A 42000-nucleotide genomic window follows, 5' to 3' on the forward strand; every position below is an offset into this window, starting at 1 on the left:
GAACACCTCTGGGACTCCCCGCCGTTCGAGCCCACGGACATCGAGGGCGGCATCCGCGCCCGCGGTATCGCCGACGACAAGGCCAACGTGATGGTCCACATCGGCGCGCTGCGCGCCTTCGGCGGCCGGCCGCCCGTCGGCCTCAAGATCGTCATCGAGGGCCAGGAGGAGTACGGCAGCGCCTTCGACGGCTACCCGCCCACCGACCCGGACCTCTTCGCCTGCGACGCGGTGATCATCGCCGACACCGGCAGCATCCGGCCCGGCACCCCCACCCTCACCACCGCCCTGCGCGGCGCCGCCGAGGTCTTCATCGAGGCCCGCACCCTCGGCGCCGCCGTCCACAGCGGCGAGTACGGCGGCGCCGCCCCCGATGCCCTGCTCGTCCTCGTCAAGGCCCTCGCCACCCTCCACGACGTCCACGGCGACGTCGCCGTCGAGGGCCTGCGCCGCGAACCCTGGTCCGGCACCGACCTCACCGACGACGAGTTCCGCGAGCTGGCCGGCGTCCCCCGAGACATCCCCCTCATCGGCTCCGGCGGCCTCGGCGAACGCCTCTGGACCGGCCCGGCGATCACCGTCATCGGCCTGGACGCCCCGCCCGTCGACCGCGCCGCCTCCGCCGTCGTCCCGCACGCCCGCGCCAAGCTCAACCTCCGCGTGCACCCCCGGCAGGACCCCGAGGAGGCGCAGGCCGCGCTCGTCCGTCATCTGCGCAGCCTGCGCCCCTTCGGCATCCCGCTCGCCGTCACCCCGGGCGACACCGGCCCCGGCTACGAGGCCGCCACCGGCGGCCCCGCCTACCGCGCCGCCCGCACCGCGCTGCGCCGCGCCTGGGGCGCCGACCCCGTGCACGCCGCGTCCGGCGGCTCCATCCCCCTGGTCAACGGCCTGGCCAAGGCGGCACCGGGCGCCGAGATCCTGCTCTTCGGTGCCGAGGACAACCTCTGCAACCTCCACGGCCCCAACGAACGCGTCCTGCTGTCGGAACTCCGCGCCGCCCTCCTCGCCGAGGCCGCCTTCTTCACCGAGTACGCCGCCACGCACCGCGCCGGCGCCGCCGGATGACGCCGGACCGACCTGACGAAGCGTCGGACGACGCATCAACGGAGCAACCGCCGGGCACCGGCCGCCGCTTCACCTTCCCCAGCGCCCTCACCGTCCTCGTCCTCGTCACCCTCGCAGTCTGGGCGCTGGCCTTCGTCCTGCCCGCCGGCACCTACACCCGCACCCCCGCCGGCCGCCCGGTCCAGGGCTCCTACCACCGCCACCCCTCCGGCCAGACCTTCGCCGACCGCCTCACCGACCTCTTTCTCTCTCCCGTCAACGGCCTCTACGGCATCAAGGACGCCAAGACCGGAGTGGTCGGCCCCGACCTGGCCGGCGAACTCTACGGAAGCGCCGGTGTCTTCCTCTTCGTCCTCGCCATCGGCGCCTTCATCACCGTCGTCTTCGCCACCGGCGCGCTGGACCGCGGCATCGGCCGCCTCGCCCACCGCCTCCGCGACCGCGGCGCGCTCCTGATCGCCGGCGTGATGGCGGTCTTCTCCCTCCTCGGCACGGTCGAGGGCTTCGCCGAGGAGACCCTCGGCTTCTACGGCCTGATCGTCCCGCTGATGCTCGCCCTCGGCTTCGACCGCCTGGTCGCCACCGGCGCCATCATCCTCGGCGCCGGCATCGGCGTGCTGTGCTCCACCGTCAACCCCTTCGCCACCGGAGTCGCCTCGTCCGCCGCCGAGATCTCCCTCGGCGACGGCATCGCGCTGCGGGTGGCGATGTGGCTGGTGCTGACCACGGTCACCATCGGCTACGTCATCCGCTACGCCCGCCGGGTACGCGCCGATCCCGATCGCTCGCTGTGCGGCTTCCTCCCCGGCGACCGCGACCACGCGCAGACCGCCGAGGAGGCGGTGGCGCCCCCGCCGCTGACCGGCCTGCACAAGGCGGTCCTGGTCACCGTCACCCTCCTCTTCGCCTTCATGATCTTCTCGGTCATCCCGTGGTCGGGCGCCGTCACCGGCCGCGCCGACGTACCCCCGTACACCTTCGAACTCGACTGGTCCTTCCCTCAGTTGGCCGCGATGTTCCTGGTGGGCGCGGTCCTGGTCGGCATCGTCGCCCGGATGCCCGAGCAGCGGCTGAGCGCCACCTTCGTCCAGGGCGCCGCGGACTTCATCTCGCCCGCCCTGGTCATCGTCCTCGCCCGCGGCGTCACCGTCGTCATGAACAACGCCAAGGTCACCGACACCGTCCTGCACTCCATCGAGGGCGTGGTCTCCGGCACCCCCGCGGCCCTCTTCGGCGTCATCGTCTTCATCGTCAACCTCCCCCTGGCCTTCCTGATCCCCTCCACCTCGGGCCACGCCACCCTCGCGATGCCGATCCTCGCCCCGCTCGCCGACTTCGCCGGCGTCACCCGCGCCGTGGTCGTCACCGCCTGGCAGGCCGCCAGCGGCTGGATGAACCTCTGGGTCCCCACCACCGCCGTCATCATGGGCGGCATCTCCCTCGCCAAGATCGGCTACGACAGATACCTCCGCTTCGCCGCCCCCCTCCTCGCCCTCCTCTTCGTCCTCGTCTGCGCCTTCGTGGCCTTGGGGGCGGCGGTGACGTGAGGGGGCGGACGGCATGACCAAGGGCCGGTACGTACCGCGGTGCTGCGGTGCGTACCGGCCCTTCGGGCTGTGTGGCGGGTGCGGGGTGAGGCCTCGGATCAGCCCAGCAGTTCGTATGCGGGCAGGGTGAGGAAGTCGGCGTAGTCGGCGTCCAGGGAGACCTTCAGAAGGAGGTCGTGGGCCTGCTGCCACTTGCCGGCGGTGACGGCCTCGTCGCCCAACTCGGCGCGGATCGCGGCGAGTTCGTCGGCGGCGATGCGGCGGACGAGGTCGGCGGTCGCCTTGGTGCCGGCGTGCTCGCCGTCCTGGAAGACGACGCCGGCGTCGACCCACTGCCAGATCTGGGAGCGGGAGATCTCGGCGGTGGCGGCGTCCTCCATCAGGCCGAAGATGGCGACGGCGCCGAGCCCGCGCAGCCACGCCTCGATGTAGCGGGTGCCGACCCGGACGGCGTCGACCAGGCCCTGGTAGGTGGGCCGGGCGTCCAGGGAATCGATGGCGATGAGGTCCGCGGCGGCGACCGAGACGTCCTCGCGGAGGCGGTCCTTCTGGTGGGGCTTGTCGCCGAGGACCGCGTCGAAGGAGGCGCGGGCGACCGGCACCAGGTCGGGGTGGGCGACCCAGGAGCCGTCGAAGCCGTCGCCGGCCTCCCGGTCCTTGTCGTTCTTGACCTTGGCGAGGGCCTTCTCGTTGGCCTCGGGGTCGCGGCGGTTGGGGATGAAGGCCGCCATGCCGCCGATGGCGTGGGCGCCGCGCTTGTGGCAGGTGCGCACCAGCAGTTCGGTGTAGGCGCGCATGAACGGGGCGGTCATGGTGACCGCGTTGCGGTCGGGGAGGACGAACCTGGCGCCGCCGTCGCGGAAGTTCTTGACGATGGAGAAGAGGTAGTCCCAGCGGCCGGCGTTCAGGCCCGAGGCGTGGTCGCGCAGCTCGTAGAGGATCTCCTCCATCTCGTACGCGGCGGTGATGGTCTCGATCAGGACGGTGGCGCGGATGGTGCCCTGCGGGATGCCGACGTAGTCCTGGGCGAAGACGAAGATCTCGTTCCAGAGGCGGGCCTCCAGGTACGACTCGGTCTTCGGCAGGTAGAAGTAGGGGCCCTTGCCGAGGTCCAGCAGGCGCTGTGCGTTGTGGAAGAAGTAGAGGCCGAAGTCGACCAGCGCGCCGGGGACCGGGCGGCCCTCGAACTGGAGGTGCCGCTCCTCCAGGTGCCAGCCGCGGGGCCGCATCACGACGGTGGCGAGCTCCTCGGCCGGCTTGAGCGCGTACGACTTGCCGGTGCCGGCGTCGGTGAAGTCGATCCGGTGCTCGTAGGCGTCGATCAGGTTGAGCTGGCCGGTGACGACGTTCTCCCAGGTGGGGGCGGACGCGTCCTCGAAGTCGGCGAGCCAGACCTTGGCGCCGGAGTTGAGCGCGTTGATGGTCATCTTGCGGTCGGTGGGGCCGGTGATCTCGACCCGGCGGTCGTTGAGGGCGGCGGGTGCCGGGGCGACCCGCCAGCTGTCGTCGGCGCGGATGTGCGCGGTCTCCGGGAGGAAGTCCAGCGTGCTGGTCCGGGCGATTTCGGCGCGGCGCTCGGCGCGGCGGGCGAGCAGCTCGTCGCGGCGGGGGGTGAACCGCCGGTGCAGCTCGGCGACGAAGGCGAGTGCGGCCTCGGTGAGGACTTCGCCCTGCCGTTCCGGGGTGTGCGCGGGGTCGACTTCGACGATGGCCAGCGGGGACGGCGCTGGTGCGGACATGAGCTGTCACTCCATTCAGCGGCGGTGCCTGGCGGCCGCCGGGGCGCCAGAGGCGGCACGGGGTGCCGCGGGCTCCGGGATACGGTCGCGGGCGCCGTTCGGGTTCAGGGCGCTTCTGACCAGTGGAGACTAGTTTCCTTATCGCGGAACTTCAATGGTTTGTTGATATCGAGATTCTCCGGGTCGACAGAAGTCGAGATCGAATGGCTCTCGGTGCCACGGCGGTCACGCTCCATGACCGCGGCTGCGGGGCGGGTCCGCAGGTCACGCGGGCCGCTCCGGTCCGCGGGCGGGGCCGCCGCGCCCGCGCTGTGGCATCCGCCACTTCTCGCGCCGCCCGCTATTCGAGCCGCCGCAGATCCTCCGGCGTGTCGATGTCGTACGCCTCGGCCACGTCCCCGCACTCGACGAGCGTGACCGCGGCGGCGTGCCGCCGGAGATAGGCCCGCGCGCCGCGATCGCCCTCCGCGCTCGCCGCGATGTCCGCCCATCGCGCGGCACCGAACAGCACCGGATGCCCCCGCCTGCCCCCGTACGCCGCCGCGGCCAGCGAGTCCCGCCCCTCGTACGCGGCCACCACCCGGGCCACCGCCGCGGCCCCGATGCCCGGCTGGTCGACCAGCGACACCACGACCGCGTCCGCCCCCGAACCGCCCAGCGCGGCCAGGCCCACCCGGAGCGAGGAGCCCATGCCCTGCGCCCAGTCCGGGTTCAACGAGATCCCGTACCCCGCCAGATCGGCCCGCTCGCGGACCGCGTCGGCGGCTGCGCCGAGCACGATGTGCACCGGGTCGCAGCCGCCGTCCCGCAGCACCCCCGCGGCATGCTCGACCAGCGGGCGTCCCCGGTGGTCGAGCAGTGCCTTGGGCCGTCCCCCCAGCCGCCGCCCGCCGCCCGCGGCGAGCAGCAGCCCGGCCACCTTCCCCTCGGGCCGTCCGGCCCACGCCGTCCCCCCGGTGCGGTCGCTCTCCCCTGTGTGTGCCATGGGAACTGCTTACCTCATGGCACGGCACGGCGCCGCACGGCCGGGGTCAGGCCGCGTCCCCCGACGCCCGCGGGCGCGGAATCCTCGGTCGCAGCCGGTCCCGGAGCTGCTGCGTCCGCTCGTCCACCCGCCGGCGTTCGCTCACGTAGCGGTGTATGTGCTCCTCGGTGATCTCCGACGCGTCGGCGAGGCCGTACGCGTAGCAGATGAGCTCCACGACGCTGACGGGCCGGGAGTTCGGGCCGTTCTCGGGGCCTGGGTTGGGCTCCATGGCGTTCTCCGATCCAGTGATATGCCGGATATTTCCCGGAAGGGAGAATGCTCCATCCCGTCGGGCCGTACGCGTGGTACCGGATACGCCCACGCCAACGGGTGCCCGGGGGAACGCACGTGCTGACGCATGATCAGGCCGGGCGCCGGCCATGCGCGCGCGGCGTGCGCGGGGGCGCAGTCGCGCAGCCGCGCGGAGAGGTCGGCGGGCGGTCAAACCGTCGCCGCGAACGGGCACTTCGGGCAGGCACCTGATCACCCATCAGCTCTCGGGCCTGGATGTCACGGTGTGGCCCGCGACCGGACAGGTGCTGCCCCGGTGCGGGTCTGCGCCCGCCGTGCCGACCGGGGCGGGCCCGCCGCATCGGTCGGTCCGCGGGGCACTTCCGGGGACGTGGTGGTGAACGGCGCGTGGGGTCGTCCGGGATCTTCCGGCCGCCGGGTCCGGGTATGACCCGACGCGGTGCCCTCCGCAGCGGGGTTCCTGAGCGCGGGTGATCGGTTTTTTTCGCTCTCCGTATGGCGCGGTCGGCGCAGAGTGGCGTTAACTGTCCGGCATTGCGGAACGGCAACGGCCTTGGAGGGCGCCGTCGTTGTGGAACAGCTGCGCGGGGACAGGCGAGTGACCGGGGCCGGCGGCGACCCGCGGGTCCAGGAGCTGAGGGTGGCGGTGGCCCGGCTGCGTCGTCAACTGGCCGTGCTGCCCGCGGAGTTACCGGACCGTGCGGCTGCCGACGACGAGCTGGCCGCACTGGACGCGATGATGCGCCACGGGATGCCGGAGGTGCCGCGGTTACGCCGCTCGCTGCTGCTGATCGCCGGGGCGGTCGGGTCGGTCAGCGCGCTGTCGCCCGCGCTGTCCGAGGTCCGCGAACGGATCGACCGGTTCGGCCAGCTGCCGAGGGGGCGGTGAATCCAGGCAGCCGGCCGCCCCGCCGGCCGCCCCCGTTACGCCGGCGTCTGGTTGGCGAGCGCCACCGACAGCTGTGCCGCGACGTCCTGGAGGACCGGCACGATCTTGTCCGTGGACGCCTCCGTCACCCGGCCCGTCGGGCCCGAGATCGAGATGGCCGCCGAGGTGGGGGAGTTGGGCACCGGGACCGCGAAGCAGCGGACGCCGATCTCCTGCTCGTTGTCGTCGACCGCGTAGCCGAGCCGGCGGACCTCGGCGAGCGCCTCGAGGAAGCGGTCCGGGTCGGTGATGGTCTTCTCGGTCGCGGCCGGCATGCCGGTACGCCCGAGCAGCGCGCGGACCTCCTCCGGCGGGTGGTTGGCCAGCAGGGCCTTGCCGACGCCGGTGGAGTGCGGCAGCACCCGGCGGCCGACCTCGGTGAACATGCGGACCGCGTGCCGGGACGGGACCTGGGCCACGTAGACGATCTCGTCGCCGTCGAGCAGCGCCATGTTGGCGGTCTCGCCGGTCTCCTCCACCAGGCGGGCCAGGAACGGGCGCGCCCAGGTGCCCAGCAGCCGCGAGGCGCTCTCGCCGAGCCGGATCAGGCGCGGGCCGAGGGCGTACCGGCGGTTGGGCTGCTGGCGGACGTAGCCGCAGGCGACGAGCGTGCGCATCAGGCGGTGGATGGTGGGGAGCGGCAGTCCGCTGCTGGTGGAGAGCTCGCTCAGCCCGACCTCGCCCCCCGCGTCGGCCATCCGCTCCAGAAGGTCGAAGGCGCGCTCAAGGGACTGGACGCCGCCGCTGGCGCCTGCGGGCTTGGCTTCGGCGGCGGAGGTGCTGGCGCTGGACGGCGGCACGTCGCGTTCCTTTCGGGGCGGGTCTGATCGGTCTCGGCTCTGGTGCTTGCGGGCGCCGGGCCCGACCGGAGCAGCCTACCGGTCACACCGCGCAGGCACACGGCCTATCGCGCAGTCGTTCCCGCCGGTCAGGGCCTGTATGTCCCAAGGTGCCACCTCCTTGCGCAGATCTCTCCACGGTGCCAGTGGCCAGAGCTCCGTTCTGCTACGCGAAATCTACTGTCCATTCTGTGGAATCCTCCAAATGGCTGGAGCGTCATGCGCATCCTTGCCATGACTGCCTCGATCCGTGACTGCCCGCCCAGCGCGCTGGCCGCCCTGGACGCGCCCTTCGGCGGGTGGTCATGGCGGGCTTCGGCGAGCCGCCCGCCCGCGACTTCGCCCACCTCGCGCCGACGTACCCGGACTTCAAGCGCGGCGGCATGATCACCGCGGTGCCGGCCGTCGTGGTCCCGCCCTGGAGGCTGTACTCCTCGGCGCTGGTGATCCAGTACTTCCTGGGGGTGCCGGGGTCTTCCCCGGCCCGCTGGTGGCGATCCTGCCCGTCGACTACGACCTGGTGCGGCGCGGCCGGATCGATGTCGACGCACTCTTTTCGGCCGATGTCGAGGGGCGTATCACCACCGGCGGGGCTACCGCCCGAAGGCCGTGATCGCCTTCCTGCCGGCCGCCGCGGTCGCCGCCGCGCCGGCGCTGATACCGGCCTTCGGAGCCGTTGTGCCGTTCTCCCGGATTTTCGGGATGGCGCTCTCGGGGCTGCTCCACGTCCTGGTCTCCGGCTGCTCCCGGGTCGCCGCGGGCGCCGGCCCGATCCCGCAGGAGATCATCCCGTCGCAGGTCAGGGCCGGGGTCAGGGAGGGGCGGAGCTGTCGGGAGGGACCGGCGCCGGGGCGGCTCCCGCGGTGGTGGAGGGGTCTTGACGGGCCGGGGTCCGGTGTGAAGACTCATTCAACAGACTGTTGAATTCTGCCTGCCGGCCGGCGGGTCCGTCCCGGGGTGCGTGCCGGGGCCCCACGGCCCCGGCGGGCGAGCCCGCCCGGCCGCCGGCCCGTGGCCATGGAAGAGAACCATACGAGGAGGTACTGGGTGTCCGAAACAGTGCTGGTGCTGCGCTCCACGCGCGTCGTCACCCCTGAGGGGACCCGCCCCGCGACGGTCACCGTCGAGGACGGGAAGATCGCGGCCGTCCTGCCGCACGACGCCGAGGCCCCGGCCGGAGCACGGGTCGAGGACTTCGGCGACGATGTCCTGCTTCCCGGCCTCGTGGACACCCACGTACACGTCAACGACCCCGGCCGCACCGAGTGGGAGGGCTTCTGGACCGCCACCCGCGCCGCCGCGGCCGGCGGCATCACCACGCTCGTGGACATGCCGCTCAACAGCCTCCCGCCGACCACCACCACCGCCCACCTCGACACCAAGCGCGCGGTCGCCCGCGGCAAGGCCCATATCGACGTCGGCTTCTGGGGCGGCGCCATCCCGGGCAACGTCAAGGACCTGCGCCCGCTGCACGAGGCGGGGGTGTTCGGCTTCAAGTGCTTCCTGTCGCCGTCCGGCGTCGAGGAGTTCCCCGAGGTCGACCAGGAGCAACTGGCCGCCGCGCTCGGCGAGATCGCCGGCTTCGACGGACTGCTGATCGTGCACGCCGAGGACCCCGGCCACCTGGCGGCGGCCCCCGAGGCGCACGGCCCCAAGTACGCCGACTTCCTCGCCTCCCGCCCCCGGGTCTCCGAGAACGACGCCATCGCCGGGCTGATCGCCCTCGCCAAGCTGCTCGACGCCCGGGTGCACGTCCTGCACCTGTCCTCCGGTGACGCGCTGCCGCTGATCGCCGCCGCCAAGGCCGAGGGCGTGCGGATCACCGTCGAGTCCTGCCCGCACTTCCTGACCCTGACCGCCGAGGAAATTCCGGACGGCGCAACGGAGTTCAAGTGCTGCCCGCCGATCCGCGAGGCCGGCAACCAGGACGCGCTGTGGGCCGGCCTGGCCGACGGCACCATCGACTGCATCGTCTCCGACCACTCGCCCTCCACCGCCGACCTCAAGTCCGGTGACTTCGGCACCGCCTGGGGCGGCATCTCCTCCCTCCAGCTCGGCCTGCCCGCCATCTGGACCGCCGCCCGTGAGCGCGGCCACACCCTGGACGACGTGGTCCGCTGGATGTCCACCGCCCCGGCGGCACTGGTCGGCCTCCACCGGAAGGGCGCCATCGAGCCCGGCCGGGACGCCGACTTCGCGGTCCTGGCCCCCGACGAGACCTTCACCGTCGACCCGCAGGCCCTCCAGCACCGCAACAAGATCACCGCCTACGCGGGCCGTACCCTCCACGGCGTCGTCCGGTCCACCTGGCTGCGCGGCCGGCGGATCAACGACGGCACCACCCTCGCCGAACCCACCGGTGAGCTCCTCGAAAGGCCGCGCGCATGACCACCGGCGAGATACCCCGCTACACCGGCGACGCCGCCCCCTACGCAGGCGGCGACCCGTACGCCGACTACCGCACCCCGGGCCCGGACGGCTTCGCCTTCACCCACCTCCCCGACCTCGCCGACCGGCGGCTCGGCGCCGGCGTGCTCGCCGCCAACGACGAGTTCTTCGCCGAACGGGAGAACCTCCTGACACCGGGGGCCGCCCACTTCGACCCCGAGGCGTTCGGCCACAAGGGCAAGATCATGGACGGCTGGGAGACCCGGCGGCGCCGCGGCACCGACGGGGACCACCCCTTCCCGGCCGAGGAGGACCACGACTGGGCGCTGATCCGGCTCGGCGCGCCCGGCGTGATCCACGGCATCGTCGTCGACACCGCCCACTTCCGCGGCAACTACCCGCAGTCCGTGAGCATCGAGGGCACCTGCGCCGACGGCTCCCCGTCACCGGCCGAACTCCTCGCCGACGACGTCAAGTGGACCCCGCTCGTCCCGCGCACCGCCATCGGCGGGCACGCCGCCAACGGCTTCGCGGTGGACGCCGCCCAGCGCTTCACCCACCTCCGGCTCAACCAGCACCCCGACGGCGGCATCGCCCGGCTCCGGGTGCACGGCGAGGTCGTCCCGGCGCCCCGCTGGCTGGCCGCGCTGGGCACCTTCGACCTCGCCGCGCTGGAGAACGGCGGCCAGGTCGAGGACGCCTCGGATCGCTTCTACTCCTCGCCCACCAACACCATCCAGCCGGGCCGCTCCCGAAAGATGGACGACGGCTGGGAGACCCGGCGGCGCCGCGGCTGCGGCCACGACTGGGTCCGCTACCGCCTCACCGGCCAGTCCGTGATCCGCGCCGTGGAGATCGACACCGGCTACCTCAAGGGCAACTCGGCCGGCTGGGCGGCCCTGTCCGGCCGCGACGGCGAGAGCGGCGACTGGGTCGAACTGCTGCCGCGCACCCGGCTCCAGCCCGACACCGTCCACCGCTTCCTGCTGCACGACGCGCCCGCGGTGACCCACGTACGGATCGACATCTTCCCCGACGGCGGGATCGCCCGGCTCCGGCTGCACGGCTCCCTCACGCCCGAGGGGGCCGCGCGCCTGGAGTCCCGGCACCGGGAACTGGGCGGCTGACACACCCGGCGGGCGGGCACTCCTGACGGCCGGTCAGGGGCGCCCGCCCACCCGCTCACCGGGCCCGGAGCGCCGCCGGTGCGGCTCCGGACCGCGGAGAACGGGTCAGTCGTCGACCGAGTTCCAGAACATCACCTCGTACGCCTGGAGCAGGCGCCCGTAGCGGTGCGCCGCCGCCGGCCGCGCCTGGCCGGTGTCGATGCCGTGCTGCACCGCCGCGCGGGCCCGGGAAGCCAGCTCCGGCGAGGGCTCGGCGAACAGCGCGAAGAACCCGCGGGCCGCCTCGGGAAAGTCGTAGTGCTCCCGCATCGCGGTGTGCACCGTCGCGCAATAACCGCTCCAGGCCGCGAAGTTGGCGGTGATCGCGATGGCGGCGTCGGCCGGCTCGGCGCTCAGCGCGAGGCGCGCCGCGTAGGACGGGTACGCCTGGCAGCCGGGGCGCGGCTGGTACGCGACGAGGTCCCGGCCGGTCAGCCCGCAGGCGTCCGCCAGCGCGGCCAGCTGCTCCAGGGCCAGCGCCTCCCCATAAGCGAGCAGGTCGAAGAAGTCGGCCATCGGCGGATCACCGTCCGCCCGGCGCGCCAGATGCTGGAAACTGATCCGGTCGGCGCCGATGATCTGGTGCTGCTCCAGGGCGAAGGTGGTGAACACCGAGCGCGGCGCCTCGCCGGTGGCGATCCGGCGCACGAGCCGGTTGGCGTCCGGGTCCGGGGCGAGCGCGCGCACCGCGTCGTCGAGGACGGCGGTGGCGCTCGGCCGGGGGGCGGCGGGTCGGGCCATGCGGATCTCCTCCGGTGGGCGCGCAGCGGGTGGCCGGGGCCTCAGATTAGGGCCCGGCCACCCCTCCGGCACGGAGCACGCCCGCCCAGGTCAGCGCGGAATCACCTCATCGCCGCCCGCCCGGCCGCCCGTTCCGCCCGGCCGCCGGACCGGTCAGCGGGACCGCGTAGCCCGGGACGCGCCGTGCCCGCCCAGCGCGTGCCCGACGAAGGTGTCCAGCACCCCGTCGCCGACCACCACCGGGATCCGCTTCCCCTTCATGTCGACATAGACGTACGACTTCGCGGTCCTGACCAACTCCGGGATCCGCTGCCGCAGTTGCCGGGCCCGGGCGGTGTCGCCCGAGCGGTCCGCCTCGATCAGCCGGAGCGCGTCGCGGGCCGCGATCCCCCAGGCGCGGGTGGCGTCCAGCCACGGCTTGCTCTCCCGGACGAACGCCCGGGAGTCGAGCCGGTCGCGCAGCACCGCCGGCGCGTTCTGGAGGCGGCGCAGTACCGCGTCCAGCCGCCCGGCCCGGCCGTCCTTCCCGAACCGGGCGATGGCGGCGGCCAGTTCGGGCGCCTGACGCGGATTGATGGCCGAGGTGTAGTTGACGTCCGCGAAGGCGCGCAGCGCGCTCTCCGTACGGGCGTCGCCGCCGGCCAGCTCCCGGATCGCACCCCGCCAGGACGCCCGCGCGTCGTACGCCCGGTCGTTCCACACGTAGTCGGCCACGGTGTACAGCGCGAGGTCGGACGCGGCGGGCTGGATCATCGGATTCGCGGTGATCCCGGCCAGCTGTCCCGGCACCCCCGGCGCCCGCCCGTTGAACGGCCCGAGCATCAGCCGCTTGCTCACGTAGTCGTTGACCGGGTAGTTGTCCCACAGCAGGATCCGGTGCCCGAAGAGCTCCCGGGCCTGCCGCGCCTGCCCGACGCCGATCGTCGGCGCGATGACGCCCACGCCCGTCCACTCCACCAGCACGTTCCGGTCCAGCCGGGTGGCCAGCGCCTTCTTGTACGGCGAGGGCTTCAGGTCGGCGTACTCGGTCGGCACCATCTGGAGCGGCTGCGCTCCCGGATGCCGGGCGATGAACTCCCGGTTGACCCGGTTCAGCAGCTGCGCCTGCGCCGCCCCGGCCGCCCCGCCGCCGGTCCCGAACCTCGCCTTGTCGGCGGCGCAGTTCCACTTGGTGTAGCTGATGTCGTCCAGCGGCACCGCGAAGGTCCGCACGCCGATGTCCCACAGCGTGCCGAACTTGGCGGTCAGCGCCTTGACGTCGGCGGCCGAGCTGTAGCAGACGGACAGGCCGGGGGAGAGCGCGTAGGTGAACTCCACATGCCGTGCTCGCGCCCGGTCCACCAGCTCCCGCAGCCGCGCCAACCGGTCGGCGGGGTAGGGATCGCGCCACTTCTCCCGGAGGTAGGCGTCGTCCTTGGGGGAGTAGACGTAGATGTTCATCTTGTGCTCGGCGGAGAAGTCGAGCTGGTCGAGGCGCGCCTGATGGGACCACGGGGTCCCGTAGAAGCCCTCGATCACACCGCGCAGCGGGGTGGCCGGCCAGTCCCGTACGGCGGTGCCGCGCACCCGGGCGCCGGGCCGGTCGCGGTGCGGCAGCAGCTGACGGAGCGTCTGGGCGGCGTAGTACGTGCCGGTGGCGTCCCGGCCGGCCAGCGCGATCCGGCCGGCGCCGACGGCCAGCGCGTACCCGTCGGCCGGCAGTCCGCCGGTGCCGCGCGCGCCCAGCTCCCGCAGCGCCCGGGCCGCGCCCGCCCCGTCCACGTAGACGGTCAGCCGCCCGCCCTCGGGCGGCGCCTGCCCGGCCCGTACGACCTGCCGGGCGCCGGCGTCCCGCAGCGTCTTCGTGACCAGTGCCAGCGCCGGGGCGTCGGTCCCCGGTCCGGCGACGACGGTCACGGACCGGGTGATGGTGATGTGGTCGGTGCGGTCGTGAACGGACCGCGGGGTGGGGGAGACGGCATCGGCGCTCCCGGGGCTGTCCCGGGCGTCGGTGCCGCGGGCCGGAGCGGCGCCCGACGGCCCCGACATGCCCGCCAGGGGGATCACGGCGAGGGCCACGGCGAAGGCGGTGGCAACCGCGGTGCGCGTACGGTGCATCCTTCGGTCCTCCTCGGTGCAGCGAGGTCAGGGGACGAGTCTGGTGCGTGCGTCGCGCCGGGGCGCGTTACCGGTCGCGCGTCGTGCGCGGTGGCAGCAGGGTCACCCGATCGCCGGGCCGGGGCAAGGGGGCGTACTCCGTGCAGTGGGCGCGTCCCGCCCCGGCTGACTCCACGTCACCGGCCGGCCGCTAGCGCGACTTGGCGATGATGACCAGCAGGCTCAGGAAGGCCAGCAGCACATGGGTGGCGACGACGTAGACGAAGACCCGCACGTACAGCCCGCGCGGCGGCTTGTTCTCGACGTACCGCGCGGGGGCGGGCTCGGGAGACGAGGGGGCGGGGGAAGCGGGGGTGGGGTTTTCGGGCACGGCGAACGGGCCTTCCCTTCCGGAACGGTGAATGGCGGACGGTGCGGGCTCAGACCCCGCGGTGTGGTGACGCCCCGTCGCCCAGGCACAGCCCGGCGGCGCCGCTCTGCAGCAGCGTGTGCACGAACAGCAGCTCCACGCCGCCGCGGTCCGCCGCGGCGATCCGGTGCGGGGTCAGCGAGTCGAAGTGCGCGGCGTCGCCCGGATCCAGCACATGCGCCGCCTCGCCGAGGGTCAGCCGCAGCCGGCCCGAGAGGACGTAGAGCCACTCCTCGCCGGGGTGCACCCGCACCAGCTCGCGCTGCGCCCGGTATGGCACCCGGACCCGCAGCGACTGCATCGCCCGCCCGGCGCCGCCGACCGTCCAGTACGTCCAGCCGCCGGCCTCCGACGGCTCGCTGCGCCCGGCCCGCACGATGGGGTCGCGCTCGGGCGCGGTCTCGCCGAGCAGGTCGGATACCGTGGTGCCGTACGTACGGGCCAGCGCCAGCAGCATCGGCAGCGACGGCTGCCGTTGACCGGTCTCCAGCCGGGACAGGTGCGCCGGCGACAGGCCCACCCGCCGGGCCGCGGCCTCCAGTGTCAGGCCGCCGCGTCGTCGCAGGTCGCGCAGCCGGGGAGCGACGGTGGCGAACTCCTCCGGAGCGGTGCCGGAGGGCTCGTCGGGGAGCTCGGTCATGGCTCCGGTATAGCCAGCCCTCACCTCACAGGCAAAAGATTTGCCTGTGAGGCAAAGACCGCAATGACCGTTCGCGGGGCCCGCGGCCCGTTATTCGGCGTCCTGCGGGTACCAGCGGAGTTCGACGGTGTTGCCGTCGGGGTCGGACACATAGATCGACTGCGCCTCGCCCCGCGCCCCGTAGCGGCCGACCGGGCCCTCCAGCACCGTGAAGCGGCCCGAGTCGATGACCTGCTGCCAGTCCAGCGGGTCGACGACCAGACAGATGTGGTCCACGTTGGACCCGCCGCGGGGGCCGGTGATCAGGTCGATGATGGTGGACGGGCTCACCCGCGCCGAGGGGAACGGGGCCTTGCCGGCCCGCCATTCGTCCACCCGGACCGGCTCCAGACCGAGCAGTCCGCAGTAGAAGTCCAGTGAGCGCTCGATGTCCTCCACGGTGAGCACGAGGTGGTCGAAGTCCTTGACGCGCATGGGGTGTCCCTCCAGGGGAGTGTCGGTGAAGCGGAACCGGTGATCCGTCAAGGGGACCACGCGGGCGGCGCAGGGGAACAAATGGGGTGTCCTCGGAGTGTCCCTGTGAACTCCCGGGAAACTTCGGGGCCTTGGGATTGACAGGGGCATGTCTACGCGCGTCATGGTGTACGGCATGAGAATCCCCCCACGGATCACGAAGATCGGCGCCGCGGGCGCCCTCGCATCGGCCCTGCTCGTCGGCGGGACCGCGGTCGCCGCGACGCCCGCCGTCGCCACGACCCATGTGGCCACGGCCCACGTCAGGACCGTCCACGCCAACGACGTCGGCAAGGTCTGCTATTCCCAGCTCCCCTCCCAGGCCCACGACACCCTCAAGCTGATCGACCAGGGCGGCCCCTTCCCGTACCCGAAGGACGGGACGGTCTTCACCAACGCCGAAGGCGTCCTCCCGGCCCAGAGCGCGGACTACTACCACGAGTACACCGTCGTCACTCCGGGCTCGCCCACCCGCGGCGCCCGGCGCATCGTGACCGGCGAGAAGCAGCAGGAGGACTACTACACCGCCGACCACTACAAGACCTTCAACCTCGTCGACCGCGGCTGCTGAGATGCGGCAGCGGTAGCTGACCGACCGTCCACCCGGCGGCCGGGGTGCACCCGCACCCCGGCCGCCGTTGTGCTCCCCCGGACTTACGGGCCTCACCGGCCACTTCTCCCTCTCCTTCGCCCATTCTCGGCAGAAGGGGCGCACAGGGGCGCACCCCGAGGGAGGATTGTCAGTGGTTGCCGGTAGCGTTTCGGTGGATACGAGGAGTGGGCGGGCATCGGCGGCATACGGGCCAGTAGCGGTCAGCCGGCGCGGCGCGCCCCGGGAAGTACTGGGTCTGCCGTGAGCCGCGTCATAGCGGCAGCGAGCGTCGGAGAAGAAGGAAGGGCGGCGAACTGCCGTGTATCGCTGGGAGATCACCCGGGCCGCACTGGCGCAGCGCGTTTTCGCCATCGTCCGCAGCACCACGTACGACGAAGCGAGTGCCACCGCCGACACTCTGCTGTCGGCCGGCATCACGAGCCTGGAGATATCCCTCACCACCCCGTTCGCCCTGGAGGCGGTGACCACCCTCACCCGCGAGCTGGGCGACGACGCCGTCATCGGCGCCGGTACGGTCCTTGACGCGGTGTCGGCCCGGATGGCGGTGGACGCGGGCGCCCGCTTCCTGGTCTCGCCGAGCCTGGACGCCGAGGTCATCCGCACCGCCCACCGCTACGGCGTCCCGGTCTTCGCCGGGGTCTCGACGCCGAGCGAGATCGTGCGGGGCCTGGAACTGGGCGCGGACGCGCTCAAGCTCTTCCCGGCCACCGGGCGCCACCCGTCCTGGATCAGCGATGTCCGCGCCGCCCTGCCGCAGGCGCCGTTGCTGCCGACCGGCGGAGTGACGCCGGAGACCGCACCGGAGTGGATCGCCGCGGGCGCCGCCGCGGTGGGGATGGGCTCGGCCCTGTCGGAGGGGGACCGCGAGACCGTCGCCAAGCGCGCCGCGGACCTTCTGATACGGCTCGCCGACGCGGTGCCGGAACAGCCGGGTGGCGAGGGGACGATGGACCTCTACGGGGACTGACCGGGGGCGGGCCGGGGGATGGGCCGAGGTCGAACCGGGGGAGCGGAACGGGGAGTTGCGGGCCGGTGCCGTCCCACGGGCCGGGCGAGGGGTTCACCCGGCGCAGCGGCTCTGCCACCCTGAGCGCTCCGCTTACTGATCAGGAGTCAGCCCACCATGAAGCGCGCCGCCCTGCTCCCCGCCCTCGCCGGTCTGCTCGCCCTCACCGCCGCCGCCCCGGCGGCCTCGTACGCCACCCCCGCCCCGAGCCCGGGGGCCGCGCCGACCGCCGGGGCGACGGCGGCGCGGGAGCCGGCAGCCGACCGGCCCGACCGGCGCCCGGCCGACCTGCTGGACGCCGTCCCGCGCCGCCATGTGCTGCGCGTCTGCACCACCGGCGACTACCGCCCCTTCAGCTACCGCGACCCGAAGACCGGTGCCTACCGCGGTGTGGACATCTCCATGGCCCGGGACCTCGCCAAGAGCCTGGACGCCACGCCCCGTTACGTCCCCACCACGTGGGCGAAGCTCGTCGGCGACCTCGCGGCCGGCCGCTGCGACATCGGCATGGGCGGCGTCTCCATCACCCTCGCGCGGGCCCGCGCGGTGTACTTCAGCGAGCCGACCCGTGCCGACGGCAAGACGCCCCTCGTGCGCTGCGCGGACCAGGACCGGTACCGCACCCTGGCGCAGATCGACCGGCCCGGGACACGGGTCATCGTCAACCCCGGCGGCACCAACGAGCAGTTCGCCCGGGCGCACCTCAAGAAGGCCACCATCACGGTCCATCCGGACAACACCACGATCTTCGACGAGATCGTCGCCGGCCGGGCGGACGTGATGATGACCGACGCCAGTGAGACCCGCTACCAGGCGAGGATCCACCCCGAGCTGTGTGCCGTCCACCCGGACCGGCCCTTCACCTTCTCCGAGAAGGCGTACGCGCTGCCCCGCGGCGACGACGTGTTCCTGGCGTATGTGAACCAGTGGGTCCACCTGGCCACCCACGACGGCACGTACCGGAAGTACGAGAGCGCGTGGCTGGGGAAGTGACGGGCAGTCAGTTATCGGTGTCGGTATCGGAGTCAGAGTCGGTGTCCGTGCCGGACGGACCGGCGGGCCGGTGCCCCAGGACGTTGATCACCCGGCCGTTCGGGTCCACCGCGAAGAAGCGGCGGACGCCCCACTCCTCGTCCTGGAGGGGATGCACGATCCGCGCGCCGGAGGCCACCACCGCGGCGTACACCGCGTCCACGTCCGTCACCTCGATGCTCAGGTCGGGGGCGACCGGTGCGGTTTCGTCGCGGGTCATGAAGGTGAGCTGCGCGGTGGGGTGGGTGGGCGAGGCGAGGGTCATCACCCAGCCGTGGTTCATCACCTCCTCGAAGCCCAGCAGGCCGTAGAAAGCGCGGTTCTCGGCCAGCGCGTCGGCCTCGCCGCCGGGGGCGAGGTGGATATCGGGGACGACACGGCGTACGGACACGGGAGCTCCTCGGAGACGGGGTGCCGGGCGGCGGGCCGGACAGGGGGGAGGCTACGGGACCGGGAGCCGCCGTACCTCCTCAATGCCGTTGCGGAGCACCGTCGGTGGCCGTCCGGGTACCAGGCCGGGGCGAGCCGGCCGGAGGGAGTGGCCGCCGGCGGCGCGGGCGACCACGCCGGGTGCTCGGCGCCGGCGGACAAGTGTGCCTTGGCACTCCGGCGGACGCCACCGACGGCGGCCGGTCCGGCGACCGTACGGGCGGCCCGGCGGCCCGCCGCGTGAGGGCCCGCCCCCGGCCGGCTACGTATCCGCCGACCCCGCGTCGACCCCAGGAGCCCGTATGCCTCCCACCTCCGCGGCCCGGACCGCCACCACCGTCTCCCTCGTCACCGGCGCCACCCGCGGCATCGGCCGCGAGGTGGTGCGCCAGCTGGCCGCGCTCGGCCACACGGCGCTGCTCACCGGACGCTCCCCGGATGCCGCCCGGCGGGCCGCCGACGAGCTGCGCGAGGGCGGCCGGGACGGCGCCCGCCCGGACGTGCGGCCGCTGTGGCTGGATGTCACCGACGACCGCAGCGTCGCCATCGCGGCGGCCCAAGTGGCCGACGAATTCGGCAGGTTGGACGTCCTGGTCAACAACGCCGGGATCGCCTACGACACCGGGCAGCACGCCGTGACCGCCGATCTCCGCGCGGTCCGCGAGGCGGCCGAGACCAATCTCTACGGACCGTGGCGGACGGCGATCGCCTTCGTCCCGCTGCTGCGCGCCTCGGCGCATCCGCGGTTGGTCAACGTCTCCAGCGAGGCCGGCTCGCTGGCCAACATGGGCGGCGGCACCCCCGCGTTCGCGGCGTCCAAGGCCGCGCTGAACGCGCTGACCCGGATGCTGGCCGCCGAGCTGCGGGCCGACGGTGTGCTGGTCAACGCGGTCTGCCCGGGATGGGTGGCCACCGACATGGGCGGACCGGGCGGCCGGCCGGTCGCGGAGGGGGCCGCGAGCGTCCTGTACGCGGTGACCCTGCCCGACGACGGCCCGACCGGCGGCTTCTTCCGTGACGGCCGCCCGCTGCCCTGGTAGGCGGACGGTCACGCCCGGCCCGCCCGACGGTTCCGACCCGCCTTGTCCGGACAATGTGACCTCCGGACTTCCCGTCATCTGCCCGGACGGATACGCTCGCCGGCGTGGGGAAACGCGAAGCAGAAGCCGTGGGAGCCGAGGGCCCCGTCCAGTTCAGCGTGGACCGGAACAGTCCGGTCCCGTTGTATTTCCAGCTGTCGCAGCAGTTGGAGGCCGCGATCGAGAACGGCAGGCTGGCCCCCGGCAGCCTGCTCGGCAACGAGATCGACCTGGCCGGCCGACTGGGCCTGTCCCGGCCCACGGTGCGCCAGGCGATCCAGTCGCTGGTGGACAAGGGGCTGCTGGTCCGCCGCCGCGGTATCGGCACCCAGGTCGTCCACAGCCAGGTCAAGCGCCCGCTGGAGCTGAGCAGCCTCTACGACGACCTGGAGGCGGCCGGGCAGAAGCCGGCCACCCGGGTGCTGCTCAACACCACCACCGAGGCGAACGCCGAGGTCGCCGCCGCGCTGGGCATCGCCGAGGGCGCCGAGGTGGCCCTGGTGGAGCGGCTGCGGCTGACCCACGGCGAGCCGGTCGCGCATCTGCGCAACCACCTGCCCGTCGGGCTGCTCAAGCTGGAGACCGCCGACCTGGAGGAGACCGGCCTGTACCGGCTGATGCGGTCGGCCGGGATCACCCTGCACAGCGCCCGCCAGGCCGTGGGGGCCCGCGCGGCGACCGCAGAGGAGGCCGCGCGGCTCGACGAGCCCGAGGGCGCGCCGCTGCTGACGATGCAGCGCACCACCTTCGACGACACCGGCCGCCCGGTCGAATTCGGCTCGCACGTCTACCGCGCGTCCCGCTACGCCTTCGAGTTCCAGCTGCTTGTCCGGCCCTGAGCCGGTCCGGTCCCTTCCGCGCCGACCAGCGGTTTCGTCCGCCGGCGAGCGGTGCTTCCGGCTGCGCGTATCCGCGGAGCGGCGGGCCTGCCGCCGCCTGACCTGCGCCCCGCCCGACCACCACGCTCGCGTCAGAATGTTCGGACAAACTATTGACGTGGCCGGACGCGCGCCGTTACAACTCCTCCAGCCGCAATCCGGCGGCCGGGGAGCGAAGGCGGTCCACGATGATCTGCGCGCGCATGGCTCGACCCGTATCTGCTCGGCACACGACGCTCCGCACCGCCGTCGCCTTACTGGCCGCAGGTGGACTGCTCGCCGGGTGCGGCGCCTCCGGCGGGAAGGCCGGGAGCGCGACCGGCGGCAGCGGCGGGCGCGCCGGCGCGGCACACATGACCATCGGGATGGTCAGCCACGCCGGCGACGGCGACACCTTCTGGGACATCGTGCAGAACGGCGCCCGGCGGGCCGCCGCCAAGGACGGCGTCAGATTCCTCTACGCCCATGACAAGGAGGGCTCGCGGCAGGCCGAGCTGATCCAGTCCTACATCGACCAGAAGGTCGACGGGCTGATCGTCACGCTCGCCAAACCGCAGGCCGTCAAGGCCGCCGTCGGAAAGGCGGAGGCGCAGGGCATACCGGTCGTCACCGTCAACTCCGGCGGCGAGTTCTCCGCGGCCTACGGGGCGCTCGCGCACATCGGGCAGGACGAGACGGTGGCCGGCCGCGCGGTCGGCGACGAGCTGAACGGCCGGCACGCCCGGCACGTCCTGTGTGTCATCCACGAGCAGGGCAACGTGTCGCTGGAGGACCGCTGCGCCGGCGTCCGCGCGGCGTTCCACGGGAAGGTCGACACCCTGAACGTCGACGGGACCAACGCGCCCGCCTCCCAGTCCTCCCTCCAGGCCGAGCTCCAGGCCGACCCCTCCCTCGACACCGTCGTGACGCTGGGGGCGCCCCTCGCCTCCCTCTCCGTCAAGGCGAAGCAGCAGGCCGGCAGCTCGGCGCAGATCGCGACGTTCGATCTCAACGCCGAGGTGGTCAGGCTCCTCAAGGCCAAGGACGTGGCGTTCGCGGTGGACCAGCAGCCCTACCTCCAGGGCTACGAGGCGGTGGACCTGCTGCGGCTCCACCGGGACAACGCCGACGTCCTCGGCGGCGGCAGGCCGGTGCTCACCGGGCCGGCCATCGTCACCGGCAAGGACGTACCGCAGCTGGAGCAGTACACGGGGCGTGGCACCCGGTGACCGAGAAGGGAAGGCGGGACCCCATGAACCGGTACAGATCGCCGGTAACGGATACTTGGAAGGTTGCCCGGCCCGGCCTGCCGGAGTCGCGGCGACAGCAGACCAAGCAGGCACGGCAGGCACCGCCGGCACGGACGGACCGGCGAACGCGGCCGGCACAGCGACAACAGCGGGAAAGGCAAGTCCTCGTGGCAAGGGTAGGAAGAAGAGGACGCGTCGTGTGCGCCGTGCTGGCGGCGGTGCTCGGCGCCGGTCTGGCGGGATGCAGCAGCACCGGAGGCAAGCGCGCCGAGGAGGCGCGCGCCGCCCAGGCCGCCGGCGGCAAGGCCGCGGTCAACACCCCCCGGTGGACCTTCGCGATGGTCACGCACTCCGGGGACGGCGACACCTTCTGGGACATCGTGCAGAACGGCGCCCAGCAGGCCGCCGCCAAGGACAACATCAAGTTCGTCTACGCGCACGACAAGGAAGCCCAGCGGCAGAGCCAGCTCGTCCAGTCCTACATCGACCAGAAGGTCGACGGGCTGATCGTCTCGCTCGCCAAGCCGGACGCCATGAAGGACGTCGTCCTCAAGGCCGAGAAGGCCGGCATCCCGGTGATCACGGTCAATTCCGGTGCCGAGGAGTCCAAGGCGTTCGGCGCGCTCAGCCACATCGGGCAGGACGAGACGGTGGCCGGCGAGGCGGTCGGCGAGGAGCTGACCAAGCGCGGCCGGAAGAAGGCGCTGTGCGTCCTGCACGAGCAGGGCAACGTCGGCCACGAGCAGCGCTGCGACGGCGCCAAGAAGACGTTCAAGGGCGATCTGGAGAAGCTGTACGTGGACGGCACCAACATGCCCGACGTCCAGGCGTCCATCGAGTCCAAGCTCCAGGCCGACCCGGCCATCGACGCGGTGGTCACCCTCGGCGCGCCCTTCGCCCCCGCCGCCGTCAAGGCCAGGGAGCAGGCCGGCAGCAAGGCCGAGATCGACACCTTCGATCTGAACGCGCAGGTCGCGGCCGGCCTCAAGGACGGTTCGCTGGGCTTCGCGGTCGACCAGCAGCCCTACCTCCAGGGCTACGAGGCGGTCGACCTGCTGTGGCTGTACAAGTACAACTCCGACGTCCTCGGCGGCGGCAAGCCGGTGCTCACCGGACCCCAGGTGATCACCAAGAAGGACGCCGACGCGCTCCTGGACTACACGAAGCGGGGGACCCGATGAGCCACGTTGACGCACCTCCCCGGCAGCCCGCCCCGCCACCCAAGAGCACCGGCGACGAGCGGCTGCTGCACCGCTCGCTGGCGCGCCGGCTGATGGGCCGGCCCGAACTGGGCTCGGTGGTCGGCGCCGCCGCGGTCTTCCTCTTCTTCTCGATCGCCGCCGAACCGTTCCTGCGGGCCTCCAGCCTCTCCACGGTCCTCTACGCGTCCTCGACGATCGGCATCATGGCCGTCCCGGTCGCGCTGCTGATGATCGGCGGCGAGTTCGATCTGTCGGCCGGTGTCATGGTCGTCAGCTCGGCGCTGATCTCGTCGATGTTCAGCTACCAGATGACCGCCAACACCTGGGTCGGCGTCGGAGTGTCGCTGCTGGTCACCCTCGCCTTCGGCGTCCTCAACGGCGTCCTGCTGACCCGTACGAAGCTGCCCAGCTTCATCATCACGCTCGGCACCTTCTTCATGCTGACCGGCCTCAACCTCGGCTTCACCAAGCTGATCAGCGGCACCGTCTCGACGAAGTCCATCGCCGACATGGAGGGCTTCGCCTCGGCGCGGGCGCTGTTCGCCTCGCATCTGACCATCGGCAGCGTCGACATCCAGATCACCATCGTGTGGTGGATCGTGCTGGTCGCGGTGGCCACCTGGATCCTGCTGCGGACCAAGGTCGGCAACTGGATCTTCGCGGTGGGCGGTAACGCGGACGCCGCGCGGGCGGTCGGTGTCCCGGTCACCAGGACCAAGATCGGCCTCTACATGGGCGTCGCCTTCGCCGCCTGGATCTCCGGCCAGCACCTGCTGTTCTCGTACGACGCGATCCAGTCCGGCGACGGCGTCGGCAACGAATTCCTCTACATCATCGCGGCGGCCGTCGGCGGCTGTCTGATGACCGGCGGCTTCGGCTCGGCGATCGGTGCCGCCGTCGGCGCGTTCATCTTCGGCATGACCAGCAAGGGCATCGTCTACGCGCAGTGGAACCCGGACTGGTACAAGTTCTTCCTCGGCGCGATGCTGCTGCTCGCCACGCTGCTGAACGCCTGGGTCCGCAAGCGGGCGGAGGCCACAAAATGACGGCGCTGGTCGAACTTCGTGACGTCAGCAAGCTCTACGGCAACATCAAGGCGCTGGCAGGCGTGTCGCTGGAGGTGCACGCGGGAGAGATCTCCTGTGTGCTCGGCGACAACGGCGCCGGCAAGTCCACCCTCATCAAGATCATCGCGGGGCTGCACCAGCACGACGCCGGAACCTTCGCCATCGAGGGCGAGGAGACCCGGCTCGGCTCCCCGCGCGAAGCCCTGGACCGCGGCATCGCCACCGTCTACCAGGACCTGGCCGTCGTCCCGCTCATGCCGGTGTGGCGGAACTTCTTCCTCGGCTCCGAACCGACCACCGGCATCGGCCCGTTCAAACGGCTCGACGTCCGCACCATGCGCGAGACCACCCGCAGTGAGCTGCTGCGGATGGGCATCGACCTGCGCGATGTCGACCAGCCCATCGGCACCCTCTCGGGCGGCGAACGTCAATGCGTCGCCATCGCCCGCGCCGTCTACTTCGGCGCCAAGGTCCTCGTCCTGGACGAGCCGACGGCGGCGCTCGGCGTCAAGCAGTCCGGCGTGGTCCTCAAGTACGTCGCCGCCGCCCGCGACGCCGGGCTCGGCGTGGTGTTGATCACCCACAACCCGCACCACGCCTACCTCGTCGGCGACCGCTTCGTCCTCCTCAAGCGCGGCACCATGGCCGGCAGCCACCTCAAGTCGGAGATCGCGCTGGACGAGCTCACCCGCCAGATGGCGGGCGGCAGCGAGCTGGAACAGCTCAGCCACGAGCTCGCCCGTACGGAGACCCCCGAATTCCCGGGAGGCCACCGCCCGGAGTGACCCCGGCGGCGCCCCGCGGCGGCTCTCCGGCCGCCGCGGGGCCCACGCCCCCGCATCGCGGTGCGCCGGACCACCCGGGTGATGCACAATCGCAGCGGACCATCCACGCCGAGGCCCCGGCCTCCCCGAGACCCGCAGGGACGAGACGACTCTTGCGAGCACGCAGCCGCCGCGACCGTAACGGCAGCCGTAACGGCGAAGAGGTGGGCCGATGAGCATGTACCGGGACCGGGTGCACCGAGGATCCGCCAGAGCCACCGTGCTGCGCACGGTCGGCGCCCGGGAGCGCCGCTCCCACCTGACCGCCCCGCGCGTGCCCACCGTCGGCATCGACATCGGCGGCACCAAGGTCATGGCCGGCGTGGTCGACGCCGAGGGCACCATCCTGGAGAAGGTCCGCACCGAGACGCCGGACAAGTCCAAGAGCCCCAAGGTCGTCGAGGACACCATCACCGAGCTGGTGCTCGACCTCTCCGACCGGCACGACGTGCACGCCGTGGGCATCGGCGCCGCCGGCTGGGTCGACGCCGACCGCTCCCGGGTGCTCTTCGCCCCGCATCTGAACTGGCGCAACGAGCCGCTCCGCGACCGCCTCGCCGGCCGCCTGGCGGTCCCGGTCATGGTCGACAACGACGCCAACACCGCCGCCTGGGCGGAATGGCGGTTCGGCGCCGGCCGCGGCGAGGACCACCTCGTCATGATCACGCTCGGCACCGGCATCGGCGGCGCGATCCTGGAGGACGGCGCCGTCAAGCGCGGCAAGTACGGCGTCGCCGGCGAGTTCGGCCATATGCAGGTGGTGCCCGGCGGCCACCGCTGCCCCTGCGGCAACCGCGGCTGCTGGGAGCAGTACAGCTCCGGCAACGCCCTGGTGCGCGAGGCCCGCGAGCTGGCCGCCGCCGACTCACCGGTCGCGTACAACATCATCGAGCGGGTCGGCGGGCGCGTCCAGGACATCACCGGACCGCTGATCACCGAGCTGGCCCGCGAGGGCGACGCCATGTGCGTCGAGCTGCTCCAGGACATCGGGCAGTGGCTCGGCGTCGGCATCGCCAACCTCGCCGCCGCCCTCGACCCCTCCTGCTTCGTCATCGGCGGTGGCGTCAGCGCCGCCGACGACCTGCTGATCGGCCCGGCCAGGGACGCCTTCCGGCGCCATCTGACCGGCCGCGGCTACCGCCCCGAAGCCACCATCGCCAAGGCCCAGTTGGGCCCCGAGGCCGGCATGGTCGGCGCCGCCGACCTGGCCCGCCTGGTGGCTCGCCGCTTCCGGCGCGCCAACCGCCGCCGAGTGGAGCGCTACGAGCGCTACGAACGGTCCGGCCGCCGATGACCGAACCGGATCCGCCCTCCATGCATGACGACCTGCCGCCCGTACGGGACGACCACACCGCGCTGCCGCCCCGTGCCAAGCGCCCCCGGCCCTTCCTCAAGGCGCTGATCATCTTCCTGTTGATCACGATCCCGGCGGGCTATCTCGTGATCTCCGCCGAGCAGAGCCGCCGGAGCGGCGAGGACGCGTCGGCCGAGGCCGCCGCCGGCGGCCTGACCAACGCCTTCCCCTCCAAGCTCCAGCAGCGGGTCTACAACGTCCCGGTACCGATCGGCTCCACGCCGGTCTACTACTACGAGACCAACTCCTGGCAGACCAGCTCGCTGTTCGTGCAGTTCCGGACCGACGAGTGGGGCCTGGCGCACTATCTCGCGGCCGTCGGTACCAGCACCGCGGCCCTCAAGGACGGCGCGAGCACCATCCCGCCCGCACAGGCGGCCAAGGTCGGCTGGGACTTCGACGCCGACTGGCCCTGGCAGGGTGTCACGGTCGCCAGGAAGGCGCCGCTGCCCACCCAGAAGATCATGGTCAGCACCGATGAACCGGGCCACCCGGTCGTCTACGTCGTCTCCACCGTGACGTTCTGAGGGCCGCGCCGCACCGCCCGCCGTCCCGCGGCGCCGTGCCGGGTTATCGGGCCGTTCCTGACCCGGGTGTCAGGACCGCGTCATGGAGTGGGTAGCTTGGTCGGGTGAGCGAGAAGACCCTGCAGCACCGGATCGACGGTCCCGACGACGCCCCCGTACTGGTACTGGGCGCGTCCCTCGGGACGACCTGGCACAGGTAGGCGGAACCGTCTTCTGACGTCCACGTGGTCCAGATTGCTGCCGTTCACGCGGGTGGGGTCTGCGTGGTTCACGTGCGTCGATGGTGTTGGTGACAGCAATGTGACACGTGATGGTCACTGAGGCCCCTCGCGGGCAGGTGCTGGCAGGGGGCTCGGCGTTCCTCAGCGGCGAGGTCCGCTCCTCGATCCTGCTGCGGCGTCTGGGATCGTCTTGAGTGCCGCAGCGGGCGGCGCCGTGGCTGGGCCTGCCCAGGACTGCTACGAGCCTCGGATCAACGAGGGGAAGACCCGTCGTGAAATCGTCCGTTGCCTCAAGCGGTATGCGGCCTGGGAGGTCTTCCACATGGTCGGCCAGCTACAGCCAGGACCCCGCTTATAGGGCTGATAGGCAGTGACAGCTGAGGCGCCCGCCGGGCAGGCGCCGGCGGGGGCTCTACGCGCGGCGGTTGGCAGCTGCCGTAGTCCGGAACGGCCCCCTTGGAACCATGCAGGGGTGTCACGGCTACTGAGGGGCGGAGACGCTTTGAGGCGGGACCAGTGGTAGGTAGTGCGGCTGTGCTGTCGAATTTCGGCCAAGTTGCGGTGAACGTCTGCGGACGTAGCCGGACGTCCACGGACTGACGCGTACACAGTGAGAACTGCTGAGACAGAACGGGACTGGCTAGGTTCAATCCACGATCGGTTACCTGCTTTGCTTGGCGGGCCACACTGAATCCATGACGAGCTTTCAGCAGCGGAAAGCGATAGGTGACGCGCATGAGCGGTACGTCGCCGAGCAACTCACCAGGCGAGGGTGGGAAGTCGACTTCTGGGGACAAGGGCAGCTGAGCCGGGCGCTTCAATGCGCGCTCAGGAACACCGGCAGTTCCATCCGGTGGTTCCCGGATCTCATTGCGGCGAAGGCCAAGGACCTCGTACTAATCGACTGCAAGGGTGGGATGACCAGCAGGCAAACGGGGCGGCATGCTGTCGAGCGGGCTGCGGTGGTTGCGCATTTGCAGTTCGTTGCCTGGACACAGCTCCCGGTCTACTACGTCTTCGATGGCCTTGATGTGCGGTCGCCGTACGATGTGCTCGTCGCGGGACAGAAAGGGCCGCACAGCATTGCGGGATCAGGCGCCCCATACTTTCTCATCTCCGCCCAGGGAGCCCGTCACTTCGACGACCTGTTCGGCATGCCGGACGTCGCCCAGCTGGATATTGCCTCGTAGCTTTTCCCGACCGTGGCCTCGGGCCGCCCCGTGGGTGATGACCACAGGCACTCCCGCCCCGCACGAACCATCGGCATGCACCTTCCGGGCGATGGAGGTAGCTCTCCCAGCCTTCTTAGGTGCGTTTCACTCGCCTTGGCTCCACATGGTGACACCTTTCCTGCTGGGTGTAACCGCCGGGGACGTCCGCGCCGACGGAGATCCAGAAGGGTTCGGACTCGCGGAAGTGCCCGCCGCCCGTGTGCCACTCCAGTCCGGGGTATTGGTGGCGTAGAGACCGAAGCGCGGCTGAGGCGAGTCCGAGCCGCTTGTAGCCAGGATAGGAGACGGGTGATTCCACCCAGCCGATCGCGCAGGGCCAGCACACCACGTATTCGACCTCGAACGCGACTTCGTCCCCCACGTAGGCGACTCGGATACGCCAGCCTGTCCGTTCGTACGCCCCGGCAGGCCGGTCTAGCCAGGGCCTCGGCGGGGTGGTGGTTGGGTCGAAGCGATAGATCTCGGGATATACCCATCGGTGGAGTCGGTCGCGCCATGTCGGTTTCTCGGGCCACGCGTGGATCCAATGGACGTGGTGGGCGAGTTCTGCTACAGCGCGGATCGCGGCTTCTAGTCCAGCTTCGGTCATAGCTGTTCCAGGCCGAGCCGGCCGAGACGGGAGCGTATTGCGGTGGGCTGTCGCCCGAATTCGCTGGCTAGTACCTCGTAGTCGCGCTGCCCCGCTCGGTACAGGGACAGGAGTCTCTCTTCGTCGGCCCTGCTCCATGCTTTGCCGAAGTTCGGGTAGCGGGCGCGGAGTCGATCCGGATCCTCGCGCCGGCTGGAGCTGTGGGCGTGGACGACCTCGATGGATTTGACGGTGCCCATGGGGAAGCGCACGCGCTCCGTGTCGCCGAGCCACAGGATCAGGTGGTCGTTGTCGAACGTGATCCGGTCGGCCGGGACGGTCGTTGCACGGCGTCGGCAGTCATCGTCGTCCGGGTCGGCCATGAACTCGGTGAAGCTGATGCGGAATGAAACGCGACTGGTAGTTTCCCCCATGGCTTCAGCCTGCCGCAACGGTCCCTTCGGGAACAGGTTGGCGCTTCGTGCTGCGATCGGAATCAGCCGGGGCGGATTACTAGCCGAGCACCTGACGGCAGCCCGAGTGACGAGGTCATCAAGCCGTGAGTGAGGGGCACGCCGTGCTTTGCCCGGTGCTGCTGCGGGCTCAGCGTGACTGGGTACGTCTCGAACTGCACCCCTCCATCACCTACCAGGCAGCGATCCGAACCAACGGCACACCCCGGTCATAGGGGCGACGTGTGATAGCGCGCGAGAAGCAAGAAGTCCCCGTCGGCTCGCTCCGGCGGGCTTCTGCGCGTAGCAGCCCCCGAGTCGGCGTGGTTGTCGGCCGATCGCGTCGACAGGCCGCCTGCGTGTCACCAATGACGGAACGGAGAAGCAGTCAGCGCGCTGGCGTTTTGCAGAATAACCGCGTTCTTGAATCAGTGCTGCGAGCGATTGCAGACCGTCGGGACCTGGGTATCCGGGTCGGTGTGCTTCCAGGGCCTGAGGACGGAGGGACTGCGCCATGCCAGTAGCTAAACGCAGCGAACAGTTCACTGCAACTGCCCATGGCAGGGCGCCCGTGAAGCGGGTCAAGATCTCCACCGGCGCTTGTCGTCAGCGTTTCGCCGCGCTACCGCCGCGGTCTTCCGCCGCTACACCGGTTGACCCCAGACGTGTGGGTTGACCAGCCGGTTGTCGTCGTAGCGGAACAGGGAGGCGTACAGCGTGGTGTCGTGCAGTCGTCCGTCGCAGCCTGCCTCGGGGAGTAGGGGGCGGTAGTAGGTCAGGGAGGCGCAGATCTTGGCTGCGAGGGTGTCGCCTATACCTTCCTCGCGGCCCGGACGGCGACCGCCTGGCCATCGGGGGCGCCGAAGCAGAGGCGTACCCGGACGCCGGCGGCTGCGCGCTCGGCGAGCATCTTGGCGACGTGGGGATTGGATTGGGCGAGGAAGGTCCCGGAGAAGACGAGCACGCAGATCTGCTCCCGGGTCACCGCCAGCAATTGGAGCCACATGTCCCTGGTGGCAGACGTCGATGTGTGTTGTCAGTAGCGACTTCTATGTTCGTCTCGGTCATTCAAGTTCGAGGTGGATCGGGGTAACGCTGTATGGCTGACCGGAAGTTGTTTGCCCACAGCCGTAGTTCGGCTGGTGTGCGGCACTCGCTGGAGGATCATCTGCGGGGATCGGCCGCTCTGGCAGGGCGGTTCGGTGAGGTGTTTGGTTGTGGGGAGCTGGCTGCGTACCTGGCTTTGATTCACGATGTCGGTAAGGGGACGTGTGCGTGGCAGGACCGTCTTGTGGCCGTCGAATGTGAGGGTGGCGGCCGGGTGGGGGTGGGGCACAAGCACGCGGGTACGTTCCTTGCCGACAAGTACACGAAGTTGCCCTTCGGGGCGGTGGTCTTCGGGCACCACGGTGGCATGCCGGATATGGAACAGCTCAAGGATGAGCTGGTGCGAGCGATGGCAGGCGGCGACGAAGCGCAGCGGGTGGCGGAGGCGATCCGTGCTGTGGAGGCGGTGGTGCCGGAGATCCACCCTGATCCGCGGCCAGCGCTCCCGACGTGGTTGGGGGCGCCTTCGGGGCAGGGGCGCCTGGGGCTGGATCTGTTGGTGCGGATGCTGTTCAGCTGTGTGGTCGACGCGGACTTTCTCGACACCGCGGCACACTTCGGTTGCGCTGGCGTGCGCCTGCGTGAGTCGGTGGATATGACGGCGTTGGTCGAGCGTTACGAGGTGCGGCGGGCGAAGTTGCTGGCCGGCCGGGAGCCTTCTCCGGTGGACGCTCTGCGGCAGAGGGTATACGAGCAGGCGTGCGTGGCCGCCTCGGGAAAGCCGGGGGTGTACGTGCTGCATGTGCCGACCGGTGGTGCCAAGACCATGGCTGCGGGGGCGTTCGCGCTGCGGCATGCGGCGGCGAACGGTATGGGCCGGGTGATCCTCGCGGTGCCTTTTATCTCGATCACTGAGCAGAACGCCGCCGTCTACCGCCGGTTGCTCGATCCCGACTCGTCCTCCCCAGAGGAAGCCGTTGTCCTGGAGCATCACAGTGCCGTGGACCTGGACTCCGAGGAGCGTTTGAAGGGCCTGACGGATGAGCAGCGTGAGGAGCTCCAGTCGCGAGCCCACACGGCGCGGCTGGCGGCGGAGAACTGGGACGCCCCGTTTGTGGTGACCACTACGGTGCGGCTGTTCGAGTCCCTCTTCTCGCACAAGCCGTCGCAGATGCGGCGGTTGCACCGCTTGGCCGGCTCGGTGATCGTGCTGGATGAGGTCCAAGCTTTGCCCGATCGGCTGCTGATTCCGATCCTGAGCGTCTTGCGGGGCCTGGTCGACCACTTCGGGGTCACCGTGGTGCTGGCGTCCGCCACTCAGCCTTCCTTCTGGAGGCTGCCCGCGTGGGAGGGGCTGGAGCGGCGGAACATCGTCGATGATCCGTCTGGGCTGTTCGAGGCGCTGCGGCGAGTCGATTACGCATGGCGGACGGGCGATGATGTGTCGTTGGAGAGCATCGCGGCTGAGGTGGCCGCATATGAGCAGGTGCTCACGGTGGTCAACACGACGAAGGATGCCGCACGCTTCCACCGCCACCTCGATGAACACGTGGCACACGGCGCCGAAGTGCTGCATCTGTCGACTCGGATGACTGCTGGCCACCGTCGCGAAGTCATCGCCGAGATCAAGGAGCTGCTCGGCAACGGGCAGCCCGTGCAGGTGGTATCCACCAGTCTCATCGAGGCCGGAGTGGATCTGGACTTCCCGCGGGTGTACCGCGCGTGGGCGCCGGCGGAATCACTGCAGCAGGCCGCGGGACGATGCAACCGCGACGGCCGCCTGCACCGCGGCACCGTCGTCATCTTCCAGCCCTCCGACGGCAAACAACCACGCAGCACGTCCTACGAGGCTGCCTTGAATGCCAGCGGCGCCCACTTCGGGCCTGGCCGGTCTGCTCCGGACGACCTGGAAGCTCTTGAGCGCTACTACCCCCTGCGCTACACCCTCCAACAGGGGACCCCCGATTCAGGGCTCGGGGCCGAGATCGAGTACCTGCGGCACCTCCTCAACTTCCCCGAGGTCGACCGCAGTTTCCAGATGATCGAGGACGCCCTGAGTGCACCGGTAGTCGTCATTCGCCAGGAGGCCGATAGAGAGGCCATTGAATCGGCCATCGCGCAGCTTCGGGACTTCGAGCATCCTTGCGGCCCTGAGGTGCTGCGCAGCCTGCAGCCGCACACCGCTTCCCTGCCGCGCGGTGAGGCGGAGGCGGCCCTGCGCTCTGGCCTGGCGACGCCCATCACCGGCGACCTGTTGCTGTGGGAAGGGGGGTACCACCCCCAGCGCGGACTCGACCCGGACGCTCCCGAGGACCGCAGCGCGTTCAATTACTGACGAGTGTCCCCCTTGGATGTGCCTGTCCGCGGTTGACAGGGTGGTCGGCATAGGACGTGGCACCATAGGCAAGTGCTGCCCCGCATGTCGGTCAATGCTTAGGTTCTCCGGTAGGCCAGGAGACGCCGGTTCGTCGCCATGGGCGCGGCGGTCGGGTTCGTGGGCCTCTTGGTGATGGCTGCCGACGAGCCGCGTATGTAATGGGGCGTGCTGCTGGGGTAGTTGCCCCAGTATGGCGGTCGCTTGCCGCGGCCGAGGGTCGCAATCATGTCGGTGGATGGGTGCTGCTCTGCACCACCAGGGTCCGCACCGGTGAGGGGCGGGGCTGTCAGCCCCGCCCCTCACTCGTGCCCCCATCGAGCGAACTTCATCTCGAACACTCGTCACACAAGCTACCCGTGGCCCAGGATCGCTTCCGACCACAAGTAGAACCAATCCACCGACATGGAAGCTGCAACTGGAGGGGCCATGACCGCAATTACCTTGATTGAACCCGACAGCGCCGTCGTCACCGTGATCCTCGTGCTCGTGCTCGTGATCCGTCGACGTGCTGTGCGACTCCTTCTGTAGCTGGCCTGAACTGCCCTAATACACGGCGGCGTTGCCGATATGCGGCCGGCAGCGCTGCTGTCGGAGGGCCGTTGTCAGTGGCCGCCGATACGGTGCGGAGTCGAGGTGGTGCCAGCGGCGACATGCAGGCTGCTGGCCCGCCAATGATGCGTATTCGGGAAGGAGTTAAGGGTGGAGTCGGACACCAGAAGGCGCCTCGGTCTGGCCGAGCGGCGCGGCAACGAGGGCTGGGTCTATCCGGATTTGGTGGTGGAGGTGGCAGGTCCGCTGGCCTGCTTCACCCGGCCCGAGCTGAAGGTGGAGCGGGTCTCCTACCCGGTGATGACGCCCTCTGCGGCGGCAGGGGTGCTGGAGGCCATCTACTGGAAACCGGAGTTCCACTACGTGGTTCGGGCGATCGAGGTGCTCAGGCCGATCGAATGGACGTCGATCCGCCGTAACGAGGTGAAGTCGGCGATTTCAGCCGCCGAGGTGGCGTCACTGCGTAAGGATCCGCAACGGCGCTACGACGTGGAAAGAGACCGCGATCAGCGCAACACCATGCTGCTGCGGGATGTCGCCTACCGCATTCGAGCTCAGGTGAAGCCTGCGGCGCACAGCCAGGGCGTGTCCCCTGCCAAGTACCGGGAGCAGCTGCGCCGCCGTGTGGACAAGGGGGCCTGCTTCTCCCAACCGTTCCTCGGATGCCGTGAGTTCAGCTGCTCCTTCGGCCCCGCTACCGATGCCCCGACCATCGACAGGGACGAGGAGCTGGGAGTGATGCTGCACTCCATCATCTATCCCAAGCACGGCCAAGGCGGCGGGGAGCAATACCGCTGGTTCCGCGCTCAACTCATCAACGGCGTGCTCAACGTTCCGGCGAAGCCCTTGGACGACAGCCAGGTTGCACTGCCCGCCGTCGGGGCGCGAACGTCCGCGCGGGGGAACTGACCACATGTTGCTGCATCGCCTGACGGAGTACGCCGACCGGGCAGAGAAACTGCCGCCCCCGTACTACCGCACGAAGAAGATCCAGTGGGTACTGCGCGTACACGCCGACGGCATGACCGCCGACGACCTGTACGACCGGCGCCTGCCCAAGGGGTCCAAAGAAAAACCGCTGCAGACGCCAGCTCCGTATGTCTACCGATCCGGGAAGACCCCGCCGCCCTCCCTGCTGGTAGACACTGCCCAGTACGTCCTTGGGGTGCCGAAAGTCGCGGCCGACGGCAGTGTCAGCGACGCCGCCATCCAAGAGGCCCACCGCCGCCGGGACGAGTACGCTGACCTGCTGCTGTCCTGGGCCGAACGCCACCCCGACGACCTGGGCGTCAGCGCGCTGGCCACCTTCGTCTCCTCAGGCGGCCTGGCCCGCGTGAAGATCCCGCAGGAGTTGAACGCAACCGACACCGTCGCGGTGATGGATGCGGACTCCGGCTGGCTGCACCTTCGGCCCTCCGCGCAGGAGGCGTGGGCGGCGCAGGTCCGCGCACGCAAAGCCGGCAGCGGCACGATCGGCGTGTGCCTGGTATGCGAGGGCGAGGGGGAACTGCTCACCACCATTCCCGAGAGCATCAAGTCCGGTGCCATCCCCACCAGCGGAGTGGGCCGCGACGCACAGTTGGTGAGCATCAACGCCTCAGCCCACGGCCGCGGCGGCGCCCTCCAACTGGTCAACACGCCCGTCTGCGAAACCTGCGGCTCCCGCTCCATGGCCGCCCTCAACCTCCTGCTCGCGGACGACCGTCACCGGCGGCGCGCCGCGGAGTCGGTCACGGCGTGGTGGACCCGCGAACCCGCCGACCCGCTCTTTGACACCCTGGACCATCCCACGGAAGAGACGGTCGCACGGCTTGTCGACTCCCTGCACGCCTGCCCCGACCCGATCACCGCTGAGCGTCTCGATCCCAACGGCTACTACGCGCTCACCCTCGCCCTGAACAACGCCCGGGTGGCCGTCCTGGACTGGCTGGACACCACTGTTGGGCGGCTGCGCAACCACCTCGGCGCCTGGTTCGAAGACCACAAGGTCTTCGACGGGTGGACCGGCTCCTACCGCTACCTGCCCCTGTGGCACCTCGCTCTGGCATCGGGCCGCTGGGACGACAAGGCCGGCAAGTACGCCCCCCGCAGCGCACCCCGCGGCCTGGAAGACGAACTGCTGCACGCCGCCCTGACCCGCGGCCCCATGCCCGCCCGACTCCTGCCACACCTGCTCCAGCGCATCCGCGCCGACCACCGTCTCGACGCCCCCCGCACCGCCCTACTGCGCCTGGCCCTCCACCCCAACCGCACCGACAAGGAGCAAACCGGCCCCATGCCCCGCCTGGACGACACCAACCAAGAGCCCGGCTATCTGTGCGGCCGCACCTTCGCCGTACTGGAAGCCATCCAGCGCTCAGCACTGCCCGAGATCAACGCCACCATCGGCGACAAATTCTTCGGCACCGCCATGACCGCCCCCGCCGCGGTCCTCACCAACCTGCGCAATGGCGCCAACGGCCACCTCAAGCGCCTGCGCCGAGACAAGAAGGGCACCTACTACGCCCTGGACGCACGCCTGTCCGACGCCTTCGCAGCCCTGGCCCACATCGAAGGCGGCATCCCCGTGCTCCTGAACACCCGCCAACAGGCATGGTTCGTCCTCGGCTACGAACAACAGCGCGCCCAGGACAACGCCGCCCGCGCCGCCCACAAAGCCGCCCAGGAACAAAAACTGGCCGAGGCCGACAACTCCGAGAGCACCAACGCCCCCGCCTAAAGCCGTCGCACATCCAACCGGCCCCACAACCTTCTTCACGACTTAGGAGCAACAGCACATGACCGCAGCGCACCTCGACCCGAACCGCAAGATGGACTTCGTATTCCTCATCGAGGCCCGAGACTCCAACCCCAACGGCGACCCCGATGCCGGCGGCATGCCGCGCACCGACCCGGTCTCCGGCCAGGGCCTGATCACCGACGTCGCCCTCAAGCGGAAGATCCGCAACACCGTTGCCCTCCTCAACGAGGACGCCAAGCAGCCCGGCTACGACATCTACGTCGAAGCCGGCACCGCCCTCAACGCCCAGCACGAACGCGCCTACGCCCCCGACGCCCTAGGCGACAAAGCCAGCCAGCTCGATGCCCGCCAGTGGATGTGCGAGACCTTCTTCGACGTCCGTATGTTCGGCGCCGTCATGACCACCGGCAAGAAGGACAAGCAGGCCGGCCGCGTCCAAGGCCCGCTCCAACTCACCTTCTCCCGCTCGGTGGACCCCATCACCCCGCTCGAATACGGCATCACCCGCGTCACGCCCACCAAGCAAGAGGACGTCGACTCCGGCAAGAACACCGAGATGGGCACCAAGCACATCGTCCCCTACGGCCTCTACCGCGGCGAAGGCCACTTCAGCGCCCCCCTCGCCGCCCGCACTGGCATCACCACCCAGGACCTGGAGATCTTCTGGCGCGCCTTCACCCTCATGTTCGACCACGACCGCGCCGCCGCCCGCGGTGAACTCAACCTCCGCGGCCTGTACGTCTTCACCCACGACGACAAGTACGGCAAAGCCCCCGCCCGCCAGCTCCTGGACCGCATCACCATCAAGGGCCCCGGCGACGCCACCGCCCGCGCCTTCACCGACTACCAGCGCGATATCGACGACACCGACCTTCCCGCCGGCGTCAGCCTCGTCCGCCTCATCGGATGAACAACCCAGCCCTCCAGGGCAGCGGAGAGGGGGACCTGGTCCAGGTCCCCCTCTCCGCCCTGGAACATTACGCCTACTGTCCACGCCAGTCCGGGCTGATCATTCTGGAAGACGCCTTCGCAGACGACGCCGCCACTGTCCGCGGTACCCTCTTGCATCAACGTGTCGACACCCCCGGCAACCGAGGCCGCGGCACCGTCCGCACCCTCCACGCGCTGCCGGTGTGGAGCGACAGCTACGGGCTGACCGGCATCTGCGACACCGTCGAACTCCACGACGACGGCCGCATCCTGCCCGTGGAGCACAAATCCGGGCCCTACCACCCAGGCGGGCCCGCCGATATCCAGGCCGCCGCACAGGCGATCTGCCTGGAAGAAATGTTCCGCCGGCACGTTCCCGAAGCCGCCGTGTACTCCGCCGCCGACCGCCGACGCCACAAGGTCACTGTCGACGACGAACTACGCGCCCGCGTACGTCAACTTGCCCTCACCGTACGCACCATGCACACCACCGGATCGCTCCCCCCACCCGCCGCCGACAGTCGTTGTCGACGCTGCTCGATGGCTACCAGCTGCATGCCCAAAGTCCTCGCCGGCACCCGCCGCTACCGACAAGCCCTCACCGACCTCTACACCCTCGACGACTTCCAGGACGACGCCCCTTGACCACCGAACTCCTCAACACCCTCTACGTTCAAACCCAAGGCACCGACCTACGCCTCGACCAGGACAGCCTCCGAGTCCACCTCCCCGACACACCCGGACGCAAAATCCTCCCCCTGCGACGCATCGACAGCATCGTCGTCTACGGACACATCAACCTCTCCACGGAACTGATCACCCGCTGCGCACAGGACAACCGCCCCGTCACTTGGATGAGCCGCAGCGGCCGCTACCTCGCCCGCCTCGACGGAGCTATCCAAGGAAACGTCCTCCTCCGGCACGCCCAGCACCATCTCCACGACCAACTCGAACCCCGGCTCGCGATCGCCCGCAACATCGTCGCCGGCAAAATCCGCAACAGCCGCTGGATCCTCCTACGCGCGGCCCGTGATGCTCCCGCCCAACAGCGCGCGCAGATCCGAGAAGCCGCCGAAGGTCTTGCCGAAGCACTTGACAAGACCGCCACTGCCGAATCCCTCGACATCATCATGGGCATCGAAGGCAACGCCGCTCGCTGCTACTTCGGCGCCCTCCAACACCTCCTACGCCCCGCCGCGGGCATCTCTGCCTTCACCCACCGCAACCGCAGACCTCCCACCGACCCCGTCAACGCATTGCTCTCCTTCACCTACGGCCTCCTACGCGGACTTGTCCACGGAGCGACTGAACAGATCGGACTCGACCCCTACGTCGGCTACCTCCACGGCATCCGCCCCGGCAAACCCGCACTCGCCCTCGACCTCATGGAGGAACTGCGCCCCGTCCTCGCCGACCGTTTCGCCCTCACCCAACTCAACCGACGCCAACTCCGAGCCGAACACTTCGAACACCTCCCCGGCGGCGCTGTACGCCTCACCGAAGATGGCCGCAAAACCGTCATCAGTGCCTGGCAAGACTGGAAGACCCAAACATGGGAGCACCCCATCGCCGGCCGTGACGTCCCCGCCGGCCTGCTGCCCGTCGTCCAGGCGCGCATCCTTGCCCGACATCTACGAGGCGATCTGCCTGGACACCTCCCGTGGACGGCGGCCTGATGGACCTGCTGTTGACCTACGATGTGGATACCACCACGCCGGAAGGCCGCCGCCGCCTTCGCCGCGTTGCCAAACTCTGCGAAGGCCATGGGGTTCGCGTCCAGAAGTCCGTGTTCGAAATCGTCTCCGACGACAAGGACCTGCTGATGCTCCTGGGGAAGCTGGACAGCATCGTCAACGCGGACTGTGACAGTATCCGTATCTACCGTCTGCCCCACGAGGGATTCGAAAGCGTCCAGACCCTAGGTATCGCCGAAGTACAGCGACACCGAGACGATCTCGTCCTGTGACGCCACCGCTTCGGAACCTCAAGCACACACACGACACGCGGATCACGCCGAAGCAGAATGACCTTTTTGCGTATCTCTGGTGTCGCCTGCCAGGTAATCGCTTGGCTCGAGTGTGGTGTTTGCGCTGCTCGGGCAGCGTGGCGGTCGCCCCCCGGGGCGACCGAGGATCGCAACAAGTAGCCGTTGCCGCCGCTGCAAAATCCGCGGGTGGTGGCGGTCGCCCCCCGGGGCGACCGAGGATCGCAACTCGATCCCGGCCTGGGTGGCTGCGTCCCGAACTACTGTGGCGGTCGCCCCCCGGGGCGACCGAGGATCGCAACGCCTGTGTTGGCGTAGAGCTGGATAGCCGGGATGACGTGGCGGTCGCCCCCCGGGGCGACCGAGGATCGCAACCTCGATCCAGGCGGCTCCGGGGCCGGTGCGGGGGTGGCGGTCGCCCCCCGGGGCGACCGAGGATCGCAACTTCCACTCCGGTGCGGAGATTTACGCGGAGTCGCGTGTGGCGGTCGCCCCCCGGGGCGACCGAGGATCGCAACTGATGACCCGGTGGACACGAGCAAGGCCCGGCGGTTGTGGCGGTCGCCCCCCGGGGCGACCGAGGATCGCAACTCTCACCACGGCTCGGCGGTCGCCGGCCGCGTGGGCAGTGGCGGTCGCCCCCCGGGGCGACCGAGGATCGCAACGATTCCTGTCCCCCGATCCTCGGCTGCGCACAGGGCGTGGCGGTCGCCCCCCGGGGCGACCGAGGATCGCAACCCCATGGGCCTCTCCCGTAAGTGAATCGCTTTTGGGTGGCGGTCGCCCCCCGGGGCGACCGAGGATCGCAACAGGTCGTGGCCGTGAGGTTGGAACACCGCGAGCCAGTGGCGGGCGCCCCCCCGGGCGACCGAGGATCGCAACTTCCAGGCGCATGGGGACCAGCGTCACCGCGGTGGTGGCGGTCGCCCCCCGGGGCGACCGAGGATCGCAACCACTCCTCCCCCTCACAGCCATACAGGAGAAGGCCGGTGGCGGTCGCCCCCCGGGGCGACCGAGGATCGCAACGCGCTCAACGCCGCCGTCGCCGCCGCCAAGACCGGAGGTGGCGGTCGCCCCCCGGGGCGACCGAGGATCGCAACGTCAGTCCTGGGCTTCGCGGGCGCGGGAGGAGATGAGTGGCGGTCGCCCCCCGGGGCGACCGAGGATCGCAACGTATATGCCCACGTGCTGCGGCGTCCGGCGCATTGAGTGGCGGTCGCCCCCCGGGGCGACCGAGGATCGCAACAGCGTCGGCAGCGCGGCCGTGCCCGAGCACGTCGGGAGTGGCGGTCGCCCCCCGGGGCGACCGAGGATCGCAACCTCGGCATCGAAGTCACCGGGAACGCCGAGGTCAGCGGGTGGCGGTCGCCCCCCGGGGCGACCGAGGATCGCAACGCCGACGCTCGCTCCCTGAAGGCTTATGCGGGCTCGTGGCGGTCGCCCCCCGGGGCGACCGAGGATCGCAACATCTTCGGCCTGTCCTGGCTGGTGTGGCTGGCCGCCCGTGGCGGTCGCCCCCCGGGGCGACCGAGGATCGCAACATACCTGCGGAGTTCGCTGAAGTCGACGAGCCGGGTGGCGGTCGCCCCCCGGGGCGACCGAGGATCGCAACCTGGCCGCCGACGACCGACCAGGACCTGGCCGGCGGGTGGCGGTCGCCCCCCGGGGCGACCGAGGATCGCAACCTGTGCCTCGGAGATGAGCCACGCTGTCAGCCGGCTGTGGCGGTCGCCCCCCGGGGCGACCGAGGATCGCAACTTCTCGGCCTCGGCCTGCTCCGGCGTAGCCGCGCGGGGTGGCGGTCGCCCCCCGGGGCGACCGAGGATCGCAACAACTCGGAGGATGGCTACCGGTACACCGCCGAGGGGGGTGGCGGTCGCCCCCCGGGGCGACCGAGGATCGCAACCACAGCTTGAGCTCCGCGGCGTCGCCGGCGACCGCCAGTGGCGGTCGCCCCCCGGGGCGACCGAGGATCGCAACCGCGTGGTCGAAATCCATGTCATTCCACGCGCCCTGGTGGCGGTCGCCCCCCGGGGCGACCGAGGATCGCAACGCATGTGCTTTCGGGGTGATCTCGAACGGTGCAGGCGTGGCGGTCGCCCCCCGGGGCGACCGAGGATCGCAACCGTCCGATCGGTCCGGCCCGGCGATGGACTCCCGCCGTGGCGGTCGCCCCCCGGGGCGACCGAGGATCGCAACTCGACGCGCACGGGCCAACTGCCCTCGGACCCGCAGGTGGCGGTCGCCCCCCGGGGCGACCGAGGATCGCAACGTCACGTGACGTTGCTTGGCGCGCGGCAGCTTCCAGGTGGCGGTCGCCCCCCGGGGCGACCGAGGATCGCAACACGATCGGCGGCGACTGATGGACGAGTGCATCCTGTGGTGGCGGTCGCCCCCCGGGGCGACCGAGGATCGCAACGCTAAAGCCTGGCTGGCTACGGAGGGAGGGGGCTCGTGTGGCGGTCGCCCCCCGGGGCGACCGAGGATCGCAACCTGAGGTGGTCCGTCCGCCTGTCGACATACCCCCGTGTGGCGGTCGCCCCCCGGGGCGACCGAGGATCGCAACGCCTTGACGGCGTAGCCGTGGGTCGTCAGCTCGTGGGTGGCGGTCGCCCCCCGGGGCGACCGAGGATCGCAACTCCGACGTGACGCTGAGCAAGGCGGCCGAACTCGCGTGGCGGTCGCCCCCCGGGGCGACCGAGGATCGCAACTTCGACGTCACCACCAGTCCCTCATCTGACAGGACGGTGGCGGTCGCCCCCCGGGGCGACCGAGGATCGCAACCGTACGCGCGGACGTCCCAGTCGGCCAGGCTGGCCAGGTGGCGGTCGCCCCCCGGGGCGACCGAGGATCGCAACGTCCAGGCCGAGCGGCAGGAAGCCGCGCATCCTGAGGTGGCGGTCGCCCCCCGGGGCGACCGAGGATCGCAACCTCGCCGAGCAGCGAGAACGCCATGGCCCCCCGGGGCGACCGAGGATCGCAACTGGAGAGGGGCCGGGGGAGGGGAGCGGCGGGCGCTCGGGGTGGCGGTCGCCCCCCGGGGCGACCGAGGATCGCAACTCATCGGCCCGCAGGCCAACATGGCCCAGGCGGACGGGTGGCGGTCGCCCCCCGGGGCGACCGAGGATCGCAACGTGCTGACCGAGGTCGGCACGGGCGAGCGATTCGAGAGTGGCGGTCGCCCCCCGGGGCGACCGAGGATCGCAACCCTCTCGTCCACGCCCAGGGCTCGGCGCGCACGCTCGTGGCGGTCGCGCCCCGGGGCGACCGAGGATCGCAACCCTCCTGATCAGCTGACGCCGGCGG

General features: G+C 70.8%; 36 protein-coding genes, 2 pseudogenes and 1 CRISPR repeat array. Of the genes and pseudogenes, 25 read left to right on the plus strand and 13 right to left on the minus strand.

From position 1 onward, the window contains the following. Both RZ84_RS28480 and RZ84_RS28485 read left to right on the plus strand, forming a co-directional pair. A partial coding sequence (locus RZ84_RS28480) for a M20/M25/M40 family metallo-hydrolase (RefSeq protein WP_241777895.1) occupies positions 1-1068 on the plus strand: 1068 nt, incomplete at its 5' end. After that, complete coding sequence (locus tag RZ84_RS28485) at positions 1065-2615, plus strand: YfcC family protein (RefSeq protein WP_043266983.1); 1551 nt, start codon at positions 1065-1067, stop codon at positions 2613-2615. The genes RZ84_RS28480 and RZ84_RS28485, both read left to right, overlap by 4 nt. Before the next feature lie 98 nt (positions 2616-2713). On the opposite strand, the gene aceB is transcribed toward RZ84_RS28485, so the two are convergent. The 3 genes from aceB to RZ84_RS28500 all read right to left on the minus strand — a co-directional run bounded on the left by aceB (position 2714) and on the right by RZ84_RS28500 (position 5610). Beyond that, positions 2714-4354, minus strand: a complete 1641-nt coding sequence (gene aceB / locus RZ84_RS28490; protein WP_043266985.1) for a malate synthase A — start codon at positions 4352-4354, stop codon at positions 2714-2716. 340 nt (positions 4355-4694) lie between these two features. Then, positions 4695-5273, minus strand: coding sequence for a nucleotidyltransferase family protein (locus tag RZ84_RS28495; protein WP_043271063.1), 579 nt, complete (start codon positions 5271-5273; stop codon positions 4695-4697). Positions 5274-5385: 112 nt separating this feature from the next. Continuing rightward, on the minus strand, positions 5386-5610 hold the full coding sequence (locus RZ84_RS28500) for a hypothetical protein (RefSeq protein WP_043266987.1): 225 nt from the start codon (positions 5608-5610) through the stop codon (positions 5386-5388). 621 nt (positions 5611-6231) lie between these two features. Between RZ84_RS28500 and RZ84_RS28505 the strand changes: the two genes are divergently transcribed. Further along, on the plus strand, positions 6232-6522 hold the full coding sequence (locus RZ84_RS28505; protein WP_078894289.1) for a DUF5955 family protein: 291 nt from the start codon (positions 6232-6234) through the stop codon (positions 6520-6522). A 35-nt stretch (positions 6523-6557) separates the two neighbouring features. On the opposite strand, the gene RZ84_RS28510 is transcribed toward RZ84_RS28505, so the two are convergent. Both RZ84_RS28510 and RZ84_RS39230 read right to left on the minus strand, forming a co-directional pair. Further along, complete coding sequence (locus tag RZ84_RS28510; RefSeq protein WP_043266989.1) at positions 6558-7361, minus strand: IclR family transcriptional regulator; 804 nt, start codon at positions 7359-7361, stop codon at positions 6558-6560. 632 nt (positions 7362-7993) lie between these two features. Further along, entirely contained in the window at positions 7994-8188 is a 195-nt protein-coding gene (locus RZ84_RS39230; protein ID WP_157878920.1) for a hypothetical protein, read from the minus strand. Between the two features lie 229 nt (positions 8189-8417). On the opposite strand from RZ84_RS39230, the gene allB reads away from it, so the two are divergent. Together allB and alc are read left to right on the plus strand one after the other, a co-directional pair. Continuing rightward, positions 8418-9788 carry an allantoinase AllB gene (gene allB, locus RZ84_RS28520; protein WP_107068179.1) on the plus strand — a complete coding sequence of 457 codons (1371 nt, stop codon included), beginning with the start codon at positions 8418-8420 and terminating at the stop codon, positions 9786-9788. Beyond that, a complete protein-coding gene (gene alc, locus RZ84_RS28525; RefSeq protein WP_043266995.1) occupies positions 9785-10915 on the plus strand; it encodes an allantoicase in 1131 nt (376 codons plus the stop codon). Before allB ends, alc begins: the two co-directional genes overlap by 4 nt. Before the next feature lie 105 nt (positions 10916-11020). Here the strand turns inward: alc and RZ84_RS28530 are convergent, their stop codons facing one another. From RZ84_RS28530 to RZ84_RS28550, 5 genes and pseudogenes are all read right to left on the minus strand, one after another. Then, positions 11021-11695, minus strand: a complete 675-nt coding sequence (locus RZ84_RS28530) for a thiaminase II/PqqC family protein (protein WP_043266997.1) — start codon at positions 11693-11695, stop codon at positions 11021-11023. A gap of 204 nt (positions 11696-11899) precedes the next feature. Continuing rightward, positions 11900-13792: pseudogene (locus tag RZ84_RS28535) on the minus strand (beta-N-acetylglucosaminidase domain-containing protein); the annotation flags it as partial. A gap of 190 nt (positions 13793-13982) precedes the next feature. Continuing rightward, complete coding sequence (locus RZ84_RS28540) at positions 13983-14162, minus strand: DUF6126 family protein (protein ID WP_198540064.1); 180 nt, start codon at positions 14160-14162, stop codon at positions 13983-13985. 49 nt (positions 14163-14211) lie between these two features. Continuing rightward, complete coding sequence (locus RZ84_RS28545; RefSeq protein ID WP_043267003.1) at positions 14212-14841, minus strand: helix-turn-helix domain-containing protein; 630 nt, start codon at positions 14839-14841, stop codon at positions 14212-14214. 90 nt (positions 14842-14931) lie between these two features. Continuing rightward, complete coding sequence (locus RZ84_RS28550; RefSeq protein WP_043271067.1) at positions 14932-15315, minus strand: VOC family protein; 384 nt, start codon at positions 15313-15315, stop codon at positions 14932-14934. Positions 15316-15490: 175 nt separating this feature from the next. Between RZ84_RS28550 and RZ84_RS28555 the strand changes: the two genes are divergently transcribed. The 3 genes from RZ84_RS28555 (at position 15491) to RZ84_RS28565 (ending at position 17966) form a co-directional block, all read left to right on the plus strand. Next, entirely contained in the window at positions 15491-15925 is a 435-nt protein-coding gene (locus tag RZ84_RS28555) for a guanyl-specific ribonuclease (RefSeq protein ID WP_043271069.1), read from the plus strand. A gap of 340 nt (positions 15926-16265) precedes the next feature. Further along, positions 16266-16934, plus strand: a complete 669-nt coding sequence (locus RZ84_RS28560) for a bifunctional 4-hydroxy-2-oxoglutarate aldolase/2-dehydro-3-deoxy-phosphogluconate aldolase (RefSeq protein ID WP_043267005.1) — start codon at positions 16266-16268, stop codon at positions 16932-16934. Between the two features lie 156 nt (positions 16935-17090). Further along, positions 17091-17966 (plus strand): transporter substrate-binding domain-containing protein, encoded by an 876-nt coding sequence (locus tag RZ84_RS28565; protein WP_043267008.1) that lies wholly within the window; start codon positions 17091-17093, stop codon positions 17964-17966. Positions 17967-17973: 7 nt separating this feature from the next. On the opposite strand, the gene RZ84_RS28570 is transcribed toward RZ84_RS28565, so the two are convergent. Next, positions 17974-18396, minus strand: a complete 423-nt coding sequence (locus tag RZ84_RS28570) for a VOC family protein (RefSeq protein ID WP_043267010.1) — start codon at positions 18394-18396, stop codon at positions 17974-17976. Positions 18397-18736: 340 nt separating this feature from the next. On the opposite strand from RZ84_RS28570, the gene RZ84_RS28575 reads away from it, so the two are divergent. The 10 genes from RZ84_RS28575 (at position 18737) to RZ84_RS28615 (ending at position 28005) form a co-directional block, all read left to right on the plus strand. Further along, positions 18737-19474 (plus strand): SDR family oxidoreductase, encoded by a 738-nt coding sequence (locus RZ84_RS28575; protein WP_043267011.1) that lies wholly within the window; start codon positions 18737-18739, stop codon positions 19472-19474. 104 nt (positions 19475-19578) lie between these two features. Continuing rightward, positions 19579-20352 (plus strand): GntR family transcriptional regulator, encoded by a 774-nt coding sequence (locus RZ84_RS28580; protein ID WP_043267013.1) that lies wholly within the window; start codon positions 19579-19581, stop codon positions 20350-20352. Between the two features lie 242 nt (positions 20353-20594). Further along, positions 20595-21599, plus strand: coding sequence for a substrate-binding domain-containing protein (locus RZ84_RS28585; RefSeq protein WP_052230200.1), 1005 nt, complete (start codon positions 20595-20597; stop codon positions 21597-21599). A gap of 227 nt (positions 21600-21826) precedes the next feature. Further along, the gene (locus tag RZ84_RS28590; protein WP_043271073.1) at positions 21827-22801 is read left to right on the plus strand and encodes a sugar ABC transporter substrate-binding protein; all 975 of its coding nucleotides are present in this window, start codon (positions 21827-21829) and stop codon (positions 22799-22801) included. Then, positions 22798-23868, plus strand: coding sequence for an ABC transporter permease (locus RZ84_RS28595; protein ID WP_043267015.1), 1071 nt, complete (start codon positions 22798-22800; stop codon positions 23866-23868). Before RZ84_RS28590 ends, RZ84_RS28595 begins: the two co-directional genes overlap by 4 nt. Beyond that, on the plus strand, positions 23865-24674 hold the full coding sequence (locus RZ84_RS28600; protein ID WP_043267017.1) for an ATP-binding cassette domain-containing protein: 810 nt from the start codon (positions 23865-23867) through the stop codon (positions 24672-24674). The genes RZ84_RS28595 and RZ84_RS28600 overlap by 4 nt, the downstream gene beginning before the upstream one ends. Before the next feature lie 211 nt (positions 24675-24885). Continuing rightward, positions 24886-26007 (plus strand): ROK family glucokinase, encoded by a 1122-nt coding sequence (locus tag RZ84_RS28605; RefSeq protein WP_043267019.1) that lies wholly within the window; start codon positions 24886-24888, stop codon positions 26005-26007. Further along, entirely contained in the window at positions 26004-26594 is a 591-nt protein-coding gene (locus RZ84_RS28610) for a hypothetical protein (RefSeq protein ID WP_043267021.1), read from the plus strand. The genes RZ84_RS28605 and RZ84_RS28610 overlap by 4 nt, the downstream gene beginning before the upstream one ends. Positions 26595-26698: 104 nt before the next feature. Next, a complete protein-coding gene (locus tag RZ84_RS37170) occupies positions 26699-26794 on the plus strand; it encodes a 3-oxoadipate enol-lactone hydrolase (protein WP_078894293.1) in 96 nt (31 codons plus the stop codon). Between the two features lie 716 nt (positions 26795-27510). Further along, positions 27511-28005, plus strand: a complete 495-nt coding sequence (locus RZ84_RS28615) for a hypothetical protein (RefSeq protein WP_043267023.1) — start codon at positions 27511-27513, stop codon at positions 28003-28005. 627 nt (positions 28006-28632) lie between these two features. Here the strand turns inward: RZ84_RS28615 and RZ84_RS35245 are convergent. Both RZ84_RS35245 and RZ84_RS28625 read right to left on the minus strand, forming a co-directional pair. Beyond that, the gene (locus RZ84_RS35245; RefSeq protein ID WP_052230201.1) at positions 28633-29049 is read right to left on the minus strand and encodes a hypothetical protein; all 417 of its coding nucleotides are present in this window, start codon (positions 29047-29049) and stop codon (positions 28633-28635) included. A gap of 668 nt (positions 29050-29717) precedes the next feature. Further along, a pseudogene (locus RZ84_RS28625) lies at positions 29718-30079 on the minus strand (XRE family transcriptional regulator); the annotation flags it as partial. 87 nt (positions 30080-30166) lie between these two features. Here RZ84_RS28625 and RZ84_RS28630 point away from each other — a divergent pair. The 7 genes from RZ84_RS28630 to cas2 all read left to right on the plus strand — a co-directional run bounded on the left by RZ84_RS28630 (position 30167) and on the right by cas2 (position 38676). Then, entirely contained in the window at positions 30167-32449 is a 2283-nt protein-coding gene (locus RZ84_RS28630) for a CRISPR-associated helicase/endonuclease Cas3 (RefSeq protein WP_043267025.1), read from the plus strand. 741 nt (positions 32450-33190) lie between these two features. Beyond that, complete coding sequence (cas5c, locus tag RZ84_RS28635) at positions 33191-33949, plus strand: type I-C CRISPR-associated protein Cas5c (RefSeq protein WP_063772710.1); 759 nt, start codon at positions 33191-33193, stop codon at positions 33947-33949. 4 nt (positions 33950-33953) lie between these two features. Then, a complete protein-coding gene (gene cas8c / locus RZ84_RS28640; protein WP_052230202.1) occupies positions 33954-35759 on the plus strand; it encodes a type I-C CRISPR-associated protein Cas8c/Csd1 in 1806 nt (601 codons plus the stop codon). 58 nt (positions 35760-35817) lie between these two features. Continuing rightward, entirely contained in the window at positions 35818-36690 is an 873-nt protein-coding gene (gene cas7c, locus RZ84_RS28645; protein WP_043267027.1) for a type I-C CRISPR-associated protein Cas7/Csd2, read from the plus strand. After that, the gene (gene cas4, locus RZ84_RS28650; protein ID WP_043267029.1) at positions 36687-37355 is read left to right on the plus strand and encodes a CRISPR-associated protein Cas4; all 669 of its coding nucleotides are present in this window, start codon (positions 36687-36689) and stop codon (positions 37353-37355) included. The genes cas7c and cas4 overlap by 4 nt, the downstream gene beginning before the upstream one ends. After that, entirely contained in the window at positions 37352-38386 is a 1035-nt protein-coding gene (cas1c, locus tag RZ84_RS28655; RefSeq protein WP_043267031.1) for a type I-C CRISPR-associated endonuclease Cas1c, read from the plus strand. Before cas4 ends, cas1c begins: the two co-directional genes overlap by 4 nt. After that, positions 38371-38676, plus strand: a complete 306-nt coding sequence (gene cas2, locus RZ84_RS28660) for a CRISPR-associated endonuclease Cas2 (RefSeq protein WP_241777896.1) — start codon at positions 38371-38373, stop codon at positions 38674-38676. The genes cas1c and cas2 overlap by 16 nt, the downstream gene beginning before the upstream one ends. 137 nt (positions 38677-38813) lie before the next feature. Beyond that, positions 38814-41975: direct repeats of the CRISPR family, unit length 37 nt; unit sequence GTGGCGGTCGCCCCCCGGGGCGACCGAGGATCGCAAC. The last annotated feature ends 25 nt before the right edge of the window (positions 41976-42000 follow it).

It is taken from the genome of Streptomyces sp. CT34, from assembly GCF_000805335.1.
Lineage (GTDB): Bacteria > Actinomycetota > Actinomycetes > Streptomycetales > Streptomycetaceae > Streptomyces.

Bases quoted from the DNA above. Each gene is read 5' to 3' on its own strand.
- RZ84_RS28485 (WP_043266983.1), top strand. From the start codon at position 1,065: ATGACGCCGGACCGACCTGACGAAGCGTCGGACGACGCATCAACGGAG.
- aceB (WP_043266985.1), bottom strand. From the start codon at position 4,354: ATGTCCGCACCAGCGCCGTCCCCGCTGGCCATCGTCGAAGTCGACCCC.
- RZ84_RS28500 (WP_043266987.1), bottom strand. From the start codon at position 5,610: ATGGAGCCCAACCCAGGCCCCGAGAACGGCCCGAACTCCCGGCCCGTC.
- RZ84_RS39230 (WP_157878920.1), bottom strand. From the start codon at position 8,188: ATGATCTCCTGCGGGATCGGGCCGGCGCCCGCGGCGACCCGGGAGCAG.
- allB (WP_107068179.1), top strand. From the start codon at position 8,418: ATGGAAGAGAACCATACGAGGAGGTACTGGGTGTCCGAAACAGTGCTG.
- alc (WP_043266995.1), top strand. From the start codon at position 9,785: ATGACCACCGGCGAGATACCCCGCTACACCGGCGACGCCGCCCCCTAC.
- RZ84_RS28530 (WP_043266997.1), bottom strand. From the start codon at position 11,695: ATGGCCCGACCCGCCGCCCCCCGGCCGAGCGCCACCGCCGTCCTCGAC.
- RZ84_RS28545 (WP_043267003.1), bottom strand. From the start codon at position 14,841: ATGACCGAGCTCCCCGACGAGCCCTCCGGCACCGCTCCGGAGGAGTTC.
- RZ84_RS28550 (WP_043271067.1), bottom strand. From the start codon at position 15,315: ATGCGCGTCAAGGACTTCGACCACCTCGTGCTCACCGTGGAGGACATC.
- RZ84_RS28555 (WP_043271069.1), top strand. From the start codon at position 15,491: ATGAGAATCCCCCCACGGATCACGAAGATCGGCGCCGCGGGCGCCCTC.
- RZ84_RS28565 (WP_043267008.1), top strand. From the start codon at position 17,091: ATGAAGCGCGCCGCCCTGCTCCCCGCCCTCGCCGGTCTGCTCGCCCTC.
- RZ84_RS28575 (WP_043267011.1), top strand. From the start codon at position 18,737: ATGCCTCCCACCTCCGCGGCCCGGACCGCCACCACCGTCTCCCTCGTC.
- RZ84_RS28585 (WP_052230200.1), top strand. From the start codon at position 20,595: ATGGCTCGACCCGTATCTGCTCGGCACACGACGCTCCGCACCGCCGTC.
- RZ84_RS28595 (WP_043267015.1), top strand. From the start codon at position 22,798: ATGAGCCACGTTGACGCACCTCCCCGGCAGCCCGCCCCGCCACCCAAG.
- RZ84_RS28600 (WP_043267017.1), top strand. From the start codon at position 23,865: ATGACGGCGCTGGTCGAACTTCGTGACGTCAGCAAGCTCTACGGCAAC.
- RZ84_RS28605 (WP_043267019.1), top strand. From the start codon at position 24,886: ATGAGCATGTACCGGGACCGGGTGCACCGAGGATCCGCCAGAGCCACC.
- RZ84_RS28610 (WP_043267021.1), top strand. From the start codon at position 26,004: ATGACCGAACCGGATCCGCCCTCCATGCATGACGACCTGCCGCCCGTA.
- RZ84_RS28615 (WP_043267023.1), top strand. From the start codon at position 27,511: ATGACGAGCTTTCAGCAGCGGAAAGCGATAGGTGACGCGCATGAGCGG.
- RZ84_RS35245 (WP_052230201.1), bottom strand. From the start codon at position 29,049: ATGGGGGAAACTACCAGTCGCGTTTCATTCCGCATCAGCTTCACCGAG.
- RZ84_RS28630 (WP_043267025.1), top strand. From the start codon at position 30,167: ATGGCTGACCGGAAGTTGTTTGCCCACAGCCGTAGTTCGGCTGGTGTG.
- cas8c (WP_052230202.1), top strand. From the start codon at position 33,954: ATGTTGCTGCATCGCCTGACGGAGTACGCCGACCGGGCAGAGAAACTG.
- cas7c (WP_043267027.1), top strand. From the start codon at position 35,818: ATGACCGCAGCGCACCTCGACCCGAACCGCAAGATGGACTTCGTATTC.
- cas4 (WP_043267029.1), top strand. From the start codon at position 36,687: ATGAACAACCCAGCCCTCCAGGGCAGCGGAGAGGGGGACCTGGTCCAG.